40 protein-coding genes are annotated in these 46,007 nt (G+C 45.8%); 17 read left to right on the forward strand and 23 right to left on the reverse strand.

From position 1 onward, the window contains the following. Window positions 1–2,125, forward strand: a 2,125-nt coding sequence (locus tag ACWYVB_RS18405) for a hypothetical protein (RefSeq protein ID WP_457529679.1), incomplete at its 5' end; no start/stop codon positions are given. 222 nt (window positions 2,126–2,347) lie between these two features. Here ACWYVB_RS18405 and dndE read toward each other — a convergent pair. The 5 genes from dndE to ACWYVB_RS18430 form a co-directional block, all read right to left on the reverse strand. Beyond that, entirely contained in the window at window positions 2,348–2,695 is a 348-nt protein-coding gene (gene dndE / locus ACWYVB_RS18410; RefSeq protein ID WP_272166138.1) for a DNA sulfur modification protein DndE, read from the reverse strand. Next, window positions 2,695–4,704, reverse strand: a complete 2,010-nt coding sequence (dndD, locus tag ACWYVB_RS18415) for a DNA sulfur modification protein DndD (protein ID WP_272166139.1) — start codon at window positions 4,702–4,704, stop codon at window positions 2,695–2,697. Before dndD ends, dndE begins: the two co-directional genes overlap by 1 nt. A gap of 8 nt (window positions 4,705–4,712) precedes the next feature. Beyond that, window positions 4,713–6,344, reverse strand: coding sequence for a DNA phosphorothioation system sulfurtransferase DndC (locus tag ACWYVB_RS18420; protein ID WP_272166140.1), 1,632 nt, complete (start codon window positions 6,342–6,344; stop codon window positions 4,713–4,715). Further along, on the reverse strand, window positions 6,341–7,420 hold the full coding sequence (dndB, locus tag ACWYVB_RS18425) for a DNA sulfur modification protein DndB (protein WP_457529682.1): 1,080 nt from the start codon (window positions 7,418–7,420) through the stop codon (window positions 6,341–6,343). Before dndB ends, ACWYVB_RS18420 begins: the two co-directional genes overlap by 4 nt. A 198-nt stretch (window positions 7,421–7,618) precedes the next feature. Continuing rightward, a complete protein-coding gene (locus ACWYVB_RS18430) occupies window positions 7,619–9,655 on the reverse strand; it encodes a DNA phosphorothioation-associated putative methyltransferase (protein ID WP_457529684.1) in 2,037 nt (678 codons plus the stop codon). Window positions 9,656–9,981: 326 nt separating this feature from the next. Between ACWYVB_RS18430 and ACWYVB_RS18435 the strand changes: the two genes are divergently transcribed. From ACWYVB_RS18435 to ACWYVB_RS18445, 3 genes are read left to right on the forward strand one after another with little or no spacing between them, the layout of a single operon-like run. Further along, complete coding sequence (locus ACWYVB_RS18435; protein WP_203346796.1) at window positions 9,982–10,173, forward strand: helix-turn-helix transcriptional regulator; 192 nt, start codon at window positions 9,982–9,984, stop codon at window positions 10,171–10,173. A gap of 13 nt (window positions 10,174–10,186) precedes the next feature. Further along, window positions 10,187–11,845 (forward strand): DUF927 domain-containing protein, encoded by a 1,659-nt coding sequence (locus tag ACWYVB_RS18440; protein WP_457529685.1) that lies wholly within the window; start codon window positions 10,187–10,189, stop codon window positions 11,843–11,845. A 53-nt stretch (window positions 11,846–11,898) separates the two neighbouring features. Next, window positions 11,899–12,234: a helix-turn-helix domain-containing protein gene (locus tag ACWYVB_RS18445; RefSeq protein WP_272166143.1), complete on the forward strand. Its 336-nt coding sequence runs from the start codon at window positions 11,899–11,901 to the stop codon at window positions 12,232–12,234. Between the two features lie 22 nt (window positions 12,235–12,256). On the opposite strand, the gene ACWYVB_RS18450 is transcribed toward ACWYVB_RS18445, so the two are convergent. The 9 genes from ACWYVB_RS18450 to ACWYVB_RS18490 form a co-directional block, all read right to left on the reverse strand. Then, complete coding sequence (locus ACWYVB_RS18450) at window positions 12,257–13,432, reverse strand: site-specific integrase (RefSeq protein ID WP_457529688.1); 1,176 nt, start codon at window positions 13,430–13,432, stop codon at window positions 12,257–12,259. Window positions 13,433–13,603: 171 nt separating this feature from the next. Continuing rightward, window positions 13,604–14,965, reverse strand: coding sequence for a tRNA uridine-5-carboxymethylaminomethyl(34) synthesis GTPase MnmE (gene mnmE, locus ACWYVB_RS18455; RefSeq protein ID WP_104969982.1), 1,362 nt, complete (start codon window positions 14,963–14,965; stop codon window positions 13,604–13,606). Between the two features lie 117 nt (window positions 14,966–15,082). Continuing rightward, the gene (gene yidC / locus ACWYVB_RS18460; protein ID WP_457529690.1) at window positions 15,083–16,705 is read right to left on the reverse strand and encodes a membrane protein insertase YidC; all 1,623 of its coding nucleotides are present in this window, start codon (window positions 16,703–16,705) and stop codon (window positions 15,083–15,085) included. Between the two features lie 2 nt (window positions 16,706–16,707). Then, complete coding sequence (gene yidD, locus ACWYVB_RS18465) at window positions 16,708–16,965, reverse strand: membrane protein insertion efficiency factor YidD (protein ID WP_005378822.1); 258 nt, start codon at window positions 16,963–16,965, stop codon at window positions 16,708–16,710. Next, a complete protein-coding gene (gene rnpA, locus ACWYVB_RS18470; protein ID WP_005394102.1) occupies window positions 16,932–17,255 on the reverse strand; it encodes a ribonuclease P protein component in 324 nt (107 codons plus the stop codon). Before rnpA ends, yidD begins: the two co-directional genes overlap by 34 nt. Before the next feature lie 46 nt (window positions 17,256–17,301). Beyond that, complete coding sequence (gene rpmH, locus ACWYVB_RS18475) at window positions 17,302–17,436, reverse strand: 50S ribosomal protein L34 (RefSeq protein WP_005378825.1); 135 nt, start codon at window positions 17,434–17,436, stop codon at window positions 17,302–17,304. Between the two features lie 242 nt (window positions 17,437–17,678). Further along, window positions 17,679–18,416: an amino acid ABC transporter ATP-binding protein gene (locus ACWYVB_RS18480; RefSeq protein ID WP_048625594.1), complete on the reverse strand. Its 738-nt coding sequence runs from the start codon at window positions 18,414–18,416 to the stop codon at window positions 17,679–17,681. Then, window positions 18,413–19,084, reverse strand: a complete 672-nt coding sequence (locus tag ACWYVB_RS18485; RefSeq protein WP_005378829.1) for an amino acid ABC transporter permease — start codon at window positions 19,082–19,084, stop codon at window positions 18,413–18,415. The genes ACWYVB_RS18480 and ACWYVB_RS18485 overlap by 4 nt, the downstream gene beginning before the upstream one ends. Before the next feature lie 114 nt (window positions 19,085–19,198). After that, window positions 19,199–19,945 carry an amino acid ABC transporter substrate-binding protein gene (locus tag ACWYVB_RS18490; protein ID WP_005378831.1) on the reverse strand — a complete coding sequence of 249 codons (747 nt, stop codon included), beginning with the start codon at window positions 19,943–19,945 and terminating at the stop codon, window positions 19,199–19,201. Window positions 19,946–20,357: 412 nt separating this feature from the next. On the opposite strand from ACWYVB_RS18490, the gene dnaA reads away from it, so the two are divergent. The 6 genes from dnaA to ACWYVB_RS18520 all read left to right on the forward strand — a co-directional run bounded on the left by dnaA (window position 20,358) and on the right by ACWYVB_RS18520 (window position 28,178). Then, entirely contained in the window at window positions 20,358–21,764 is a 1,407-nt protein-coding gene (gene dnaA / locus ACWYVB_RS18495) for a chromosomal replication initiator protein DnaA (RefSeq protein ID WP_005378835.1), read from the forward strand. A 63-nt stretch (window positions 21,765–21,827) separates the two neighbouring features. Continuing rightward, window positions 21,828–22,928 carry a DNA polymerase III subunit beta gene (gene dnaN, locus ACWYVB_RS18500; RefSeq protein ID WP_457529694.1) on the forward strand — a complete coding sequence of 367 codons (1,101 nt, stop codon included), beginning with the start codon at window positions 21,828–21,830 and terminating at the stop codon, window positions 22,926–22,928. A 9-nt stretch (window positions 22,929–22,937) separates the two neighbouring features. Then, on the forward strand, window positions 22,938–24,017 hold the full coding sequence (gene recF, locus ACWYVB_RS18505; RefSeq protein ID WP_005394107.1) for a DNA replication/repair protein RecF: 1,080 nt from the start codon (window positions 22,938–22,940) through the stop codon (window positions 24,015–24,017). Between the two features lie 13 nt (window positions 24,018–24,030). Next, window positions 24,031–26,448 carry a DNA topoisomerase (ATP-hydrolyzing) subunit B gene (gyrB, locus tag ACWYVB_RS18510; RefSeq protein WP_457529697.1) on the forward strand — a complete coding sequence of 806 codons (2,418 nt, stop codon included), beginning with the start codon at window positions 24,031–24,033 and terminating at the stop codon, window positions 26,446–26,448. Between the two features lie 343 nt (window positions 26,449–26,791). After that, entirely contained in the window at window positions 26,792–27,208 is a 417-nt protein-coding gene (locus ACWYVB_RS18515) for a GreA/GreB family elongation factor (protein ID WP_053807522.1), read from the forward strand. Window positions 27,209–27,740: 532 nt separating this feature from the next. Beyond that, window positions 27,741–28,178 carry an Hsp20 family protein gene (locus tag ACWYVB_RS18520; protein ID WP_005458680.1) on the forward strand — a complete coding sequence of 146 codons (438 nt, stop codon included), beginning with the start codon at window positions 27,741–27,743 and terminating at the stop codon, window positions 28,176–28,178. 84 nt (window positions 28,179–28,262) lie between these two features. On the opposite strand, the gene ACWYVB_RS18525 is transcribed toward ACWYVB_RS18520, so the two are convergent. The 5 genes from ACWYVB_RS18525 to ACWYVB_RS18545 form a co-directional block, all read right to left on the reverse strand. After that, window positions 28,263–29,516, reverse strand: a complete 1,254-nt coding sequence (locus tag ACWYVB_RS18525) for a valine--pyruvate transaminase (protein WP_457529700.1) — start codon at window positions 29,514–29,516, stop codon at window positions 28,263–28,265. Window positions 29,517–29,737: 221 nt separating this feature from the next. Beyond that, the gene (locus ACWYVB_RS18530; RefSeq protein ID WP_457529702.1) at window positions 29,738–31,822 is read right to left on the reverse strand and encodes an alpha-amylase; all 2,085 of its coding nucleotides are present in this window, start codon (window positions 31,820–31,822) and stop codon (window positions 29,738–29,740) included. A 217-nt stretch (window positions 31,823–32,039) separates the two neighbouring features. Next, window positions 32,040–34,106: a glycine--tRNA ligase subunit beta gene (gene glyS, locus ACWYVB_RS18535; protein WP_457529704.1), complete on the reverse strand. Its 2,067-nt coding sequence runs from the start codon at window positions 34,104–34,106 to the stop codon at window positions 32,040–32,042. Window positions 34,107–34,118: 12 nt separating this feature from the next. Then, on the reverse strand, window positions 34,119–35,036 hold the full coding sequence (gene glyQ / locus ACWYVB_RS18540; protein ID WP_048625586.1) for a glycine--tRNA ligase subunit alpha: 918 nt from the start codon (window positions 35,034–35,036) through the stop codon (window positions 34,119–34,121). A 178-nt stretch (window positions 35,037–35,214) separates the two neighbouring features. Next, on the reverse strand, window positions 35,215–35,358 hold the full coding sequence (locus tag ACWYVB_RS18545) for a hypothetical protein (protein ID WP_012841258.1): 144 nt from the start codon (window positions 35,356–35,358) through the stop codon (window positions 35,215–35,217). Window positions 35,359–35,520: 162 nt separating this feature from the next. On the opposite strand from ACWYVB_RS18545, the gene ACWYVB_RS18550 reads away from it, so the two are divergent. Together ACWYVB_RS18550 and ACWYVB_RS18555 are read left to right on the forward strand one after the other, a co-directional pair. Next, the gene (locus ACWYVB_RS18550) at window positions 35,521–36,075 is read left to right on the forward strand and encodes a TMEM165/GDT1 family protein (protein ID WP_203346804.1); all 555 of its coding nucleotides are present in this window, start codon (window positions 35,521–35,523) and stop codon (window positions 36,073–36,075) included. Window positions 36,076–36,281: 206 nt separating this feature from the next. Continuing rightward, window positions 36,282–36,542, forward strand: a complete 261-nt coding sequence (locus ACWYVB_RS18555; protein ID WP_457529707.1) for a hypothetical protein — start codon at window positions 36,282–36,284, stop codon at window positions 36,540–36,542. Between the two features lie 42 nt (window positions 36,543–36,584). On the opposite strand, the gene tusA is transcribed toward ACWYVB_RS18555, so the two are convergent. Then, on the reverse strand, window positions 36,585–36,833 hold the full coding sequence (gene tusA / locus ACWYVB_RS18560; RefSeq protein ID WP_005394130.1) for a sulfurtransferase TusA: 249 nt from the start codon (window positions 36,831–36,833) through the stop codon (window positions 36,585–36,587). Window positions 36,834–36,966: 133 nt separating this feature from the next. Between tusA and ACWYVB_RS18565 the strand changes: the two genes are divergently transcribed. Together ACWYVB_RS18565 and ACWYVB_RS18570 are read left to right on the forward strand one after the other, a co-directional pair. Next, window positions 36,967–37,149, forward strand: coding sequence for a hypothetical protein (locus tag ACWYVB_RS18565; protein ID WP_005394131.1), 183 nt, complete (start codon window positions 36,967–36,969; stop codon window positions 37,147–37,149). 166 nt (window positions 37,150–37,315) lie between these two features. Then, window positions 37,316–38,260, forward strand: a complete 945-nt coding sequence (locus ACWYVB_RS18570; RefSeq protein WP_114324068.1) for a LysR family transcriptional regulator — start codon at window positions 37,316–37,318, stop codon at window positions 38,258–38,260. 51 nt (window positions 38,261–38,311) lie between these two features. On the opposite strand, the gene acuI is transcribed toward ACWYVB_RS18570, so the two are convergent. The 3 genes from acuI to fadB form a co-directional block, all read right to left on the reverse strand. Next, window positions 38,312–39,292 carry an acrylyl-CoA reductase (NADPH) gene (gene acuI / locus ACWYVB_RS18575; RefSeq protein ID WP_085344399.1) on the reverse strand — a complete coding sequence of 327 codons (981 nt, stop codon included), beginning with the start codon at window positions 39,290–39,292 and terminating at the stop codon, window positions 38,312–38,314. A gap of 281 nt (window positions 39,293–39,573) precedes the next feature. After that, window positions 39,574–40,749 carry an acetyl-CoA C-acyltransferase FadA gene (gene fadA, locus ACWYVB_RS18580; protein ID WP_074190071.1) on the reverse strand — a complete coding sequence of 392 codons (1,176 nt, stop codon included), beginning with the start codon at window positions 40,747–40,749 and terminating at the stop codon, window positions 39,574–39,576. 14 nt (window positions 40,750–40,763) lie between these two features. Beyond that, window positions 40,764–42,935, reverse strand: coding sequence for a fatty acid oxidation complex subunit alpha FadB (fadB, locus tag ACWYVB_RS18585; RefSeq protein WP_258652654.1), 2,172 nt, complete (start codon window positions 42,933–42,935; stop codon window positions 40,764–40,766). 261 nt (window positions 42,936–43,196) lie between these two features. Between fadB and ACWYVB_RS18590 the strand changes: the two genes are divergently transcribed. Genes ACWYVB_RS18590 through hemG form a run of 3 tightly spaced genes read left to right on the forward strand, consistent with a single transcriptional unit; the run spans window position 43,197 to window position 45,861 of the window. After that, complete coding sequence (locus ACWYVB_RS18590; RefSeq protein WP_074190073.1) at window positions 43,197–43,820, forward strand: YigZ family protein; 624 nt, start codon at window positions 43,197–43,199, stop codon at window positions 43,818–43,820. Between the two features lie 46 nt (window positions 43,821–43,866). After that, window positions 43,867–45,324 (forward strand): TrkH family potassium uptake protein, encoded by a 1,458-nt coding sequence (locus tag ACWYVB_RS18595; RefSeq protein WP_006743175.1) that lies wholly within the window; start codon window positions 43,867–43,869, stop codon window positions 45,322–45,324. 9 nt (window positions 45,325–45,333) lie between these two features. Then, window positions 45,334–45,861, forward strand: coding sequence for a menaquinone-dependent protoporphyrinogen IX dehydrogenase (gene hemG, locus ACWYVB_RS18600; protein WP_268979900.1), 528 nt, complete (start codon window positions 45,334–45,336; stop codon window positions 45,859–45,861). Window positions 45,862–46,007: the final 146 nt, after the last annotated feature.

Here is a 46,007-nt window from a genome sequence, read left to right on the forward strand (position 1 = left end):
ATTCATGCTCAGTCAGTTTGAAATACCAGAAAAAGAGATGATCACGGTAAGGCTTGTTCAAGCGCATTTTGAGCGCGAGCTTACCGCACGAGAATTTCTTTCGATGACGGATGATGACTTTCTAGAGGTCAGAGGCTTAGGTAGGACCAAGCTTGTACATATCGCGACACTTCGCGAAATCCTGAGTGCTGGGAAAATAAAGCCCACTGTGGATCAAGAGCCCGCAACATTTGAAGAAAAGGCTTCAGATAGCCTGACTCTTTCAAAGCTAGCCTTGCCGCATGTATACAAGGCAACCTGTAACCTATTGTGCCAACATCTCGGTGAAGCGCTTACCGTCGGTGAGTTACGTAGGCTTGAGGAAAGTACTCTAAGGGCAATCCCTAGCCTTGGTACAAAGAAAGTGGCTTTGATAAAAGAAATGCTGACATTTATCGATAGCAAGGACTTTGTCGCTATCGGTGATGATGGCACATCAGACCAAAATGCGTCTAGGCAGCTTTATAACCAACGTGAAGATATTGACCTGTCTACCCTCGAGGAGCTACTTACCAGCGACCTTGAGTCATTTTTGGAGATGCTCGGTGAGCGCGACAAATTCATCATGGTGGCACGTTTAGGCTACCAAACTGAGCCCATGACCCTTCAGGAAGTAGGAGACAGCTTACCAACCGGGAAAGTTACTAGAGAGCGTGTCCGACAACTGCAAGTCCGCCTTGAGAAAAACTGGCATGCGCACATGCGTGTTGCACCATCAACGCTTTGGGTGAATGTGAGGTCTAACCTTAGTGTGCTTCGGGCAGAGATCTTCCCCAGACTTCAGAAAAATTTCAGCCACCAAAAAGGGTTCTATGAATTTCTGGAGATGAGCTGTGGCTTAGAGTCTGGAGGCTTAACCAAAATTGTTTATCCAGATATCTCCACGACTGTACTGGATGACTATTGGGCTGAGCGCGCATCCCCTTCCGATTTAGAGACTGTGACCTCCTACTTGCAAGACCGATTAGGGATTGAAAAAGCAGTTGCTGAAAATGCAGTTTCCCATTTGAGTGGTAACAAAGTTGAGTTACTCGGAGAGCTGGTTTTGCCGATGAACCTTTCCAAACCGCTTGCGATTGCAAATACCTTGCTCGATCATCCTGAAGGGCTGACTTGGAAGTCATTGCATAAAAAAGCCAATGAAAAGGCCATTTCTCGTGTAAAGCTGCCGGAGGAGCGTTTAGATGGTGCTATTGGCCATGCAGTCGATACTGGATGGGTATATCAAATTGACCGAGGCTCTTATCGCCACATCAATTTCCTCAACATCACTGAGGAAGAGATCACCCAAACACTTGGCGACGTGAAGCGTGTTTTGCAGCAAGCCGCTGAAAGTGGGAGAGACTCTTTAAACTTATCTGTGGACTACTACCAGTCTTTGAGTGAACAAGCACTGGACTACTTTACGGTAAGGCACATAGTTAGGACTCATGGTGAGCGTGAAGGTATCTTCTTCAATGGAAAATCTGGTGCGGACACAATTAGTTTAGAGCAAGATTTCAGTCTTGCCGGGCAGGAGAGCGTGCTAGAGGCGCTGTTTGCAAACAGTGACAAGCCTTTAGATAAAGCCTTTATTGCAAGCAAGATTCGAAGTCAGTCTGTCGGTCACGCCAGCTTCTATTTAGACAAATTGTTGACTAAAGGCGTGATAGTGCGTGTGGATGAAGCGGCTTACCAGTCAACAGCAAAAGCCTTTTTGTCTGTTGATGTAGCTTCCATCATGGATCAGGCAGCCAAGATCATCGAAAGCGAAGAGCGAGTTATTGAAGCGGGAATTATTCAGCGCAAGCTCAATAAATTGTTGGACTTGGATCTCAACAAGTATTTCTACTTATCGCTACTGAAAAGCTGCCATGTAGAGTTTGGTTATCAATGGCACTTTACACATAACTTAGTGTGCAAACGTGAGATTCCGTTTGAGAGCCTGAGTGATATTTGTCGAAGTGCACTAGAGACTGGCGGAGACTTTGATGGACTCGCACAAGAGATCGCGCAAGTGTGCTGGGTTGATGATGCCAGGTTGAAGGTGGCTTTGGGACAGAATAGTATCAAAAAAACAAGCAATAAGTGCTTGAACGTACAATAGTTAGTGTTTTGATAGTTCCTAATGCTAATAAATTAAAATCAGAGTTTTAGGTAGTCGTTTTGGATCTGATAGAAAAAATTCAGTTAATTTCACGCTGGCGGCGAGGGGACCAAAGGGCTCCTCATAAGATTTTGAAGAAGGCTATTTCTAGCATTCAATTTATCGATGTTCATAGACTTTAGCCATCATTGTTTATGATGGCTAAAACCTAAAAAATTGAAGTTATATGAAGTAACTAAATTGCGATAAGCTTTTATGATTCCGTAAAGCGGCAATCCCATCCTCAACATGTGCTGCCCATGCGTGCTGGTATTCTTTAGCATCAAATTCTGGGTAGTACATTTTCAGTACCAACTCAGTAACATCACTAGTCTCACCAAGCCAAGTATACTTATCTAACATAAGAGATCCGTCTAACTTGGCTTCTTGACCGCTGTAGCGGAAATCACTTTCAATTGAACGGAAAAACGCGATACGGGCAGAGACGTTGGGTGTGATGCCCGTATAGGCTTTTAGTTTCTTCAGTTGCTCTTCGGTAGAGCGCGACAAATTCATGCGATTAGGCAACATTAGGCGTGTACCTCTTCTGCTTGCTTCCAAAAATAGCCTTCGGCAACTTTCGACGATTTAGTCAGGCCATCAAAGCGGATCTCATAAGTACGAGCGATATCGTCTTGAATCAAGTTGATATAATTTTTATCGATCTCTGTATCGGTAGACAGGATAACCACTTGGTGACTCGCTGTCGGGAAGTAATTCTCCACCAGCTTGTCTCTGTGATGTGAATCCAAGCGACCTAGTGGTGTATCAATAATAATTGGCAGCTTACGACCAGATGTACGGCCTAGTGCTTCCAAAATCGAGATAGCGTAGATCTGTTTTTCGCCCGCAGACATTGCTTTGCGATTGATTTTAATGCCATGCTCATCCATCAACTCAACATCAAATGTTGCTGGATTAATTGAAGCAGATAGCTGTAAATCTTCTTTACGAGCTAGCTTCTTGTAAGACTGGACGAACTCGTTCTCTAACTGGTTGACGCGAGCTTTAGTTAACTGCTCACCAAACATCTCAAGCAATAAGATAGAGTTTTGAGCATTGCTAATGCTCTGCTCTTTATTGGATTGATCTTTATTTTTATCGTGTAGTTTCTGAATTTGACGAGCTGTCTCTAGTGCTTGGCGCAATTCGCGTTTTGCTTCCTCAAGCAGAGCATGATATTCGATAATCAGTTTTTCTTTTTTCTTGTCTAATGCCCGTACATCTGCAAAAAGCTCCTGCACCTGTTCTTGCTCAGGGGCTCGTGCAATATTATTTGATGCGTTATCGATCTCTTCTTCTACTTTTTGAAGGCGCACTCGTGCTTCATCAAAACGTGAAAAAGACTCTTGAGACAGATTAGAGAGTTGATAGTCAATAGTATTCGCTTGACGGTCGGAGATATCCAAAAGCAGCTCGGCAGAATCAAACTCACCCACGTGCGCTTTAAAGCTATCAGCAATCGCATTTTGAGCTATCTCTGTATCGAAACTTGGGTACTTTGAACGCAGTGTTTCTAAGAATGAGTCCAGCTCATTGCCAAAGTTCTGTTTCTTCTTAATCTGTTGTTCTTGCTTGATCTGAGTTTGAAGGCGCTGCATTGCATTAGGTGCTAGTGCGAATGGAAGACTTGTCTCCATCTCCATGCGGATTTGCTTTTCAAGCTCTACTTTCTCTTTAAGCAAGCTATCTACTTTTTGTTGCTCATCTTCTCGAGTTTTAGCCCAAGCGCCGCCGTTTTGAGATAACTTATTCTCAAGATTAAGAATATCGCGTGATACGAGCTCAATTTGTGCATCAACGATGTCCGCTTCACCACGAAGTTTCTCTGCATTGCGCTCGTGACTGATACGTTGCTCATCAAGAGAATCCATTTCCTCTTTTAGAGATTGGCTTAGTGCACTAGACCCCTGTTTCTTCAAGAAGATATTTAAGTCACTCTTGAGCTTTGCGATAACATCTAAGCCCAATAGTCGACGGACTGCGGTCTTTAGCACTGTGCCTGACTCATCTTCCGCAAGCTCAGCGATTTTTTCACCGTCGAAGAAGAATAGGTCAGCGATGCCTGTTGGGATCAATTCGTTGAGGAAACCCTGACACTGCTCGTAGTTGAGCTCTGGGATTTGGATGCCATCTTTCTCAAGACACAGGCTATCTTTCTTACCGCGTTTCCAGCCGCGAATCACTTTATAAGTGTTTTCTTCGCCGTTTTGGCTGTATTTAAACTCAAGCTCAATCGATGCGTTATCTTGCACACCACCATGACCTACACCCTTGTGAATAAGCTCAGATAGAGCTTCAACATATTCGCCATTGGAAAGGACTTGGCTAAAAGATTGACGCCCAAATAGAGCTAAACGTACAGCGGTTAGGATCGACGTTTTACCAGCACCGTTAAGGCCACCAAACAGAATAATTGGTCGTTCGGTTCCTTCAATAGGGCCATTTTTACTCAGACGAGCAGGAGCAGGGCGCAAGTCGATTTCATGTACGCCACGAAACACTCGAAAGTTGTTTAGAGTTAGTTTTGTAATTAACATTTCAGTATTTAAAACTCTTTTTGAAGCTGCTTATCTAGCTCTGCAAGTTGGTCGTTGTAGCGCTCGATCTCTTTTTGGTGAATATCAAACTCAGCTTTACTCTGTAGTGAAGCATGCTTTTGTTTGATTTCTTCTAAGCTTCCCCAGTCTTGTTTTAACAGCGATGCGATTTTATTGGAAATGCCACTACGACGACTTAAGCCTTCCATCGAGACTTCTAGCTCGATAAGCTTCATGATCATCTCTGGTGCAACATCAAAGTTGTCACAAAGCTCATGGATGAGTTGAGCATCATCTTTACCAAAGCTTGCGTTATCGTCATATACCCAATCAAGGTCGTAGCCGTAAACTTCTTTGAAAATTGTAGGTAGAGAATCGTCCCAATCTGGCTCATTTGGATCGTGAATCCACTCTTGGCGAATAGCATGAAGTTCAGGTACTGTGATCAGCTCTATCTCTCTTCCTTCCGCTTTAAATTTCTTATCCATCTCGAGCAACTCTCGTAACCACTGACGGCGATACTTCAGCTTGTACGGTCCAGGGACGTGCTTACGCTCAGTTGCGATGTCTTCGCCTTCCTTTGCGTATTGATAGCTAACTTTACCAGTGCGACGTTTATGATTTCGGTACTCTTCTTTGTGGGCAGGATCAGTTGTCATTGACAACTTATTACGGAATTCAAGAAGGGGAGCCATCCACTCTTCACCGTTTTGGATAAGGCTTTCCATTGCACGGTCTTTGGTTACTACAGTACATGTCCAGCAACCAAAGCGAGAGTTACCACAAGACGGTGTTGTCTCATCAATGACCATTGGACATTCGCCTTGACCAGAGGAGTCTTTGTAGAGGTTCCACAGCACAAGATTTTTGCCGCCCCATGGGTTTTCCCATTCAAGATTATATTTATCGATCCAAATGTTTTTAGGCCCGTAAGGTGTTTGTTTCGTTTCTAAATGACAAAGACGCAGTAATTTCCATACATCGTCAACACCCCATGTATCGATGGGAGTAAAAATGAACGCATTTGCAAGTGTTGTATGGCGGGCTAATCGTGAGCCGTCAATTTTGTGTTTCGCGATGACCTGCGCGCGTGATGCACTCTCTTGACTACGAGAGCCAAGTACAACAATCACTTCGTCAAACTGTGAGACTTTAGACTTGATAAAGTCACTCACAGGGTCAATCTTCATTCGCTCTGTACACCAACGGAAAGAGCGTGTTGGCGCTGGGTAGCCTTTACCAAGCAAGTTGGCCCAAAACGTTTGATTGTCTTTAGGGACGACTTTATGGCAAGTGATTGGTAGGTTATCGCGCTTTGCGCCTTTCTCTATAGCGGCTAACGAGTCTTTGATGTGGTTAACGACGACGGGTGTTTCAACTAGTGTGTCTGAAGATACAACAAAGACAGGCTTGTGGCGGTCTTTGGGTTCCAAACCAAGCAGTGCCAAGTAAACCAACGACATAACTGCTGATGAGTCTTTACCACCACTGTAACCAATTACCCATGGGCGTTTATCCGCACAGTAAACACGCTGAACGTCAGCAATATAGTGGCTTAATTTGTTATTGGCGAAGTCTTCTGCATTGATAAAGTCTTCGTACTCGGCTAGGTCTTCTGCCAATTGTAGCTCGTGTATCATGATAACTGCTTCTCTAGAGCTTTTTCTTCAGGGGTTAGTGGTAACCCAAGTTCAATTTTTAATGCGTTGGCGGTAAGTTGGATATTTGTCGTCGACTTACTCAATTTTCCGTGGTTCATGCTTCGTTTAATCCACTCTGGGTTGGTTTTTAACCAGTTTACGTTTGCCAACTGTTGTAGTTTCTGTTTCCAATTGTTTGTCTCCTGGCAAAGGAGGTGCTTACCCAAAACACCAATGGCATGTAAGCCAACACCATGTGCATGAATGTACTCTTGTCTTAGTTGTGCAGGTGATACTTCTTTGTCTATTACCATCTGCCAATCTTTTATATGGCGAGTAACTTCAGCCCAAAACTCAGCAGCAAGTTTTTTTTCGTCTTCGTTGAAGCCGTCTTTTGGCCCTTTACTCAACAGTGCTCGGGTAGATTGTTTGATGCTACTTAATGTGAAAAGTTTATTTGATTTTGGGCTGATGCTGGATTTCTCCATTTCAGTCAGACCTACGAATGGTTTTACTTTGGTCGCTAATTCACGAGCGAGTTCTGAACTTTCATCTCTGTGGTCGTAAAGCGTACCCAGAGATGGACTTGGTTTGACGGCATACTTGTTTAGATCAGCAAACATTTGTTGGCTTCTATCTAACCCTTCATCGATAAAGAACAAGACAGGAATATTGTCTTGGCCCAGATCGGGATTTTCTTTTAGAGCTTCTTCGATTGCTTTACGCCTATGCTGACCATCATTGATCAGAATTTGAGCGTCCATAGGGATTTGAAGTGTTCCCAAATTCGGAGCGCCTTGATGATCGTGAAAAGAAATATTGACTCCAACTGAAGCCGTTAATGCCGAAAATACATACTCTTTCGGGTTGTCGAGCAAGTACTTCACCATTTCAGGGATTCGAGTTTTGTTAAGCGTTCTTTGAGCTCGCAACTCTGGAGGGACATCATCTTCGTTGTAGCTGAATATCTTAGGGATAATCCGAAGAGGGCACGTCGCAATGTAAAACGGACGACCTGCTTGAATGCCTCTGACTGCGGGAAAAGAGTAGCAATAGCCGGAATCTTGATTTTGCATAGTTGGCTAGAAGGTTATGTTATTTGTCCATGACATTTAATATAGATGGTATGTCAATTTTTGACAAATATAATCTTTGAGTTTGTGATATTGTGTGTTTGTTATGTTTTATTATTGGTGGGTATGACAAACCAAAGTCGGACATTCTACAGGTATCAGGATTAGATTTCTATGGGGTGCTTGGCTTTTAAACTCTTTTTATGAAAGTGAGTGTGCTCTTAAGGTAAAGTCTTTGATTTCCTTGTTATGCTTTCCAAGCAAGACCTCAAACTCAGCGCGAACCATGTGGCTTTCTTCGGTTGGTTCAAAATCTAATAAGGTGGCTAAGCGTTTATCAAAGCTCAGTTGCTTTTTGTAGTTCTCGTGTTCGGGGGGCATGTAAAGATGCTTGTTTAACAGAGGCGGTCTACGCTTTTCATTCACATAATCAAAGAAGTCGATATCTTGTTCTGCCATTTTTATTTTTATGCGCTCAACCAAAAACGGTACGGAATGCTCGAAGTTATCATAAGCGGTTAAGGTGAGTTTACCTGACGTGATATGGATTTTGACAAGATCTATTTCTTCATCCAGTTCCCCGTACATTTGTAAACCTGCCCCCACGTATATACGTAGCAGCAAAGGTAAATCATCAATATAGTCTCGGTGTAGGATGATGGAATGCCCTTCATTCAATAAACTCGCGGGTAGTTGTCGGTGAGCCTTTTCACATTGCGTATTGATTAAGCTTGTATCGGCTATCGCAAACAGTAACTCTGCTGCGAGATTAAGTGCGGTTTTATAATCACTAAATAGAGCTTTGATATCGCGTTTGAGTGATTCTGGTTGCTGCGTGTAAGGCTTTCTCTTCTCAAATAGCCCCATAGCAAAGTAAAGCAAAAGGTCTTCTTTGCGACGCTTTTCTGCGTTTTCGAACTCTTTGGTATCGAACATTTCTTGCAGTAAACCAAACACTTTTTTATGAGAACCTATTAGACTTCTCACTTCTTCAGAACGGTTAAATTCGTCATTCGCCGGTATCCGGCCAAGTTCCAGACATACGTTCCAGAAATCATCAAACAGAGCGCTGTTTTGGCTAATGACCAACTTGGCTTTATCTTTACTCTCTATAGGTTGAGGCGATGTCAGTTGATGCCAAGTATGGTGGCGCTTATACTTGCTTTGTAAGTACTGCTGCTCTTCGAGTTTATCTTTGAAGATGTAGAAGATGCCAGGTGCGACGGCAATCGCATCTTCTTGTAAAGAACGTTCTAGGTACCCTTTGAATTCTGATTGTGCGTAGTATTTTTGGAATGTGTTTCTTGTCGTAATCACCCCATCTTTATAGGGCTGAAACTGCGCAACGTACGAATCATTAGCCAGCATTACCGAGACGACCAGAATTTTGTTTGCGAGCTCCCAAGCGCTCAATAGTGCTTCAAGGCGTTCATCTTGGTCTTCGATAACATTTAGGACAAACCCCAAGTTAACAATGTCCGAATTGACTTTATCATTATCAGGAGAAAAAACTGGGTCCCAACCCAATACATCGAGCCCGTGTGCTTCAAGCTCTCTCAGGTCGTCCCCTCGGCCACATCCGTAATCGAAAATAGAAAACCGTCCATCTAGGTAACCTTGCTTCGCCAATGTCTTCATTGGGCTTGATAGCTCATGGCGTACAATGGCGGTTTTGTGGCGATCTATCCCGGGCTCTTGTTGAGTATCACTCAATGCATCCGGTTCGGCTTTCAGTATCCTCCCATCGACTAACTGGTATCCCTTTCTTTGGATCAAATTTAACCACGACTGTTTGAAGCCAATAGTGCGGGTGTTCTCGTATAGGCCTGCCTCCACCCCTTCTTTAGTCAGCGCTGTGAAGAGCTCATAATGGTCACTGCTCGGCAGAATCATCGTCTCTTTTCGATGCAGGATCGGTGGGTTTTCTGAAGAGCGATAACAAGTCACTTTATGACTAAGTTTGCTCAAATCTACATTCAGGCTTTGCTCTAACGCTGGGTAGGGGTCGGTATAAAAGGTTGGGTAGTTCAACAACGATAAACGGAATTCCTTTTTAAACAGCTTAATGAGGTTCCATTGGTTGTCCGGTAAGTTCACTGCTTGTGCAACTGCCGGTACGAACTTTTTTAGTGCGGGAGGGAGTTCGCTCATCGCGTCTTTATGCAGGTACACCGCGTCGGGAAGCTGTTTTCCGATATGAATTTGTTTTACAAGTTGCTTAAATGATTGAAAGTCCATCTTTTAGTAGCAATTCCAGTTTGTAGAGCCAAATAGATATTTTAGCTTTATTGTTAACGGGTTCGCCCAACCAATCAGACATGTTTGACAGTAATTATAAAAAACGCCACTTTCACATGTGAAAGTGATTTGTTACTTGATGATTAACGGTGAAGCAACGCCGAATCGTATTACTGCACCATTATCTGCTTCTGTAACCCTAAATAAAGCATTTTACAAGCATATTCTCTGCTCAATCTGCCCATTTTGGGCCTGAGCAGCGTGCGCCTTTTCTTAGCCTATACAAGAAAATACCTCCTGCAAGTTAATAAGCTACAGGAGTATCTATGAACGTTCATAACCAATCAAATCAGTTACTAAGTTATCAAGAAGTCTGCCAGTTGACGCAACTGTCACAAGCGACCATTCGCCGTTATGTGAGAAATGGCTCCTTTCCTTCTCCAGTGAACTTATCACCAGGTGCACGAAGTGTGAGGTTTCGTCTTGAAGATGTGCAGAAGTGGCTTTTGAGCCTGTGACGGTGAGGTGTGTATGTATAGAAACAAAAATAACGCACTGGAATACTGTGACAAGGAAGAAGGTTGGGTGGCTATTAGCTCTGAGCTTTCTGTCGTAGCACGAGTTAGAGCGCAAGATAAAAAGTCAGGTTACGGTGCCTGTATTGAGTTTGTGAATATGGATCTTGTTCCTGTCCGGTTGGTTGTACCTGCAAATCGAATTTTAGGTAGCGCAAGTAACACACTTCGTGAGGAGCTATTTGATCGTGGCTTTTGGCTAGAAGATGAGAAGTACAACTGGAGCCTTGTACTACGCTACTTACGTCAACAGATAAAACAAGCGCCATCTGGCATCAGTGCATTTAATACAGGCTGGCATGACGATGTATTCGTGACGACGGAAACCACTTTTGGTGCATCCGAGGAGCCATATTTTTATGCGGGAGCAATTGTTGATAGTAATTTTCAAGTCAAAGGTAGTCTAGCTAATTGGCAACAGGAGATAGGTTGTCTTTTGAGTGGAAACCCAACCTTGATATTTGCTGTTGGAGTCGCACTTGCCGCACCGCTACTAGCACCATCGGGAGGAGAAAGCTCAGTCTTTCATTTAATGGGTTCATCAAGTCAGGGGAAGTCAGGCGCGATTTATGTTGGATCGTCAGTCTACGGATCTCACTCGTATAAGAAGACTTGGTATAGCACGAACAATGGCATCGAATCTGTATCAGTAAATTACAACGATGTCATGCTGCCTCTGGATGAGATTGGCATGGCGAGAAGTGAAAATTTGGATACAGCGGCTTACCAGATTGTGAATGGCGATGGAAAGTTAAGAATGTTAATTACAGGGGCGTTAGGTAAACAAGCAAAGTGGCGAACCTTAGTACTTAGCACTGGTGAAGTTGGCTTGATTGATTTGTTGGAAGAAATAGGAAAAAAGCCCGCCGCAGGCCAATTGGTCAGAATAGTTGAGATACCGTTGACGGAAAAATATGGCTGTTTTTCTAGCATCCACCGATTTAATGACTCTCACGAATTTGCCAAACATTTGGAGGAGGCAACGAAAAAGCACCATGGTTCGCTATTCCCAGCTTGGATGTGCTTGATAGTGCAACAACCAGATCTGGAACTGTTGTTAAGATCGGAAACGGATAGGTTGATGCAGCGCTGGAAAGAAAGCTGTATGTCAGCTCAAGTTCTAAGGGTTCTACATCGCTTTTGCTTGGTTGCCGTTGCGCTCTCACTGGCCTCTCGACATAAATTAGTACCGTGGAGCGAAGAAGAGTCTTTATTCTCAATCCATAGTATTTTTCAGCGGTGGATTACAGCGAGAGGGCACACTCAAAATCACGAAGAGTTTGAAGTGCTTTTGGCATTGAAGCAGGCACTCTCCAAATGGGAAAAGCAGTTAAGTGAGATATCCAGCGGCAGAGCATCAAGTACCGGGTACTACCGGCAAGACGGAGACGAGGTGCAGTGGCTGATTCATAAAAATGTGTTTATTCGTGATCTCCAGCTGCGCAAGCAATACATCAGCCAGCTGACTCCTTTGGTTCAAAGGCGGTGGTTTGAATCAAACGAGGGGGCTAGAGGGACGCTACGAGTAAAAGTGAACGGCAAATTGGAAAGGTTCTTTGCCTTTACACCTTCTCAAATTATCCAAGAACTCGAGGAGCTGACCGCCGATGCGTAATCCGTTTCCCAGTTTTCCCAGTTTTCCCAACGTAGCGACATGGAGGAGGAGTTATGACAAGCAATGAACAGGTCCTTCTCCAGTCCATTTTGGCTAAAATCGATCATGTCGAGCGGGTTGTGTTAGAGCAGCGTTTACAGCAACAAAAGGTGGAGTTGCTTGGAAAGGACATTCTAACGATTGATGAATGTGCAGCCTTGTTAGGTTTATCAACCAACCAGCTCTATAAGCTGACCAGCTCTGCGGAAATACCATTTTTCAAAATTGGTAAACACCTTCGATTTGAGCGTCAAGCCATAATGAAATGGGTTGAAGAGCAGCGTGTTTCATCTCGCCATGAGATAGAAAAAAGGGCAGCAAACTATGTCGCCACCACTTTTCGTAAGTAATACCGTTATCGCAGCGGCCTCATCAGGCCGCTGAATCCTTTCCAGAAGCAAAAATATCAGGGAATGTCAGCATAGCTTCCATCCGGCGCTGTTCTATTATATCGGCATAGATCTCGGTTGTTTTAAGTTCGCTGTGGCCGAGCAGTTTCGATACTGCGTATATATCGATTCCTCGGCTAAGCTGAATTACAGCAAAGGTATGGCGACCAGCATGGAACGTAACGTGTTTACTTATTCCAGCAGCCAGAGCCCACCGAAGCAGTTCTACATTTATATAAGAAGAGTATTTCAATCCCTTGAATACGCGCTCGTGAGCCGCTTTTACTGGGCCTAAGAGTGACTCTGCGAACTGTGGTAGGTCTAGGTATTGGAGGCTCTTAGCATCGCCCTGAGAGAGTTTGGCTTGGTCGAAGATAATTCGTTTGTGATTATTGAATGTCTCTACTTCTGACCAAGTAAGTCGATGGATATCGCACCAACGCATCCCCGTTGCACATGAGAACAAAAACGCCCTTTTGAGGACTTGATAGCGACACTCTGTTTGGGCTAACGCGTTGACCTCATCCAGTGTTAAATAAACCCGCTTAGTAGTTTTCGCTTTGATACTGGTCACTTGTGAAAGCGGGTTATCGCGAATAATACCTTCTCTATGTGCTTCGTTGATCGCCGCGCGAACTTTATTGAAGTAGGAGCTTTGTGTGTTGCGAGATAGCGGTGTATCACTTTTGGTTTTCGCTTCATTGGTTAGGTAATACTTAAATCCGTCTAACCAGTCTTTATCCAGCTCATCAAAACTAAGATCATGTTTTCCGCAGTAGAGCAGCAGGTGCTTACGAGCTGAAAGCCAGATCAAATGGTTGGAGGTTGAGGTGGTTTGTTCTTTTATGTCAATTTGCCGTTGAAAGTAATCAATGAAGCTAGCTGAGCGCTTGGTTCGATCCTCAAAACCATGCTTCTGAGATTGCCACTCAACCAGTCGTTTACTCTTAATAGTTTCGGCTAGGAGAAGGTGCTCTTTGTTATGTTTTCGCTGAGCTGGTGTTTTGGGTTTGTCATAGATAAACAGATCTAGCACTTCGTATTCACGTTTTCGCTGACGAGATCCGTTTGATTTAGTGGTATAACCGTGGTCATAAATGAGACGCAATGTTCGCGTTCCATCTGCTTTAAGTGTCCGTTTTTCAATGAAAATTTTCATCTTTGTCCCCAATTGGTCCCCAATACGGCATTTATCATGTCATTGGGGACCAACTGGGGACTAGATTTGGCAATTAACGGCAACGGATGGAAACAAACGGCAAATGACGATCTAATAAAATCAGTGTGTTATCTACCGTTGCTTGCTGTTGTTTTCCGTTATTTGCCCACTTTACTTCCCGATACAGAATGAAGAGAAGATTCGGCCCAGTAAGTCGTCAGAACTGAACTCGCCGGTAATCTCGTTGAGATGCTGTTGGGTGATGCGCAGCTCTTCTGCCAGTATCTCACCAGCCATATAGCCTTCAAGCTGTTCTTGGCCTATTTGAAGGTGCTGTGCGGCGCGTTCCAACGCATCGAGGTGACGGCGACGAGCCATAAAGCCACCTTCACTGTTGCCTGAGAAGCCCATGCATTCTTTGAGGTGTTCACGCAGAGCTTCAACCCCTGCACCAGTTTTCGCTGACAAGCGGATGAGGGTAGGGTTATTGACGTGGCAGATCCCCATTTCTTCACCCGTTTGATCCGCTTTGTTTCGGATCACGGTTATGCCGATATTGTCGGGTAGGCGATCCACAAAGTCTGGCCAGATATCTTTCGGATCGGTGGCATCGGTTGTGGTGCCATCTACCATGAACAAGACGCGGTCTGCTTGAGCGATTTCATCCCACGCGCGCTCGATACCGATTTTCTCGACTTCGTCGGAGGCATCACGCAGACCTGCTGTATCAATGATGTGCAGTGGCATGCCATCAATGTGGATATGCTCGCGCAGGACGTCACGCGTGGTACCTGCGATGTCGGTTACGATTGCAGACTCTTTGCCTGATAGCGCGTTCAGTAGGCTTGATTTGCCCGCATTTGGACGACCTGCAATCACGACTTTCATCCCTTCACGCATGATCGCGCCTTGGTTGGCTTCTTTGCGCACCGCATCTAGGTTGTCGATGATGGCTTGTAGGTCACCAGCCACTTTGCCGTCGGCCAGAAAGTCGATTTCTTCTTCTGGGAAGTCGATGGCTGCCTCAACATAGATACGTAAATGAATCAGCGACTCAACTAAGGTATTAATGCGCCCTGAAAAGGCGCCCTGTAAGGATTGCAGCGCCGATTTTGCTGCTTCTTCAGAACTTGCATCAATGAGGTCTGCAATTGCTTCTGCTTGAGCGAGGTCGAGTTTATCGTTCAGGAACGCGCGTTCAGAGAACTCACCAGGGCGAGCTGCTCGAATACCATTAATACCTAGAATGCGTTTTATCAGCATATCCATCACGACGGGGCCGCCATGGCCTTGCAGCTCAAGTACGTCTTCACCTGTAAATGAGTGCGGGTTAGGGAAGTACAGAGCGATGCCCTGATCAAGCACAGTGCCATCTTCTGACTTAAACGGCAGGTACTCTGCATAGCGAGGCTTTAGTGTCTTACCCGTGACTTCTAACGCCACTTGGTTGGCTTTAGGGCCTGATACTCGAATAATACCGACACCGCCACGACCAGGCGCGGTCGCTTGAGCGACAATCGTATCTGTAGTCATAATTTTGCCTTTTGAGCTGGGCTCAAATTGAGCCATAACTTTAGTTAGCTGAATTGTAATCAGCCAAAAACAAAAAGGCGACCTTTTGGCCGCCTTTCTCAATCATTTCCTAAAAGGTTACTTGCTGTGTAAGCCTTTTTTCTCCAATCCTTTGTAGATCAGAGTTTGCTGGATAAGCGTTACGATGTTCGACACTAACCAGTACAGAACGAGACCTGATGGGAAGAACAAGAAGAAGAAGGTAAACATAACCGGCATAAAAGTCATGATCTTCTGCTGCATTGGATCCGTTACTGTTGTCGGGCTCATCTTCTGGATTAGGAACATAGACGCACCCATCAATAGCGGCAGGATGTAGTAAGGGTCCTGCGCTGACAAGTCGTGAATCCAACCAAAGAATGGTGAGTGACGAAGCTCTACCGATTCCATTAGCGCCCAGTATAGTGCGATGAAGATAGGCATCTGTAGGATAAGAGGTAAACAGCCACCTAGTGGGTTCACTTTCTCTTTCTTGTACAGTTCCATCATTTCTTGGCTCATGCGCTGACGGTCATCACCGATACGCTCACGCATTGCTTGCAGCTTAGGCTGTAGCATACGCATTTTCGCCATAGACGTGTATTGCGCTTTTGTTAGTGGGTACATTGCACCACGAACGATGAAGGTCAGACAGATGATTGCCACACCCCAGTTACCAACAAAGCTCTGGATGAATGAAAGCAACATATGAAGAGGCTTCGCAATGAACCATAACCAGCCGTAGTCCACTACTAGGTCTAGGTTAGGCGCCACTTCTGCCATTTCATCTTGCAGTTTTGGACCAACCCAAAGTGTTGCTTCAAACTTAGCCTGATCGCCTGTTGCGATAGTTTTGTTCGGCATACGAACGCCGATATCGCCTAGGTTGCCAATTACACGAGTGTATAGGTTAGTACCTGGTTCGTTACGTGGGATCCAAGCTGCGGCAAAGTAGTGCTGAATCATTGCTGCCCAACCTTGGCCATCGGCTAGGTTAAGAGACAGGTTGCGATCCTGCATATCATCAAAGCTGTACTTCTTGTAACGCGTATCTTCTGTTGAGTATGCGCCACCACGGTAAGTAGGCATTGTGATGCTACCACCATCGTCCATTAAGTTTTGACGTAGGTGAGCGTACATACCAAATGTTGCGTTATTGCCTGAGTTGTTTACTACATCGTATTCAACGTTAAGCGCGTAGCTGCCGCGTTTAAAGATGTAAGTTTTGGTGTATTCGATGCCGTTTGCAGTGAATGTCATCGGAACGCGAAGTTCATCTTGACCGTCAGCCATTGTGAAGCTGTCTGCACTTACGTTGTAGTGAGGGCGATTTGTGCTGCTCAAGTCGATACCTTGAGGACCCACTAGACCGCTTTGAGCGATAAATTGGTGACCTTGAGCGTCTTTAAGCAGAACAAAGGAATCTGATGAATCTAACTCAGCAGAGTATTCGTTAAGGTTGGCATGTACCACATCGCCACCAACGGTGTCGATCGACAGAGTTAAAACATCAGTCGTTACTGTGATAGTTTTTGCAGAAGCTTGCTGTTGGCCAGGAACTGGGTCAAGTTTATCAGCAAAAGATGGTGCAGGTAGAGTGCTGCTTGATTGAGCCTGTTCAACTGCTTGAGGTTCTGGATTCTTTGCTACTTGCCATTGTTGAAACAGCAAAAAAGAAACCAGGGCCAAACCGATGAGCAGGATATTACGTTGAGAATCCATCGTTAGTTATCTCTGTCTTGTTTTTGGACTGGTGGAACGGGGTCATACCCCCCTTCATTCAAAGGGTGGCATTTTAATAGACGTTTGCCTGATAACCAACATCCTTTTACAAAACCGTGAGCTCTCAAAGCTTCTAGCGCGTAAGTGGAACAGGTTGGTGTGAACCGGCAACGAGGACCAATCAAAGGGCTGATAAACCAGCGATACAGATAAACGAGCCCAATGGCTATCCACGTGAAGGGCGAGACAGGCGTTGCCATAGCTTATCAAACAACTTAAAAATTTCCTCATTGCTTAAATCTTGCGCGCTTTTCTTCGCAATCACAACAAAATCTTTGTTTGGAAGCTGATGTTGATTGTTACGAAAGCTTTCACGAGCCAAACGCTTAAATCGGTTACGACCGACAGCCGTTTTGATTTGCTTTTTTGGAACCGCTAAACCTAATCGTGGATGAGAAAGTTTGTTATTGCGAGCAATGATGGTGAAATGAGGCGAGCCAGCTCGATGAGCTTGCTGGAAGACGTTTTGATAATGCTCGGGAGTTAACAAACGTAACTCCCGATTAAACGCGTACGTGTTCAAAATAAACTAGCGATTATTTTGATAGGCGCGCACGGCCTTTTGCACGACGTGCGTTGATAACTTTACGACCGTTCTTAGTTGCCATGCGAGCACGGAAGCCGTGAGTACGCTTGCGCTTTAGAACTGTAGGTTGAAAAGTGCGTTTCATGATAATTACCTTTACTGATCAGTAGTTTTAGGTTCTTGTTAAACCCGGCGTGGGTATTTGCTTTCTTATATAAAGAAGCTCTTTATATAGAGAAGGACAACCGACGCCTCTCAACAAAGAGGCGGAATTGTAATCACACTCACATAATGTGTCAATGACTCAATGAGTACGAAATTCCGGCCGGGCGATTATACGTAGTGTGAGTAAAATCTCAAGGATCAATCGATCCTGATGCTTGATCGTTACTCTATTCCTACTTGGTTAAGGAATTTTTTCAAACGAGGATCTTGTGGATTATCGAAGATATCCTGTGGAGAACCTTGCTCAACGATATTGCCTTCCGCCATGAAGATCACTCTATCTGCGACTTCTTTCGCGAATTGCATCTCGTGCGTCACCACCAGCATGGTTTGATGCTGATTAGCTAACTTCTTCATTAATGAGAGAACTTCTCCAACCCATTCCGGATCCAGCGCAGAAGTTGGTTCGTCAAACAACAGCAGTTCTGGTTGCAGCGCCATCGCTCGGCCGATACCCACACGTTGTTGTTGGCCGCCAGACAGTGCCGCTGGATAACTATCGCCTTTATCCCCAAGGCCAATGTCATCCAGAATTTGTTGCGCTCGTTTGAGAGCATCGACTTTTTTCCAACCTCGAACGGTCACTAGACCTTCGGCAATGTTCTGGCGCGCATTCATATGGGCAAACAGGGCATAGTTTTGGAACACAAAGCCAGTTCGACGACGCAGCGCTAATACTTCGGCTTTAGTGTGTTTTTGAGTATCAACGGAGATGTCATCTATCGTGATACGACCTTCATCTGCTTGTTCTAGAAAGTTCACCGTACGCAGCAAGGTTGATTTACCCGTACCACTTGAGCCGATAATCACGATGATCTCACCTTGCTTAATATCGAGGTCGATGCCTTTCAGCACTTCAGTCTCACCAAAACGTTTGTGAATATTTTCTAACTTAATCATCGTACGTACGCCTTATTCAGTTTTGCTTCTGCCCAGATTTGTACGCGAGTCAGAATCACCACCACGCCCCAGTAAATAAGAGCAACCGCAAGGAAAGCTTCAAAGAAACGGAAACTTGATGAGGCTTCCATCTGTGCTTTCGCCATGATTTCGGCCACACCAAGCGTGAAGGCGAGAGACGTTGACTTGATCATATCGATGAAATAGTTCATCAATGAAGGCAGTGCGACACGCGTTGCTTGAGGTAAAATCACTCGGCGCATCGCCTGAGATGTTGTCATACCCACCGACAAGCTCGCTTCCATTTGGCTGCGATCAATACCAATAATGGCGGCACGAATACTTTCCGCCATATAAGCGGCAAAGTGCAGCGTTAAACCGATCACCGCTGCTGAGAAGGCATCAATACCCACCATCAATGGGAAAATTTGTGGTAAGCCGTAATAAAGCAGGAAAAGCTGAACTAAGAGAGGGGTGCCACGGAAGAAGCTGATGTACAGTTGGCTTAATTGATCCAGAACTGGCAGTTTAAATACGCGAATATTGGCTAAAATGACGGATAAAATCAGTGAAAACACCAATCCCCATGTCGCCATTTCCATGGTAGTGCCAAGATATTTCAGCAATATCGGCAGCAGTTCCAACATGTAATTAAAGTCAAATCCCATACGGCTTACCTAAAGGCTAGAGAAAAGAAAAGGTGGAAAACAAGTTCCACCTTTACGTAAGTTTATTTTAGTCCGAGAGTGATACCACTTTGCGGCCTAAAGTACAAAGAGTTCTTATTTCGTGATGTCAGCGCCAAACCACTTCACGGAAATTTTCTCTACTGTACCATCTGCGCGCATCTCAGCCAGTGCTTTGTTTACTTCTTCTTGCAGCTTACGACCTTTCTCGTTGTCCACGAAAGGCCATGCGTTTTGAATGGTTTCAAACGGTTCGCCCGCCAATTCCAAAGGAAGACCGGTTTTCTTAATCAGCTCTAACGCAGAAAGACGATCCATTACAAATGCATCTGCACGACCGAGCGCCACGTCATGTTCGATACCTGTGTCGTACGTTTTAATGTTGATCTTGCCGTCTTTGTCGTATTGACGCAGCAGTTGCTCGAAGTTAGATCCTAGGTTCACCGCAACGGTTTTGCCCGCAAGATCGTCAACACCTTTGATGCTGTCGTTGCCTTTACGCACGGTAATTTGTGCGCCATCTACAACGTAAGGGTCAGCAAATAGGTATTTGGCTTTACGCTCATCAGTCATGGTGATTTGGTTGGAGATCGTATCGATGCGACCGGTTTCTAGCAGACCAAATAAACCAGAGAAGTTAGCGGTTACGTATTCGATTTTGTAATCGTTGCGTTTGCCGATTTCATCCCACATGTCGACTTCAAAGCCTTGTAGCTTATCTTGCTTTACAAAAGTAAACGGGAAGTAGCGACCTGACATACCAACTTTGACTTCAGTAGCGGCTTGTACGGTTGCTGCCGACAGTGCAATGGCTGCAACGGCAACCTTAATCCAGTTTTTCATAATACATCTCCATAATTTTATGGTTGGAAATACTACTGTTAGTTAGCTCAATTAAATAAATAACCAAGAGCAATAACCTAGACCTGTGAGTTATTAGATAATAGAAGAAGAATGTTAAATGTGACGAAAATGCGAACTGAACCAGGGGAAATGATCGACAAAATCAGCATTGGGAATAAAATAATACACAGACTTATCACCAATCGCTCGATCTTGTGAATTTTGCCCAATTGTGGATCGTTGTGTGGGCAAATTTGGGGCAAGGTGTGTTGATCTCATCAAGTTTGCAGAAATAATTGTGAATAACTTGGATCTTATTCACTGGATCGTCGATCAATCGCTGGCGATCTTGGTTATCAACAGGTAAAATTGCCAGTCTTTTCCGATAATTCAATTACTCCGTGGGGGCACCGTGTCATCTTCGCTTTGGCTGCAATGTTTGCAGCAGCTTCAAGAAGAGCTACCAGCTACAGAATTCAGCATGTGGGTTCGTCCGCTACAAGCGGAGCTCAATGACAATACTCTCACTCTATTCGCGCCAAACCGCTTTGTGTTGGACTGGGTGCGTGATAAGTATCTGAACAATATTACTCGCTTACTGCAGGAATACTGTGGTGGCGACATTCCTAACTTACGCTTTGAAGTGGGGAGTCGACCTGTCTCTGCTCCAAAACCAGCGCCGACACGTACGCCTGCAGATGTGGCTGCGGAGTCATCTGCACCTGCGCAATTACAGGCGCGTAAGCCAGTACACAAAACCTGGGATGACGACGCTCAAGCGATTGCGGCGATCAATCACCGCTCAAACATGAACCCAAAACACAAGTTCGACAACTTTGTTGAAGGTAAGTCGAACCAACTGGGTTTGGCTGCGGCGCGTCAGGTATCGGATAACCCAGGTGCAGCTTACAACCCACTATTCCTATACGGCGGCACGGGTTTGGGTAAAACCCACTTATTGCATGCGGTGGGTAACGCGATTGTGGATAACAACCCGAACGCGAAAGTGGTCTACATGCACTCAGAACGTTTTGTGCAAGACATGGTGAAAGCGCTGCAAAACAATGCGATTGAAGAATTCAAACGCTACTACCGCAGTGTGGATGCACTCCTTATCGATGACATCCAATTCTTTGCTAATAAAGAACGTTCGCAAGAAGAATTCTTCCATACCTTCAACGCACTATTGGAAGGTAACCAGCAGATCATCTTAACGTCTGACCGTTATCCTAAAGAAATTAATGGCGTTGAAGATCGTCTTAAATCTCGCTTTGGTTGGGGTCTTACTGTTGCGATCGAGCCGCCTGAGCTTGAAACGCGTGTGGCGATCTTGATGAAAAAAGCCGAAGATCACCAAATCCACCTTGCTGATGAAGTGGCATTCTTCATTGCCAAGCGTCTGCGTTCGAACGTTCGTGAGCTCGAAGGTGCACTGAACCGTGTTATCGCTAATGCGAATTTCACTGGTCGTCCAATTACGATTGATTTTGTTCGTGAAGCGCTGCGCGATCTGCTTGCTCTGCAAGAGAAGCTGGTGACGATCGATAACATTCAAAAGACCGTGGCGGAATACTACAAGATTAAAGTGGCGGACTTGCTGTCTAAGCGTCGCTCTCGTTCTGTAGCGCGTCCTCGTCAGCTGGCCATGGCGTTAGCAAAAGAGTTAACCAACCACAGCTTGCCTGAAATTGGTGATGCGTTTGGTGGCCGCGATCATACGACCGTACTTCATGCGTGTCGCAAGATTGAGCAGCTGCGTGAAGAGAGCCACGATATAAAAGAAGATTACTCTAACTTGATTCGCACCCTGTCCTCGTAATCGGTTAGAATAACGGTATTCTAAGCAAATCATTTATTGAGCTGACAGCGTAAAGAGCCAAGCATGAAATTTACCATTGAACGTAGTCATTTAATCAAACCGCTACAGCAGGTTTCGGGCGCTTTAGGTGGCCGACCAACTCTGCCAATCCTGGGTAACCTACTTCTTAAAGTAGAAGAGAACGTATTGTCGATGACGGCAACCGATCTTGAAGTAGAGTTAGTAAGCAAAGTGACGCTAGAAGGTGATTTTGAAGCGGGCAGCATTACCGTTCCTTCGCGTAAGTTTCTCGATATCTGCCGTGGTTTACCGGACGATGCGATCATCACATTTATATTAGAAGGTGATCGCGTACAAGTTCGCTCTGGTCGCAGCCGTTTCTCATTGGCAACGCTTCCTGCGAACGATTTCCCTAATATTGAAGATTGGCAAAGTGAAGTGGAAGTATCACTGAGCCAAGCCGATCTACGTACGCTGATCGACAAAACTCAGTTCTCGATGGCGAATCAAGACGTTCGTTACTACCTCAACGGCATGTTGTTTGAAATTGACGGTACCACGCTACGCAGCGTGGCGACGGACGGCCACCGTATGGCGGTATCGCAAACTCAGCTGGGTGCGGATTTTGCGCAGAAGCAAATCATCGTGCCACGCAAAGGTGTGCAAGAATTAGTGAAGTTGATGGACGCGCCAGAGCAACCTGTAGTACTTCAGATCGGTAGCTCCAATGTTCGTGCTGAGGTGAATAACTTTACTTTTACCTCTAAGTTGGTTGATGGTCGTTTCCCTGACTACCGCCGCGTATTGCCTCAGAGCACCAATAAGACCCTAATAGCAAGTTGTGACGAGTTGCGCCAAGCCTTCTCTCGTGCTGCGATTCTTTCCAACGAAAAATTCCGTGGCGTGCGTGTGAATCTGGCTGATACTGAAATGCGCATAACCGCGAATAACCCAGAACAAGAAGAAGCGGAAGAGATGCTTGATGTGACCTTTGAAGGTGACGCCATCGAAATCGGCTTTAACGTAAGCTATGTGCTTGATGTTCTGAACACGTTGCGTTGTGAAAATGTACGTGTGTCGATGTCGGATGCTAACGCTAGCGCATTGATTGAAAATGCCGACGATGACAGTGCCATGTACGTGGTGATGCCAATTCGTCTATAAGCCAACTGAATGCCTCTTTCTCGTCTCATCATTCAGCAGTTTCGAAACATTAAAGCCTGTGATATTGAGTTATCAGCAGGCTTTAACTTTCTTATCGGGCCGAACGGCAGCGGTAAAACCAGTGTCTTAGAAGCGGTTTACCTGCTCGGGCATGGCCGCTCATTCAAGAGTTCTCTCACCGGACGAGTGATACAAAATGAGTGTGACGAACTGTTTGTTCATGGTCGTTTTTTGAACTCGGATCAATTTGAGCTACCTATCGGCATTAATAAGCAGCGTGATGGCTCAACAGAGGTTAAAATAGGCGGTCAATCTGGACAAAAATTAGCGCAGTTGGCACAAGTTCTGCCTCTGCAGTTGATACACCCAGAAGGGTTTGATTTACTGACAGATGGCCCTAAACATCGTCGCGCGTTTATTGATTGGGGCGTGTTTCATACCGAGCCCGCTTTTTATCAAGCATGGGGAAGGTTCAAGCGCCTGAACAAGCAGCGCAACGCGCTGTTGAAAACCGCCAATAGTTATCGTGAGCTCAGTTATTGGGATCAGGAAATGGCAGGGTTGGCTGAAAACATCAGCCAATGGCGAGCAAGTTACATCGAGCAGATGAAAACCGTCGCAGAAACTATCTGTCAGACATTTTTGCCAGAATTTGAGATCCAATTGAAGTATTATCGTGGCTGGGATAAAGACACCCCATACCACGAGATACTAGAAAAGAATTTTGAGCGTGATCAGGCATTGGGATACACCTTTAGTGGCCCAAACAAAGCTGATTTGCGCATTAAAGTGAACGGAACGCCCGTTGAAGATGTTCTGTCACGCGGTCAATTAAAACTCATGGTGTGTGCATTGCGTGTCGCGCAAGGGCAACACCTGACAGAGATGACCGGTAAACAATGCATTTACCTAATTGATGACTTCGCGTCGGAATTAGATAGCCAACGTCGCAAGCGTCTTGCTGACTGCTTAAAAGAGACGGGCGCACAAGTATTTGTAAGCTCTATCACTGAAAGCCAAATCGCCGATATGTTGGACGATAACGGTAAATTGTTTCATGTGGAACATGGCAGGATAGAGTCAAACTAGAAGAGAGAAACTCATGTCTGAAAATTACGATTCATCGAGTATTAAGGTACTGAAGGGTCTGGATGCGGTACGTAAGCGTCCAGGAATGTACATCGGCGATACGGACGACGGCACCGGCCTTCACCACATGGTTTTCGAGGTGGTGGATAACTCAATTGATGAAGCGTTGGCAGGTCACTGTAAATACATCGTTGTGACAATTCATGAGGATAACTCGGTTTCCGTTAGCGATGATGGTCGTGGCATTCCAACAGAAATCCACTCAGAGGAAAATGTCTCTGCAGCAGAAGTAATCATGACAGTACTTCACGCGGGTGGTAAGTTCGACGATAACTCATACAAAGTATCGGGTGGTCTTCACGGGGTAGGTGTTTCAGTAGTAAACGCACTATCAGAGAAAGTTGAGCTGACGATTCATCGTGGTGGTCATATCCATACGCAAACCTACCGCCATGGTGAGCCTCAAGCGCCACTAGCCGTTGTGGGTGATACGGATAAAACCGGTACACAAATTCGTTTCTGGCCAAGTGCCGAGACCTTCTCTAACACTGAGTTCCACTATGACATTCTGGCGAAACGCCTGCGTGAACTGTCATTCCTGAACTCTGGTGTATCGATCAAATTGGTTGATGAGCGTGAAGCGGACAAACACGATCACTTCATGTATGAAGGTGGTATTCAAGCGTTCGTTGATCACCTAAACACCAACAAAACGCCAATCATCGAAAAAATCTTCCACTTTAACTCAGAGCGTGAAGACGGCATTTCAGTTGAAGTGGCGATGCAATGGAACGATGGTTTCCAAGAGAATATCTTCTGCTTTACCAACAATATCCCACAGCGTGATGGTGGTACTCACCTTGCTGGTTTCCGTGCTGCGCTAACACGTACATTGAACAGCTTCATGGATAAAGAAGGTTTCTCTAAGAAAGCAAAAACAGCGACTTCAGGCGACGATGCGCGTGAAGGTCTAACTGCGGTTGTTTCGGTGAAAGTGCCAGATCCTAAGTTCTCAAGCCAAACAAAAGACAAACTGGTTTCTTCTGAAGTGAAATCAGCTGTTGAGTCTGCAATGGGTGAAAAACTGTCTGAGTTCCTGATTGAGAACCCGACAGAAGCGAAGATGGTTTGTTCGAAAATCATCGATGCAGCACGTGCACGTGAAGCAGCGCGTAAAGCTCGTGAAATGACGCGCCGTAAAGGTGCACTAGATCTAGCTGGCCTTCCAGGTAAACTTGCAGACTGTCAGGAAAAAGATCCGGCACTCTCTGAACTATACATAGTGGAGGGTGATTCGGCAGGCGGCTCCGCAAAACAAGGCCGTAACCGTAAGAACCAAGCAATCCTACCGCTAAAAGGTAAGATTCTTAACGTAGAAAAAGCACGTTTCGACAAGATGCTGTCTTCGCAAGAAGTAGCAACGCTGATCACTGCACTAGGCTGTGGTATCGGTCGTGACGAGTACAATCCGGACAAGCTGCGTTACCACAACATCATCATCATGACCGATGCCGATGTCGATGGTTCGCACATCCGTACGCTACTATTGACCTTCTTCTACCGTCAAATGCCAGAGCTTATCGAGCGTGGTTACGTGTACATCGCTCAGCCACCACTTTACAAAGTGAAAAAAGGCAAACAAGAGCAGTACATCAAAGACGAAGAAGCGATGAACCAATACCAAGTATCATTGGCACTGGATAATGCATCGCTACATGTAAACGCAGAAGCACCTGCACTGGCTGGTGAAGCACTAGAGAAGCTTGTTCAACAGTACAATGCGGGTATTAAACTGGCGGAACGTATGAGCCGTCGTTACCCAAGTGCTTTGGTAAACGAGCTGATTTACACTCCTCGTCTAACGCCTGGGCAATGCCATGACGCATCAGTTGTTGAAGCGTGGACGAAGCAGCTTATTGAGCAGCTGAATGCGAAAGAAGTGGGCGCGAGCCAATACAGCTACGAAGTTGAACAGCACGAAGAACTAGGCTTAAACTTGCCTAAGATTGTGGTTCGTACTCACGGCGTGACGCACGAGCATGCAATTAGCATCGATTTCCTAAACTCGAAAGAGTACGGCAAGTTGGCTGATCTATCAGAAGCACTGGATGGGCTTCTGGAAGAAGGCGCGTACATCAAACGTGGTGAGCGTACGATGCCAGTAGCAAGCTTTGCAGAAGCGCTTGATTGGTTGGTTAAAGAGTCAATGCGTGGTCTGAGCCGTCAGCGTTACAAAGGTCTAGGTGAGATGAACCCAGATCAGCTGTGGGAAACGACTATGGACCCAGAAACGCGTCGCATGATGCAAGTAACGATTGAGGATGCGGTAGGCGCAGACCAATTGTTCACAACACTGATGGGTGACCAAGTAGAACCTCGTCGTAACTTCATCGAAGAGAACGCACTGAAAGTAGCGAACCTAGACGTATAACGACACTGTTCGTGATAGTAAAAAGCAGCGAGAAATCGCTGCTTTTTTGTTTTAACCACCAATGAAAATCGCCACTTTCTGCCAAGACTTTGGTTTTTCTGGTGCTAACTGCCAATAACCTGATCAAGCTTGCCATTTTATTTCTGTTTTCTTTTTTTCTCGCCATTTTGTTCGCTTGGGCGCTTTTGCTTTCTTTTTTCTGCTCGCTATAGTGCTGAAGAGCTGATGAATAAGGAGGTTGAAAAAATGGTGATGACTTTCCTGAACTAAGCCGGAGGTGATGCACTTCCGGTTCAATGCACTGAATTTATTTGTAAGACAAGGCATTAAGAAGGAAATAATCATGTTTGAACGCTGGTTCTCGGCGTACTGTTTGGCGCTGCGAACTTGGTGGTTAACCAGTCGCTTTTTAACCTATCAATCACCACTAAGGTTGTTATCGCTATTTGAAACCTGCGAGCAACAGGCCCATTGCCGTAACCGAGCTCGTATTGCGGTTGGGGACACGGTTCGCTTAGTGGATGTTGAGCGTGCTTATCAATATCGCATGACGTTAGTCAACTCGCACAAGAGCCAACCGATGACAGGTATGCTCGCGGTCGATTCTTATTTGGGATCCCGTTTATTAGGGCGAGCTAAAAATGATGCGTTCGAAATAGAAATTTTTAATCAGCGACGCTGCTTTGTGATTACTGAAATTGTTCATCAATCGCAGCCACCAGCGCAGAAAATGCTGTGTGGCTGTCTGTTGTGTCAATAAATAGAGGTGAAGTCATGAGTAAGAAAGACAAGAAACAACCACAGTTGAGTCTGAAAGAAAAGCGTAAGTTAAAACAGGAAAAAGCGGCAGAAAAGAGCGTTGTAAAAGCGCGTAAATCCTCCCGTAAGTAGAGTGCAGATTGAGCCCACCAGAAAGGTGGGCTTTTTAATACCGATTGCAAAGCGAGGGTAAACTGACCTTTCTGGGGGAGATAGCGAGCGCACTTAAAATTTTTTATTTTTCCCTTGAAAGTCATTTTTGACGACCTTATATCTAGTTGTGAAGAGGATGACTGGCTTGCTAGAGACTAGAAGACAGCCCTCTGGAATCGCTAAAACGAGATCGCTCAAAAGAGGATATGGCGTTTTAGCACACAACCTAAACCTTTAGACTTCCTATCATGTCTCCGAGCCAAATGATGGCCTGCGGAATGATAAGAATCTCTTAGCTCGGCGTTGGTTTTTGCATAAACACGCCTGTGAGATGAACGTCATCTGAGCTAAGACTATTGCTTAATTAAGAGGATAGATTTATGCGTAACGTAGATTTCTCACCACTATACCGTAATGCAATTGGCTTTGATCGTCTGCTAAACCTGATGGAAGCGAATACAGCGAAAAATACTTCTGGCGGTTACCCTCCGTACAACATTGAGCAAAAAGACGAGCATAACTACCGTATTACTATGGCAGTTGCTGGCTTCTCTGAAGACCAACTCGATCTGACTCAAAACGAAAACATGTTGATTGTGAAGGGCGAACGCAAAGCAGAAGAAGGCAAAAACTACGTGTACCAAGGCATTGCTGAGCGCGACTTTGAACGTAAATTCCAGCTAGCGGATTACGTCAAAGTGACTGGCGCATCAATGGAAAACGGCTTATTACATATTGATTTGGTTCGTGAAATCCCAGAAGCAATGCAACCACGTAAAATTGCTATCGGTGGCAACAACCTGCTAGAAAGCAACTAATCAGCAAGTTATTTGCCTTATAGAGTGAGAAAGAGCGCCAGTTGGCGCTCTTTTTAATTTGTGTCTTTGATGTGGGAGTTTGCTTTACTGACCTTGCTGGTAAGCCTTTTCAACTTCTTCCGCGATAATCGCAATCCCTTTCTGCATCATCTCATCGTCTTGAACGTAGTTCATGCGTAAGCACTGATGAGCATGGTCCCACTCGTCTTTCTGACCAATAAAGAAGTACTCACCCGGAACAATCAATACGCCACGCGCTTTCAAGCGTTGGTACAACTCCATTGTCGTAATTGGCAGCTCATCAAACCATAACCACAAGAAGATCGCCCCTTCAGGTTTGTGAATACGGAAGCGCTCATCGGTAATCGCTTCTTGCAGCAGTTCAACCGCACGTTGCGACTTCTGCTTGTAAAACGGCTTAATCACCTCTGAACTCAGTTTAAGCAGGTCGCCTTTAGCGATGATGTGGTTTGCCAGCGCTGGACCCACACTGCCTGGTGCTAGGCTGATGATGCCGTTCATATTGGCTAACGCTTGAGTGATTTCTTCACTCGCAATCACAATCCCGCAACGCACGCCTGGCAAGCCAAGTTTGGATAGGCTCATGCACAAGATGGTGTTTTCATTCCAGAACGGTTCGACATCTTCAAAGATGATGTTCGGGAACGGCAAGCCGTAGGCGTTATCGATGATCAGTGGGATGTTGTTTTCACGTGCGAGTTTGTCCAGTTTACGCACTTCTTCGTCTGTCAGTACGTTACCCGTTGGGTTGGTTGGGCGAGATGCGCAGATTGCCGCAACAGAATCGTCGACGGTTAGCTGTTCAAAATCGACGTGGTATTTAAACAATCCGTTATCTAACAGCTCGATTTCTGGGTGGTAAGAGACAAAAATATCTTCATCAATGCCAGCATCACCATAGCCGATGTACTCAGGCGCGATAGGCAGTAGCACCTTCTTATGCGAACCGTCAGGCTGTTTACCTGCGAGTAAGTTGAACAAGTAGAAGAAGCCACTTTGGCTGCCGTTAGTTAGGCTGATGTTCTTCTCTGAAATCTCCCAACCGTAAGTTTCACGGAATAACTGAGCCAGCGCTTTCACGAACGCGTCTTTACCCTGCGGCCCATCGTAGTTGGCGAGTGCGGCGACGAGTTCGCCACTGGCGAGCATTTCCTCACTGGCTTGGTGAAAGTAATCGAGCATGGCAGGAATGGCGGCTGGGTTACCTCCACCGAGCATGATGGCACCTGGTGTGCGTAGACCATCATTCAAATCGTCCATTAACTGCGTGATACCTGAATACTGATTAAATTTTTCACCAAACTTTGAGAACTGCATGCTGACTGATACCTAATTCATTGTGATTGCTTATGTGTATTGAATGCTGATGAAACATCAGCTTATAGAGTAATACTTGACCTTACCCTAATGTTATTACGACGCAAAGTGTGAATTTACTCGAAGAAGAAAAAAGTTTGTCATCAGACCAGATGATGGGGATATGAGCAGTGAATAAAAAAGGGAAGCGAAATGCTTCCCTTGCTGGTGGAGTGAATCGGCTATTCGCCAGTGTAGACGATCAGCACTTTGTCGTCGTGGTATTGGCGCTCGAACGCGTAATACCCTTCTTGATTGCGAGTGATGTGTTTGCCTTGCGCAACCGCTGGGTGGCGTTTACGGAATTCGCCGAGTTTTTGCCAATGTTGCAGCAAGTCTTCACGTTCGCCATGAATCTTATCCCATGGCATATCAGAGCGAGTACCTTGAGTAGGATCGGAGCCAGTCACGCCAAAGTCACGAGCAATCTCATCGCCGTAGTAGATTTGGACTGCACCCGGAGCCAGCATTAGTGCATTGGCAGCGCGTGCTTGGTCATCGAAGCTGCGGCTGCGTGCCGACCAAAACAGTTGAGTATCATGCGAAGACAGGTAACTCAACACGTTGAACTCAGGATCGGAGTTAATACGTTCCGCGTAGCGGCGATAATCGCTATCGAGTTGAGCAAAGCATTTCAGCGCTTTTGGTGCTACATCAGATTGGAACTCGAAGTTGATGATGGAATCGAAGCCGTTATCGAAATACGGGCTTTTCACCACGCTGTGCGCCCATACTTCACCCGTCATCCAGAAAGGTAGATCATCCAAGGCTTTGTCTGGGTTGTTTTGCTTCCACTGGGCAAGCGCTTGAGTGGTGCTGGCTTTCAGCTCTGCCCACGCTTCCATTTCAACGTGCTTAGCAGTGTCGACGCGGAAACCATCAATGCCGTAGTCGCGTACCCAGTCGGATAACCAGGTAATCAGATGCTCACGTGGGGTTTTCAGCTTATCTTGCGCATTAGTGTCTTTATTGCGGAAGAAGTTCGGTAAGCCGGTTTTCTGAGTCGATTCGGTTTTGAGATCCGGTAGGTAGTTTAAAGACATGGTGATGTCGTTGTATCCCGGCGCATCGTACTCGCCGATGTCGGTACGAATCCAATCTTTGCCCCACCATTTATCCCACGCTTCGCTATCACCGTATTTGATGTAGTCGTTGAAGCTGTGCCAGCTTTGTCCTGATTTTGGCTGCCAGTCGGTCCATTTTTCACCGAGGACTTCTTTGGCTTCTTGGTCATCAAGGTAAAGCTGACCAAAGCCGAATTCCTGCATGTCTGCTAATGTTGCATAACCTGTGTGGTTCATGACCACATCCCAAATCACGCGGATACCTTTCTTATGGGCGGTATCGACGAAGGTTCTGAGTTCATCTTCGGTACCCATGTTGGCATCAAGCTTGGTCCAATCTTGATGGTAATAGCCGTGGTAGCCGTAGTGCTTAAAGTCGCCTTTATCGCCGCCGCCAACCCAGCCGTGGATTTGTTCCAGTGGTGAGGTTATCCAGATAGCATTGACACCAAGTGATTCGATGTAATCGAGTTTTTTCGTCAGACCCGCTAAGTCACCACCATGGAAGGTACCAATCTCGTATTTCCCGTCTTTGCTGCGACCGTAGCTGTTGTCGTTGTCTGGGTTGCCGTTATAGAAGCGGTCAGTCATGACGAAGTACACCGTCGCGTTGTCCCAACTGAAAGGTTTTTCTGCTTGTTGCTCAACCTCTTCTAGTAACAACAGACCTTGGCTCATAGGGCCCGGCTGCATGGTTACGCTGCCATTGGCGACTGTAGCTTGTTGTCCGGTTAAGGCATCGCGAACGACCGTGCCATCATTAAAGGTTTGCTCAACGTTGATGGTTTTTGGCGTATTGGTTGCGACAGGGCAAGAGTAGGTGATGTCTTGATTCTTTTTGGGTTTGAGCCTAACAGTTAGCTCGTTAGTGGTTGGGTTGAGCGTAAATTGATAGGTGTTGGCTTTGAAGATGCGCAGCGGCATTTGGGCATCTGTGGCGCAATTATCCATTTTTAATGGACGATTGAATTTGATGCGGCTTTCTTCTGCCAAAGCAAAACTACTTCCACAGCTTTGATTACTGTCGGCAATGGTAAAGGTGTAGCTGCCTTTTTCGAGTTTTTGCTCGGCGACAAGTAAGCCGTTAGAGTTTGGTTCGAAGACGGCTGTATCGTCTCCGACGCTCAGTACGATAGCATTTTCTGGAATCTGGCTGCAGGCGCTCAATAGACCGATAGAGAGTGCGAGAATTGTTTTTTTCATTGTGTCCTTCCCCCGAATAAACAGTCCAGTTATAGCAAAACTGTGCCTCTACAATCCGAGCTCTACACCAATAAGTTAAACGCGTCTCACCCTACAAATTTTAGTCTTGTTCACAAAATGAATAATAAGCGTCACCTTCATCAGTTTGAAGACAACAAAAAAGGGAAGCATCTGCTTCCCTTTTACTTATTTCTTAATCACTTCGAAGAGTAATGAATTACTTTTGAAGGACAGAGATATCTGCGACCTGTAAGAACAGGTTACGCAGGTTGTTCAGTAGTGTCAGACGGTTCTTCTTAAGTGCTTCGTCGTCTGCCATTACCATTACGTTATCAAAGAACGCATCAACTGGTTCACGTAGGTCAGCTAGCTTGCTTAGGGCTTCCTGGTAGTTACCTGTAGCAAATGCTGGCTCTAGCGCTTCCGTCATTACTTCAACGCTTTCTGCTAGTGCTTTCTCTGCGTCTTCTTGTAGAAGTGCTAGGTCGATGTCTGCTGCTAGTTCGCCGTCGAATTTCGCTAGGATGTTACCTACACGTTTGTTCGCTGCTGCTAGAGACTCTGCCGCTTCCAGTTCACGGAAGTGAGAAACCGCTTTAACTCGTTGGTCGAAGTCTGCTGGTTTAGTCGGACGACGCGCTAGTACTGCTTGAATGATGTCGACGCTGAAGCCTTCGTCTTGGTACCAAGCACGGAAACGACCAAGCATGAATTCAATCACGTCTTGCTCAACGTTTTCGTTAGTTAAGCGGTCACCAAACAGTGACTTCGCTTTCGCAACGAGGTCAACAAGATCTAGGTTGTAGCCGTATTCAACGATGATACGTAGTACACCTAGAGATGCGCGGCGTAGTGCGAATGGGTCGCTGCCTTTAGGCGCTTGACCAATACCGAAGATACCTACGATAGTGTCTAACTTGTCTGCCATTGCAACTGCTGTTGAAACGCCGTTTGATGGCAGTTCATCACCTGCGAAACGAGGCATGTATTGCTCATTCAGTGCGACTGCAACTTCTTCTGCTTCACCGTCGTGGCGAGCGTAGTGCATACCCATAACACCTTGAGTATCCGTGAATTCGAATACCATTGAGGTCATTAGGTCACATTTTGCTAGTAGACCAGCACGCTTTGATTTCTCAACGTCAGCACCGATTTGCTCTGCAATGTAGCCAGCAAGTTCTGTGATGCGGTCTGTTTTGTCTTTGATCGTACCCAGTTGCTTTTGGAAGATCGCTTGCTCTAGTTCAGGCAGACGGTCGATAAGCGGACGCTTACGGTCTGTGTTGAAGAAGAACTCTGCGTCAGCAAGACGAGGACGAACCACTTTCTCGTTACCTTCGATTACGTAACGAGGCTCTTTTGATTCGATGTTCGATACGAAGATGAAGTTAGGTAGTAGCTTCTTGTTTTCGTCGTAAACAGGGAAGTACTTCTGGTCACCTTTCATGGTGTAAACCAACGCTTCAGAAGGCACTTTTAGAAACTCTTCTTCGAACTTCGCTGTTAGTACTACAGGCCATTCAACCAGAGACGTTACTTCTTCTACTAGGTCATCTTCTAGATCAGCGATACCGCCAACTTCGGCTGCCGCTTTTTGTGCGTCAGCTAGGATGATGGCTTTACGTGCTTCGTAATCAGCCATAACTTTACCGCGCTCTTCTAGGATAGCAGGGTATTGCTCAGCAGAATCGATAGTGAACTCTTGCTCACCCATGAAGCGGTGACCACGGATAGTGCGGTCAGAAGCGACACCAAGGATCTCGCCTTCGATTAGGTCGCTGCCCATCAGCATGGTTAGCGTCTTAACTGGACGGATAAATTGAGTCGTTTTGTTACCCCAGCGCATTGGTTTTGCGATAGGTAGGTTTGCTAGTGCTTTCGCTGCAAGTTCAACGACGATCTCAGACGTTGGCTTACCTTTCACTTCTTGTTTGAACAGTAGCCATTCACCTTTATCTGTAACCATGCGCTCTGCTTGGTCAACAGAAATACCACAACCGCGTGCCCAGCCTTGAGCCGCTTTGGTTGGGTTGCCTTCCGCGTCAAACGCTGCAGAAACCGCAGGGCCACGTTTTTCAACGATTTTGTCTGATTGGCTTTCTGCTAGTGCCGCGACTTTAAGTGCAAGACGACGAGGAGCCGCAAACCATTTCACGCCTTCGTGAGCTAGCTCAGCGCCTTTTAGTTCTGCTTCGAAGTTTGCTGCGAATGCTTCAGCTAGCGTACGAAGTTGCGTTGGTGGTAGCTCTTCTGTACCTAGCTCGATTAGAAATTCTTTTGCCATGTTCTCTACCCCTTACGCTTGTTCTTTCTTACACATTGGGAAGCCAAGAGCTTCACGCGATGCGTAGTATGCTTCTGCTACTGACTTAGTCAGATCGCGGATGCGCAGGATGTAACGCTGACGCTCAGTTACTGAGATCGCTTTACGCGCGTCTAGTAGGTTGAATGCGTGACCTGCTTTTAGAATGCGCTCGTAAGCAGGTAATGGCAGTGGCTTTTCAAGCTCAAGCAACTCTTTACACTCTTTCTCACACTGCTCGAAGAAACCAAATAGGAATTCAACGTCTGCGTGCTCGAAGTTGTAAGTTGATTGCTCTACTTCGTTTTGGTGGAAGATGTCACCGTAAGTCACCTTGCTGCCGTCTGGCGCGATGTTCCAAACTAGGTCGTAAACAGAGTCTACTTCTTGGATGTACATTGCTAGACGTTCGATACCGTAAGTGATCTCACCAGTGACTGGTTTACACTCAAGGCCGCCAACTTGTTGGAAGTAAGTAAACTGAGTCACTTCCATGCCGTTTAGCCAAACTTCCCAGCCTAGACCCCATGCGCCTAGTGTTGGGTTTTCCCAGTTGTCTTCTACGAAACGGATGTCGTGTACAAGAGGGTCAATACCAAGAACTTCAAGGGAGCCAAGGTACAACTCTTGAATATTGTCAGGCGATGGTTTTAGCGCTACTTGGAATTGGTAGTAGTGCTGAAGACGGTTAGGGTTTTCACCGTAACGGCCATCAGTAGGACGACGTGAAGGTTGTACGTAAGCTGTCGACATTGGCTCTGGGCCAAGCGCTCGTAGACAGGTCATTGGGTGAGAGGTACCCGCACCCACTTCCATATCTAGCGGTTGAACAATGGTACAACCATTTTGAGCCCAATAATCCTGCAGCGCGAGGATCATTCCCTGGAAGGTTTTGATATCGTATTTTTGCATAAGTCAGGTTCGCGCGATTCTCTTGTTACTCGTTAATTCGTCATCTATGCCGAGTTTTTCAACTCTAACAACGGCGATAAAGAGTAATTACGGTTGAATAAATTAACAATCTAGTATAACCAGATATTGAGCATGGGAGTAGAGCTAATCTTGATTAATTCGTGGGCGATTTTCTCCTTTAATGAATTTTTACCGCGTTATCTGCTGTATTTTTCTTAAAAGGGAGTTTTTGCCTGCTTTGGCTCTTGAGAAGCGCAACAAAGGTGGCTAGAATTGCGCCTGTCTTTGGGGAGTAGCTTACCTGATGAAGTTTCTGTTTCATCTGGTTCGTCCGTCAACATAATTGGTGCAAAATCACCATGGCGTTCGAGACTTGAAGCCTTTCAAGTTTAGCAAGACCTTAGACAAATCATCACGAACCGGGGTAGGGGCGTGAGGTTTGTCTTTGGTTAAATATAATAATCCCTGCCCCAATGAGCATGTCGTGAGCGTTTTAGCTATTTCAATTACTACTGTAGCGTTAGCAGAAATTGGCGATAAGACCCAATTGCTATCTCTATTACTCGCAAGTCGTTACCGCAAACCAATACCAATTATTGCAGCAATCTTTTTGGCAACCATTGCCAACCACGCTTTGGCTGCATGGTTAGGTGTGGTTGTCGCTGATTATTTATCACCTGATATTTTAAAGTGGGTGCTGGTGGTCAGTTTTGTCGCGATGGCGGCTTGGGTGTTGATTCCTGATAAGTTGGATGATGACGAACAGATTTCAAACCGAGGTCCTTTCATTGCCAGCTTTATTGCTTTCTTTGTGGCTGAGATTGGCGATAAAACTCAGATCGCTACTTCTATCCTAGGCGCGCAGTACGCGGATGCGCTGAGTTGGGTCATACTTGGCACGACCATTGGTATGCTGTTGGCCAACGTGCCAGTGGTGTTAATTGGTAAGCTTTCAGCAGACAAGATGCCCCTGGGGTTGATTCGTAAAATCACCGCTATTTTGTTCGTGTTGTTGGCGATTGGTGCGGCCTTCTTTTAATGTTTTTAGGCGGATAACGCAGCCTGAAAATGGAAAATGTTATCCGCGAACAATCGTTAAAATGGTGCAAATAATCAATAACTAGCGAATTAGTGGCGTAGCTCAAACTCTGACTTAAAATCGCTCCGTAGCGTGACGGATGACATATTAGTGTCATACTTGTCATGGTAGTTTAATAGTGTGAATGATAGCGAGAGGGCAAGTTTATGCTTACACGTTACATGGGGATGACCCCAAAGAGTCAGAGTTATTTATTCACCTTTGGTTTGGCGCTGTGCTTATTAGCGATGGTGTTAACTGATATGTGGTTACCGATTGTAGCAGGATCGTTCGTTCTTACTGGATTAACAGTAGAGGCGTGGATTCGCGTAGCCCACATCATTCCTATGTATGAAGAGATGCGGGCAATGAAAAAACAACTCAACAAGCTCCAATCAGAAGTTCGCACACTCGAATACGATGAATAAACAAACGGCAGCCAATCGGCTGCCGTTTTTAATTCGACCAGATTATTCCAATCCTTTCTTGATCAGGTACTGATACGGAACTTGCTCCGTTTGTGCTGCAATTAATTGGTGATCCATAAAACGGCAGAAACTCGGAATGTCTCGAGTCGTGGATGGGTCATCTGCTTTGACCAGCAAAATCTCACCATCTTGCATGTTGCGAATTGTCTTCCTGACCATCATCACTGGCTCTGGGCAGCGCAGTCCTTCCGCCTCTAATGTCTTTGTTGCCAGTTCAGGATTAAAGCTCATAGTGTGATTCTCGTAACTAACTTAGCGGTGAATTCTACGTTCGTTGAAAAAATATTCAATAACCACTTGGCAAACGGAATTTTTTGTTTTACCTTAAATTAACAATTTGGTAACAACTGGCAAGGGAGAGGCAATGTTAACAGCGTTAGACAGACTTACGATTTACTCCGTACTTTGTTTTATCTCGTTTTGTGCTTTGGTACTCAGAACGCCAGCTGACACCTCTTTGATGCCTCTTGTAGGCATGGTTGCCACTATTATTGGGATTTGGATCGAGATGCGCAAATGGTCAGGTGCATCTGAGCAAGAAAATTAGCGCTTTTTGCTTCGATCAGAATACTTTAATAACGCTCACCTATTTTTACCGACACTTCATTCCGACACTATCCCCATTTTTCTTGGGCTTCCCCGCTGAAAGGCGGGATTTTTTTTGCCTGAAGAGTACAATTTACCTAAACACATACAAAATAAGTGGCTAATTCGTGGAACTGGAAGACATCTATCGCCGAGATTTAAATTTACTGGTTGCGTTGCGAGTACTGATAGAAGAAAACAGTGTCAGTAAGGCGGCAACACGTCTGAATTTGAGTCAATCGGCAATGAGTCGTGTGCTTGGTCGTCTGCGTGACTTATTGGGAGACCCGCTGTTTACTCGTCAGGGGCAGCATTTGATCCCAACTCAGAAAGCGTTAGAGATCGATCGCTCATTAGGCGAGCCATTAGAGTCTTTACGTCAGTTGTTATCTCCGGTTGAGTTTGATCCATTGCAATGCGTACAGACTTTCAACATCGTGACCACCGACTATGCCATGCAAACCATTCTGCCGTTTGCTTTGCCGAGAATTTACCAAGAAGCGCCAAACGTGTCTTTTAACTTCTTACCACTGCAACACGACCGTTTATCAGATCAGCTCACTTATGAAGGTGCAGACTTAGCGATTTGTCGCCCAACTGGCCCGGTGGAGCCGCTACGCAGTGAAGTGTTGGGGCGAGTGGGGGTGCTGTGTATGCTTTCAAAACAGCATCCATTAGCGGATAAAGAAATGAGCTTGGATGATTATCTGAGCCATCCACATGCCATGATCGCCATCAGTGATGGTGTTAAGGCACTGATCGAACAAGCTTTAATTGAGAAGCCTAAGCGTAAAATGGTTCTGCGTGCTTACCATTTAGAAGCTGCATTGGCGATCATGGATACCTTGCCAATTATCATCACAGTGCCAGCGGACTTGGCGTATCTGGTTGCCGAGCGTTATGACTTGGTGGTGAAACCATTACCCTTCCAATTTACTCCATTTGAATACTCGATGATTTGGCATGCGCGTTGCGAGCATTCTCCTGCTCAAGAATGGTTAAGAACGATTGTGCGTGAAGAATGTAGCCGTCTAATAGCTAAGCGTATCGAAGATATGGGACTAAACTGCTAACAAAAAGAGCCAGTAATACCGGCTCTTCGTCTGTTTACGCTGAGTCAGTGTTTATAGCTTGATAACTACACGACCTGTTACTTGACCGTTGGTGATGTCTTCTGCGTATTTTGGTGCTTCTGCTAGTTCTACTTCAGTACATGCTTGCTCGAAATAGCTGTCTGGTAGTAGTTCAACCAGTTTTTCCCATGCTGCGATGCGTTTCTCTGTTGGACACATTACTGAGTCCACACCTTGTAGACGAACGTTACGTAGGATGAACGGCATCACTGTAGTTGGTAGATCAAAACCACCTGCAAGACCACAAGCGGCGACTGCACTGTTGTAATCCATTTGCGCTAGTACTTTTGCTAGTACTTTGCTGCCGACGGTATCTACCGCACCTGCCCATACTTGCTTTTCAAGTGGACGTGCTGGTTCCTCAAATTCAGTACGGTCGATGATGCGGCTAGCACCTAGTTTTTCAAGTAGCGGGCCGTTTGTCTCTACACGTCCTGTCACTGCAGCAACTTTGTAGCCAAGCTGTGCTAGGAGCGTTACTGCAACCGAGCCTACGCCGCCACTTGCGCCCGTTACTAGGATTTCACCAGCTTCAGGTTTGATGCCTGCATCAAGCAGTGCTTGAACACATAGCATACCAGTGAAGCCAGCAGTACCAACCATCATTGCTTTCTTGCTGTCTAGACCTTTTGGTAGTGGCACGAGCCAATCCGCTTTTAGACGAGCACGTTGAGCCATGCCACCCCAATGGTTTTCACCCACGCCCCAGCCAGTTAAGACCACTTTGTCACCAGCTTGGTAACGCGAATCTTCAGAACTTACAACCGTACCCGCTAGATCAATGCCAGGTACCATCGGGAAGTTACGGATGATTTTACCTTTACCTGTGATCGCCAAACCATCTTTGTAATTCAACGATGAGTAATCGACTTCAACCAGAACGTCACCTTCCGGCAGTTGTGTTTCATCGATTTGCTCGATACTAGCGATAGTGCGTTTGTCTTCTTGGTTTAGAACTAGAGCATTAAACATAAGGTTCTCCGAAATTGCGTTAGCGTGACTCAGTTGCCACATACAGCAAGATATTAACTGTCTATAAGTCTATGTCTTCTCTATCTATGAATAAAATGAAAGTTACTCATTTCATGTATGCTTTGTATGCATATTTACTGTGTTTGGCGTAAAACAAAGGGCGACATCTGATGTCGCCCTTAAGTGTAATACTAAATTATTTTAGTATTTATTCATTTCATGCTGGTTGTTGAGTAGATCACTACGACCATCGTCGTTTTGAGCCTACTTCACTCAAAGCGTTAAGGCCTCTCAAATACGGTCGCTATACCCTGACCCAAACCTATACACATGGTGGCTAGACCGTATTTCGCGTCTTTCGCTTCCATTAGGTTGATCAACGTTGTTGAGATGCGGGAACCAGAACAGCCTAGTGGATGACCCAATGCTATCGCACCACCGTTAAGGTTGACCTTCTCATCCATCACATCAAGCAGACCTAAGTCTTTAGCACACGGCAGAGACTGCGCTGCAAATGCTTCGTTTAGCTCAACCACATCCATGTCTTCAATTGAAAGACCAGCACGCTTGAGCGCTTTTTGCGTCGCAGGTACAGGGCCGTAACCCATGATGGATGGATCGCAACCTGCGATCGCCATGCCCTTAATACGTGCGCGAATTTTCAAGCCAAGCTCATTGGCTTTCTCTTCACTCATGATCAGCATCGCTGATGCGCCATCAGATAGCGCCGATGATGTACCGGCTGTTACTGTACCGTTTGCTGGGTCAAACACAGGACGAAGCTGAGACAGACCTTCAACGGATGTTTCAGGGCGAATCACTTCATCATAGTCGAGAGTAAACAGTGTACCGTCAGCCGCATGGCCTTCAATTGGTAGGATTTCGTTTTTAAAGCGACCCTCTACGGTTGCTGCGTGCGCACGAGCGTGAGAGCGCGCGGCAAACTCGTCTTGTTGCTCACGGCTAATGCCATGTAATTTACCAAGCATTTCAGCCGTTAAGCCCATCATGCCCGCAGCTTTTGCTACGTTCTTTGACATACCTGGGTGAAAGTCTACCCCGTGGTTCATCGGTACGTGTCCCATGTGTTCAACACCACCAATTAGGCAGATTTCAGCATCGCCAGTCATGATGGCACGTGTACCGTCATGCAGCGCTTGCATGGATGAGCCACACAAACGGTTAACCGTCACAGCGCCAATTTCAATCGGCAGGCCCGCGAGTAGCGCGGCATTACGTGCAACGTTAAAGCCTTGCTCTAGTGTTTGCTGTACACAGCCCCAGTAGATGTCTTCAATCTCGCTTGGGTTCACTTGTGGGTTACGTGCAAGAATGCCTTTCATTAGACGCGCAGATAGATCTTCTGCTCGTGTATGACGGAAAGCACCACCTTTAGAGCGACCCATTGGAGTACGTAGACAATCGACTACGACAACATTTCTTGTTTGATTAGTCATTTTAGAATCCCTCCTTAGATAGAACCTTGCTGTTGTGCACCGTAAAAGCTTTCACCTTTCGCCGCCATATCAATCAACATTTGCGGTACTTGGTACATCGCACCTAGCTCGGCGTGTTGTTTTGCCATTTCAACGTATTCAGCAATACCCACGCTGTCTAGATAGCGGAATACGCCACCGCGGAATGGAGGGAAACCAAGACCATAAACCAATGCCATGTCTGCTTCCTGCGGAGTCGCGATGATGCCTTCTTGTAGACACAGTACCACTTCGTTGATCATCGGAATCATCATACGTTGAATGATGGTCTCATCGTCAAAGTCCTGCTTATCGGCACAAACGTCAGCGAGCACCGGCAAGATCTCTTCAGAGAAGGTTTTCTTCGGCTTACCTTTTTTATCTATGGTGTAGCTGTAGAAGCCATTACCATTCTTCTGACCATATTTGTCTGCTTCGAATAGTGCATCAATCGCATCACGACCTTGTTTACCCATACGCTCAGGGAAACCCTCTGCCATCACAGCTTGTGCGTGGTGCGCGGTATCAATGCCGACTACATCAAGCAAGTACGCCGGTCCCATCGGCCAGCCAAACTTACGCTCCATGACTTTGTCGATTTTCGTAAAGTCAGCACCATCACGAAGTAGCATGCTGAAGCCGCCAAAGTATGGGAACAATACGCGGTTAACGAAGAACCCCGGGCAGTCATTAACGACAATTGGTGATTTGCCCATTTTCGCAGCATACGCCACAACACGATTGATGGTTTCATCAGAGGTGTGCTCACCACGGATGATCTCAACAAGAGGCATACGATGCACTGGGTTGAAGAAGTGCATACCACAGAAGTTTTCTGGGCGTTTTAGTGATTTTGCCAATAGGTTGATAGGAATCGTCGAGGTGTTTGAGGTGATAACGGTGTCGTCACCGACATGGGACTCAACTTCACTCAAAACTGCTGCTTTTACTTTCGGGTTTTCAACGACAGCTTCAACAATCACATCAGAGTTTTCAATACCTGCGTAATGTAGGCTCGGTGTGATTGACGCTAAAATACCTGCCATCTTAAAGCCGTCAATGCGACCGCGAGATAAGCGTTTATTTAGCAGCTTAGATGCTTCAGTCATGCCTAGGTCGAGCGACGCTTGCGCGATGTCTTTCATTAAGACAGGCACACCTTTTAGCGCTGATTGGTAAGCAATGCCGCCACCCATGATACCTGCACCTAACACGGCTGCACGTTGCGTGTCTTTACTTGCTGACTTCGCTGCTTTTTTCGCAATGCCTTTGATGTATTGATCATTAAGGAATAGGCCAACGAGTGATTTTGCTTCTTCCGATTTAGCCAATTTCACGAAGTGCTTACGTTCAATGTCTAACGCTTCATTACGTGCAAAGCGAGCACCTTCTTCAATCGTGATAACGGCTGTCATTGGGGCAGGGTAATGAGGACCTGCTTTTTGTGCCACCAGACCCTTCGCCATGGTGAAGCTCATCATTGATTCAAGCTTACTCAGCGTTAGCGGAGATGTTTTCTGTGCTCGGCGTGCTTGCCAGTCAAGTTTCTCGTTAATTGCAGAGTTCAGCGTTTGTAGTGCCGATTCGTATAAAGCATCAGTCTCTACAACAGCATCGAGTAAGCCAATTTTCAATGCTTCATCAGCTCGGCATGCTTTACCTTGGGTGATGATTTCCATTGCGCTGTCTGCGCCAATAACGCGAGGTAAGCGTACACAACCACCAAAGCCTGGCATGATTCCCAGTTTCGTTTCTGGTAGGCCGATGCTGGTGGTTTTGTCACCAATACGCATGTCTGTTGCTAGTACACATTCACAACCGCCACCAAGAGCGTGGCCTTTGATCACTGAGATGGTCGGAACGGGTAAGTCTTCTAATTTGTTAAAGATGCTATTAGCAAATTGCAGCCATTGGTCGAGCTCGGCATCCGTTTTAGCAAACAGACCTAAAAACTCGGTAATGTCTGCGCCTACAATGAATGCGTCTTTATCTGAAGTGAGCAACAACCCCTTGAGGCCTTGATGGGCAATGAGCGCATCAAGAGCTTTATCTAGCGATTCCAATGTCGCTAGGTCGAGTTTGTTGACGGATTTTGGAGAGCAGAAGCTTAGCTCTGCAATACCATCTTGTATTTCCTTTACCTGTAGGGTTTCGGCTTGGTAAATCATTGTCTATCTCCATGACATACAATCGTGGATTGTCTGTATACCTATTTCAACGACGCCGTGTACCTCGGCAAATAGGTATCGAGGAAGTCGTTTTATTTTTGTTCTGGTTTGACCAGTAAAGTTAGTTTGGATCGTGGATTGTCTAATTTCAATACATTTTTTAAACAAGTGTTTAACATTGTGCGCTGTGGCAGATCTTATGCGACGGGTAAATCACACTCGTGATAGACTTCAGGCAAATAGACCTGAATCCATAATCCTATGAATGACAAGCCTTATCTGATTCCAGCAGAGCTCGCTCAATTTGAAGAAGAAATTAAAAAGAGCGTATTCATTACTTATTTGGCGCACACGCCAAGTATCGAAGCTGCAAAAGCATTTGTTGATCAAATCAAAGCTAAACACGCTGATGCTAGACATAACTGTTGGGGCTTTGTTGCTGGTCGCCCGGAAGATTCAATGAAATGGGGTTTTAGTGATGATGGGGAGCCATCCGGAACTGCAGGCAAACCGATCCTGGCGCAGCTGTCTGGCTCTGGGGTGGGGGAGATCACGGCAGTGGTCACGCGATACTCTGGTGGAATCAAGTTAGGTACAGGCGGCTTGGTTAAAGCGTATGGTGGTGGGGTACAACAAGCACTCAAGCTGCTTCAAACTATTGAGAAAAAAATAACCACAAAGCTCAGACTAACGTTAGACTATGGGTTTATGCCGATCGCACAGTCAATCATGCCGCAATTTGGTGCGATAGAAGTCGAGGCTGAATACAGCGATCAGGTGGTATTAGTGGTGGAAATTGAGCTTCGAGAAGTGAGCGCGTTTACCCAAGCAATCATTAATAAAAGCGGGGCAAAGGCAATTGTCACTCCGCTAGACGGACAATAATGAAAAACAGGAAGCAACAGGGACAGCTTCGCTAGTCAATTTATCCATGCAATTTCGTTCAATTATTCGAATCGTCGGGCTACTGCTCGCACTCTTTAGTGTCACTATGCTTGCGCCAGCACTCGTTGCGCTGATCTATCGAGATGGTGCAGGTGTGCCTTTTGTCACGACATTTTTTGTTCTGCTGTTTTGTGGGGCCGTTTGTTGGTACCCAAACCGCAGGTATAAGCACGAGCTTAAAGCTCGAGATGGCTTTCTTATTGTCGTCTTATTCTGGACAGTACTTGGCAGTGCAGGCTCGATCCCCTTTCTCATTGCTGACAACCCGAACGTCTCAGTGACAGATGCGTTTTTTGAATCATTTTCTGCTCTCACTACGACCGGGGCGACCGTTATTGTTGGTTTGGATGAGTTACCTAAAGCGATTCTATTCTATCGACAGTTACTGCAGTGGTTCGGCGGTATGGGAATCATCGTATTAGCGGTGGCGATTTTGCCAGTACTTGGCATTGGTGGTATGCAGCTTTACCGCGCCGAGATCCCTGGTCCAGTCAAGGACACTAAAGTGACTCCGCGCATAGCAGAAACTGCTAAGGCGCTTTGGTACATCTATTTGAGCCTGACTATCGCCTGTGCTTCGGCTTTTTGGTTAGCTGGTATGACGCCATTTGACGCCATCAGTCACAGCTTTTCCACCATTGCCATTGGTGGCTTCTCTACCCACGATGCCAGCATCGGATACTTTGATAGTTACGCGATTAACCTAATTACCGTGGTTTTTCTGCTTATATCTGCATGTAACTACACACTGCACTTTGCTGCATTTGCATCGGGTGGTGTGCATCCCAAGTATTATTGGAAAGATCCTGAGTTTCGCGCCTTCTTGTTTATTCAAGTGCTGCTATTTGTTATTTGCTTTCTATTATTACTGAAACATCACTCTTACACATCGACATACGATGCTTTCGATCAGGCACTTTTCCAAACCGTGTCAATTTCGACAACTGCGGGCTTTACGACGACGGGTTTTGCGGATTGGCCGCTCTTCTTACCTGTACTGCTATTGTTCTCCTCTTTTATAGGTGGTTGTGCTGGTTCAACAGGCGGCGGCATGAAAGTGATCCGTATTCTGCTTCTTACCTTACAAGGTGCGCGTGAACTAAAACGTTTGGTCCATCCTCGTGCGGTTTACACCATCAAAGTCGGTGGTAGTGCTCTGCCGCAACGTGTTGTCGATGCGGTTTGGGGTTTCTTCTCCGCGTACGCATTGGTATTTGTGGTTTGTATGTTGGGCTTGATTGCCACAGGGATGGACGAGCTCAGTGCATTCTCTGCGGTGGCTGCAACTCTGAACAACCTCGGTCCAGGCCTGGGGGAAGTGGCGCTTCACTTTGGTGATGTTAACGACAAAGCAAAATGGGTATTGATTGTTTCTATGTTGTTTGGTCGTTTGGAAATCTTTACCTTACTTATTCTACTTACGCCGACGTTTTGGCGTAGCTAAGGGGAAATTGTGGCAAAAGCATTATTTCTATACTCTTCCCGTGAAGGGCAGACTAAAAAAATTCTCCACTATATAGATGAGCGACTTTCAGACTTCGATTGTGAGCTGGTGGATTTACATAATGTAGATACGATTGATTTCAGCCAATACGACAGAGTATTGATTGGCGCCTCTATTCGTTATGGTCATCTTAATAAAAAGCTATACCAGTTTATTGAGCGAAATCTCAATCAACTGGAGCAAAATAAAGTGGCATTTTTCTGCGTAAACCTAACCGCTCGCAAAGAGGACCAAGGAAAGGATACACCTGAAGGTAGTGCTTACATTCGCAAGTTTCTAATTAAGTCTCCTTGGAAACCAACGCTAATCGGTGTTTTTGCTGGTGCACTTTATTACCCACGTTACAGCTGGTTCGACAGAACTATGATTAGGTTCATTATGTCGATGACAGGTGGCGAAACCGATACGACCAAAGAAGTGGAATACACCAATTGGGAAAAAGTGGCTCTTTTCGCAGATAAATTCAGAGAACTGTAGAAATAACGTGCTCTTTTGACCGCTTTTGATGCAAATTTATCCGAAAGATAAAAAAATAAAAAAAAACGAGAAAAAGGGCTTGCCAATGTGATCGCAATCTCTATAATGCCACCTCGCTGACACGGCAACGCTTCGAAAGAAACGAA

Source organism: Vibrio sp. JZG10 (assembly GCF_054064075.1).

Excerpts from the sequence above, each read along its gene's own strand:
- dndE (WP_272166138.1), bottom strand. The coding sequence starts at position 2,695 with ATGTTGCCTAATCGCATGAATTTGTCGCGCTCTACCGAAGAGCAACTG.
- dndD (WP_272166139.1), bottom strand. The coding sequence starts at position 4,704 with ATGTTAATTACAAAACTAACTCTAAACAACTTTCGAGTGTTTCGTGGC.
- ACWYVB_RS18420 (WP_272166140.1), bottom strand. The coding sequence starts at position 6,344 with ATGATACACGAGCTACAATTGGCAGAAGACCTAGCCGAGTACGAAGAC.
- dndB (WP_457529682.1), bottom strand. The coding sequence starts at position 7,420 with ATGCAAAATCAAGATTCCGGCTATTGCTACTCTTTTCCCGCAGTCAGA.
- ACWYVB_RS18430 (WP_457529684.1), bottom strand. The coding sequence starts at position 9,655 with ATGGACTTTCAATCATTTAAGCAACTTGTAAAACAAATTCATATCGGA.
- ACWYVB_RS18435 (WP_203346796.1), top strand. The coding sequence starts at position 9,982 with ATGAACGTTCATAACCAATCAAATCAGTTACTAAGTTATCAAGAAGTC.
- ACWYVB_RS18440 (WP_457529685.1), top strand. The coding sequence starts at position 10,187 with ATGTATAGAAACAAAAATAACGCACTGGAATACTGTGACAAGGAAGAA.
- ACWYVB_RS18445 (WP_272166143.1), top strand. The coding sequence starts at position 11,899 with ATGACAAGCAATGAACAGGTCCTTCTCCAGTCCATTTTGGCTAAAATC.
- ACWYVB_RS18450 (WP_457529688.1), bottom strand. The coding sequence starts at position 13,432 with ATGAAAATTTTCATTGAAAAACGGACACTTAAAGCAGATGGAACGCGA.
- mnmE (WP_104969982.1), bottom strand. The coding sequence starts at position 14,965 with ATGACTACAGATACGATTGTCGCTCAAGCGACCGCGCCTGGTCGTGGC.
- yidC (WP_457529690.1), bottom strand. The coding sequence starts at position 16,705 with ATGGATTCTCAACGTAATATCCTGCTCATCGGTTTGGCCCTGGTTTCT.
- yidD (WP_005378822.1), bottom strand. The coding sequence starts at position 16,965 with ATGGCAACGCCTGTCTCGCCCTTCACGTGGATAGCCATTGGGCTCGTT.
- rpmH (WP_005378825.1), bottom strand. The coding sequence starts at position 17,436 with ATGAAACGCACTTTTCAACCTACAGTTCTAAAGCGCAAGCGTACTCAC.
- ACWYVB_RS18480 (WP_048625594.1), bottom strand. The coding sequence starts at position 18,416 with ATGATTAAGTTAGAAAATATTCACAAACGTTTTGGTGAGACTGAAGTG.
- ACWYVB_RS18485 (WP_005378829.1), bottom strand. The coding sequence starts at position 19,084 with ATGGGATTTGACTTTAATTACATGTTGGAACTGCTGCCGATATTGCTG.
- ACWYVB_RS18490 (WP_005378831.1), bottom strand. The coding sequence starts at position 19,945 with ATGAAAAACTGGATTAAGGTTGCCGTTGCAGCCATTGCACTGTCGGCA.
- dnaN (WP_457529694.1), top strand. The coding sequence starts at position 21,828 with ATGAAATTTACCATTGAACGTAGTCATTTAATCAAACCGCTACAGCAG.
- recF (WP_005394107.1), top strand. The coding sequence starts at position 22,938 with ATGCCTCTTTCTCGTCTCATCATTCAGCAGTTTCGAAACATTAAAGCC.
- gyrB (WP_457529697.1), top strand. The coding sequence starts at position 24,031 with ATGTCTGAAAATTACGATTCATCGAGTATTAAGGTACTGAAGGGTCTG.
- ACWYVB_RS18515 (WP_053807522.1), top strand. The coding sequence starts at position 26,792 with ATGTTTGAACGCTGGTTCTCGGCGTACTGTTTGGCGCTGCGAACTTGG.
- ACWYVB_RS18520 (WP_005458680.1), top strand. The coding sequence starts at position 27,741 with ATGCGTAACGTAGATTTCTCACCACTATACCGTAATGCAATTGGCTTT.
- ACWYVB_RS18525 (WP_457529700.1), bottom strand. The coding sequence starts at position 29,516 with ATGCAGTTCTCAAAGTTTGGTGAAAAATTTAATCAGTATTCAGGTATC.
- ACWYVB_RS18530 (WP_457529702.1), bottom strand. The coding sequence starts at position 31,822 with ATGAAAAAAACAATTCTCGCACTCTCTATCGGTCTATTGAGCGCCTGC.
- glyS (WP_457529704.1), bottom strand. The coding sequence starts at position 34,106 with ATGGCAAAAGAATTTCTAATCGAGCTAGGTACAGAAGAGCTACCACCA.
- glyQ (WP_048625586.1), bottom strand. The coding sequence starts at position 35,036 with ATGCAAAAATACGATATCAAAACCTTCCAGGGAATGATCCTCGCGCTG.
- ACWYVB_RS18545 (WP_012841258.1), bottom strand. The coding sequence starts at position 35,358 with ATGAAACAGAAACTTCATCAGGTAAGCTACTCCCCAAAGACAGGCGCA.
- ACWYVB_RS18555 (WP_457529707.1), top strand. The coding sequence starts at position 36,282 with ATGCTTACACGTTACATGGGGATGACCCCAAAGAGTCAGAGTTATTTA.
- tusA (WP_005394130.1), bottom strand. The coding sequence starts at position 36,833 with ATGAGCTTTAATCCTGAACTGGCAACAAAGACATTAGAGGCGGAAGGA.
- ACWYVB_RS18565 (WP_005394131.1), top strand. The coding sequence starts at position 36,967 with ATGTTAACAGCGTTAGACAGACTTACGATTTACTCCGTACTTTGTTTT.
- acuI (WP_085344399.1), bottom strand. The coding sequence starts at position 39,292 with ATGTTTAATGCTCTAGTTCTAAACCAAGAAGACAAACGCACTATCGCT.
- fadA (WP_074190071.1), bottom strand. The coding sequence starts at position 40,749 with ATGACTAATCAAACAAGAAATGTTGTCGTAGTCGATTGTCTACGTACT.
- fadB (WP_258652654.1), bottom strand. The coding sequence starts at position 42,935 with ATGATTTACCAAGCCGAAACCCTACAGGTAAAGGAAATACAAGATGGT.
- ACWYVB_RS18590 (WP_074190073.1), top strand. The coding sequence starts at position 43,197 with ATGAATGACAAGCCTTATCTGATTCCAGCAGAGCTCGCTCAATTTGAA.
- ACWYVB_RS18595 (WP_006743175.1), top strand. The coding sequence starts at position 43,867 with ATGCAATTTCGTTCAATTATTCGAATCGTCGGGCTACTGCTCGCACTC.